Here is a 57,671-nt window from a genome sequence, read left to right as displayed (position 1 = left end):
TCAGATGGAACTTCGGATCGAGACGATCCGCGCCACCTCTTTGCCAGCAGGATAAAACTGCTCGTTAGGCACAGCCCTTCGCTGAGTTCAGGACGGGCGCGTGCTCATAACTTTCGGTTACATTTCTTGCTGCCCTCACAAGCTCTTCAGGAACGCGATCACGCGGTCGCGGTCGGCGGAGGAGAGGGTGCGGAAATTTTCTTTTGCCGTTTCGGCTTCGCCGCCGTGCCAGAGGATGGCCTCGGTCAGGTTGCGCGCGCGGCCGTCGTGCAGGTAGCGCGAGTGGGCGCTGACCTCCTCGGTGCGGCCGATGCCCCATAGCGGCGCGGTGCGCCACTCGCGACCGGAGGCGGCGCCTTCGAGCACTTCGTCGGCGAGGCCGTCGCCCATGTCGTGCAGGAGCAGGTCGGTATACGGGTGGATGCGTTGCCCGCGCAACTCGGTCAGCGTATGGATGTCGCCGGTCGCAGTAGTAGGAACATGGCAGGCAACGCACCCCATCTCCGTAAATAGTTGTTGGCCGGCCACTGCATCGGCCGAGTCGTGGTCACGCTTCAGCGGCACGCCCAGGAGCTGGGTGTAGTGCGCGACCAGGTCAAAATCTGTTTCGCTGAGCTCGGCGCCGCCGTCCGGGTAAATGGGGTTGCTCACGCCAATGTCTTCAGTGAGGGCGATCGCCGTTTGCGCGCGCACTGTAGGCTGCGACGCCTTCCAGCCAAAACGACCGGGGGCGGCTTGGCCCGACTCAGGATCGGTAACCCAGTTGATGCGGCCCGAAATGCCGTCGCCGTTGAGGTCGTCCGGGTCTTCCCAGCTCTCAAGCGTTTCGACGGGAATGGCCTCCAGCAAGCCCATGCCGATGAGCTTGGGCGCCACGCGCGGCGAGGTAACCGCCGTCAGGATGCCGGGCCCTTGCAGGCCGGAGAAGCTGTAGCTGGGATCAGCCAGCGAGTACGCCGCGCCGTCGCCAAACTGGCCGGGCGTGTCGCCATAGCTCACATGGCCGCGCCCTTCGGCGTAGTGGCCATCGATGGCGCGGTCCTGGAGCTGGATGCCAAAATCTGCATGCGGATCAACGCCGCCGGAGTTCTTGTCGGCCACGCGGAAAAGCATGCCTTCCATCTCGGCGTCAAACGTGGCGGGCGGGCGGGCCGAGCCGTCGTTGACGTGGCATTCGAAGCACGACTTCGCGTTGTAAAGCGGCCCGAGGCCACTGGCTTCGTCAAACTCCTGATCGAAGATGCGTTTGCCGTTGAGGAAGTCGCGCAAGGTGTCGGGCAGGGCGTTGTGGGCAAATTGCGCAAAGGAATACTCCGTCTCCGTGTAGACGTCGACCGTGGTGGCGCCGCCGCTGTAGGCCTCGGGGGCGTCGATGCGTTGCGTCAGCGCGCCGTCTCCCACGTAGAACCGGAAGATCGCCGTGTAGTATTGTTGGCCGCTGCTGGTGCGCTGCAGCGTGAACTCGAGGTCCACGAAATTACCGGGCTCCACTGGCTCGATGCGCCAGAAGTATTGGCCGTCGACTTCGAACATGCGGATCGCCTGCTCATAATCCGCGCGCTCTTCCAGCTCGCGTTCTTCGTGTGGGGTTTCGTTGCGGTCATAAAGCTTCAGGTCGACAAAATTCACTTCGTCCGAGGGGGTGACGACCACGTCGACGCCTGTGCCGTAGTCGAGCAGTTGCAGGCCGAAGTAGCTCGCGTCGAAGTAGTTGTCCACGTAGCTGTTGAAGCGGCTTTCGTTCTCGTGGCGGTCGCGGAAACGCCCGGCGGCGATGATTTCCAGCGGCTCGTCTTCCTCTGGCTGGGTGGAGCCGACAACGCGTGAAAAGGTCGTGCTGCGGATGTGGTTCGGGTCGATCGAGTAAAAGGAATAGACCAATTGGTCGCCTTCGCTGGCGCTGAGCGTGTAGGCCCACTCGTCGCCGTCGAGCGTCATGAAGTAGCTTTGCTCGCCGCCCCCGTTTAGCTGGTAGCTGACGATGATGTTGTTGGGCGTGTAGCCTGGGCGAATGCGGATCGTCGCCTGGCCGTTGGCGTAGTCGACGCCGTGGGTGTAGCCTGCGTAGGTGTCGGGCGCCGGGAGCACGTCTTCGTATTCGCCGCCGCCATTGCCGCCGTTTCCACCATTGCCGGAGCCGGAGTTGTCCCCGGCGTAAAGATGCGTGTAGCTCGGCGTATCTTCCACGGGACCTTCGCGGTCAAACGTGTAGTAAAAGCTGATCTCGTCGTCGTCCGCCAAGTCCGAGACGGTGTAGCTGAAGCGGGGGCCATCGCCGGACATGCGCAGGTTGAGCTGGCTGCCGCCGTTGACGGCGTAGTGGATGTCGGCGAAGTCGGAGGCGACGAGCGCCAGGAATTCAAAGGTCAGCTCGCCGTCGTCGCCCTCGGTCACCCACGCCAGATACTCTGGCTGCACGCCGTCGGTTACCGCGCTTTTCACGTTGTCCTCGGGTAGGCGTAGCAGGCGGTAGAAGGCGAACTCCCCGCCGTCGGGCGTCGCGTCGTAGCTGCGCTCGGTGTCGGAGCCCAGGTAGACTGGCCCAATGGGCGACCAGGATTTCAGGTCGCTGGAGCGCTCGGTCAGGTAGACCATGCCGTCGTCGGCAAGCCAGGTAATGCGGTGCACGTCGTCCACAAATTCGATTTGCGCGGCCGACGTCAGCAGTGGGGCAAGCCCACTGACGAGTAGAAGCATGAGGGTGCGGTTCATGGATGCTGGGTGTTGCTGGCTGGAGGCGGGAGGCTGTTGATGATGAGATGAACCGCGCCGCGCAATATTCCCCCACATGAAAAGATAATCGATTATCACCTTTTGCAAAAATCCTGCATTTTGCAGTGTAAGCTGTTGATCATCAAGGCGAGTTAACAGTGAGTAGCTTTCACTATTAATATTCTTATGTTCAGCTAAAAATGTTGCGTCCATGCTCCGATCTGGTAGGCTGAAACCGTCTTTTTCCAACCGCCAACCCATCATTCCGTCATGCCCATGCCCCATCCGCCATAACGAACCGGGACGCGCCGCTTTCGCCGCGACGTCCCCCCTGGCCGCTCGCGACTGCGCGCGGCGCCGGACCTTCATGGAGCCCATTTGCGCCCGATTGCGTGACAGGCAATCGCTGTGCAACGCTCCAGGTTTAATCCAAGTCAACGCTTGGCCGTCGTCACACTAGTCTATGCCAGCCTGCGGTCGAACGCCTCGGCGCGCCTGGAATTGTCCAGCCCGCCGCATCGCGCCGCCTATTGCCATTTCCCGGCTTTGGGCCGGGCTTCTTGTTCCTTGAAAGTCGCTGCTCGGGGCAGGACTACCCCCCCCCCTCCATCAGAAAAAATCAGCTTTTGCCGCCGCGAATCAGTCGGGCGACGGCCTTGGAGCCTGCCTCCTTGCGCGCTTGGTCAAGCGCCTTGCGCAGGTGCTTGGGGTCACGCTTTTCGGCGGGTCCGATGTCGTCCAGGCTGGTCGGCAGGTCGCCTTCGTCCTCATCGTCCCCCCCCGCAGCTTCCGTAATCGGCGCCTTGCTGATGCGGAAGGGCGGCTTGGATTTGGGCTTGGGCGGCGTGTCGGCTTCGTCTTGTGGCTCCTGGGCAACTTCCTGGGCTTGCTCAGTCGGCGTGGAAGGACCTTTGCCCACCAGGGCGGCCCCGGTCGGGCCAAACTTGAGCTCCATCGGCTTCGGCGTTTCCGTGGGCTGTTCCGCTTTGGGTTGCTTGACGACTGCGCCCACGCCGAGGTCTTCCTCGTCCTCCGTGTAGCGTGAGTAACGGCTCTGCGCGAGACGGGCGGACTCCGGAGCGCCGCCGCCATTGAGCTCCAGCTCGGCCAGTCGGAATTCCAATTTGACGACCTTGTTGCGGACTTCGGCCCAGTCGCCGCCCCCCCCGCCTTTGGCGTTCACGATGTATTCCACCAAAAACGGCGCACAGGCCAGCACGGCGCCGCTCACGATTGAAATGACCACCCAGGCCATCGCCAGCGGGGGCAGGGGAGCGCCTTGGGAAAAGGCGAGCGCAAGGCCGGTTCCTACTAGCAGGACATCACCTACCCAGAACGGCCACTTGGGAATGTGGCGTTTTGGCGTCGGTAAGAGCGAATCACTGGGCATGCAAGTTGAAGTAATTGCTCCACTCGCGCTATGGCAATGATTTTCCCAGCGTTCCCTGCAGACTGCTGTGGCGCGTCGCCGGCCCCCCCCCTCGGCAATTTCATGAGCGGAGCTTGAATCATCCGGCGAATGCGTCATGGTGCCAAGATGCTTCCCCCGAATGTAAGCCGGGCGCAAATCGTTTTGCGCGGCCTGACGAATCGCTGCCCCAACTGCGGCGGACGGTCGATTTTTCGTTCGTGGTTTCGGTTGCACTATCGCTGCCCGCGCTGCGGTTTGAAGCTGTCGCGTAGTGACGGTTTTTTCCTCGGCGCCGTAGTGTGGAATTATGGCCTCACGGTTTTCGGCTGCCTGCCGCCGTTGTTCATCCTGCATGTGTTGGGTGTCATTTCGCTGACGACCTTGGGCGTGCTGGGCGTGATCATTGGCATCGTCGTGCCGCCGGTCATTTATCCATGGGCCTGGAGCCTTTGGCTGATGACTTATTACTGGGCGCTGCCGCATGAGCTGCCCGCGAACGCCGGCGCCGACCCCAGCGTCGATGAAGATGAGTAGCTGCGCAGGCTCGACCTCGCGGCGGAATTCTCCCAGGCTAGCTGCATGAAGCTCTTTCTCCTGCGACACGCTGAAGCCACCTACGACGCGCCAACTGACCAAGCCCGTGAGCTCACGCCCAAAGGCGAGCGCTCGATCGACAAGCTTTGCGGTCGGCTGAAAGCCAAGGAATTCGCCAACCTGCCCGCCCTTCACCACAGCACGCTGGTGCGCGCCCGACAGACCGCAGAACTCTTTCGCGATGGGCTACAGTTGGACGTCCCGCTGAAAGAAATGCCGGGCCTGGCGCCGATGGATGATCCGTTGGCCCTCAGCGATTGGCTGCACGAAGGCGGGGAGGATCGCATGCTCGTGGGGCACAATCCACACTTGTCCATCCTGGCTTCGTGGCTGCTAACCGGCAATGCCTTCACCGATTGCATTGACTTTAAAAAGACTGGTTTGCTCTGCCTGGAGCGTGGCTCGCCGCCGCGTGCAGACCGGCCCGCTGGCGTGTGGATCATGAATTGGTTTGTGATTCCCCGAGCGTTGGCCTCTTAGACAAGTCTTTGCCAATTTCCGAAAGTTGAGGGGGCAGGTTTTCCCACCACTGTGATGCGGTGAAAGTGCTCTAAAAGTCTCCTGTGCTCACATTCAGTTTATCATTCTTCAACGTATTCAACGACCCCATTCCGATAATCAATTATCAATAGTATTAAGTATCATATTTTCTGATTTTTGCATTGAAAATCAATTTATTGATAGTCAATTGTTTAGGGGAATTGGTAATTTAATGGGGAAAAACTTTAGAGATACGAAGCAACGAGCAGCCATTTTGGTGACTTTGACGAATGCGGATCACCCGCTTACTCCCAAGGAAATTCTGGAACGCGCCTCGGCGGCAGCCCCCGGTCTGGGGATTGCGACTGTTTATCGAAACATCAAGTTGTTACTCGATAATAAGGAAATTGAGGCCATCGAAGTGCCAGGCCATCGCACCTGCTATATGTTGCCACAGGGGAGTCAGCGCACGCTGGTGGTTTGCCGGGACACCAACCAGGTGCACTTGGCGGAAGGCGTCGATTTTAAGATCCAGCATGATCGTTTGCCGAAGGGATTCCAAGCGGAGGAAATTGAGATTTTCATCTACGGCCGTTTCGCCAACGAGGAATCTTAGCTACTGCAATAGATTTGCATTCTATTGATCGGGTCCGCAAGTTTGGCCGGATGAAGTTTTTAATGGTCTGGCTACTATCGCTTGGAGGCGCGAGTCTTTGTGCGGGGCTGAATGTCGTTGCGAGTAATGGCATTGTGGCTGACTGGGTGCGCCAAGTGGGTGGATCAATGGTGGTCGTGACGACCTTTGCGGATGCGGGAGCGGACCCACATCATTTCGAGCCCTCCCCCCGCCAGCTTGGGCAGTTGGGCAAGGCGGATCTGGTTGTCGCATTTGGGGCGGGGCTGGAGACTTGGCTCGATGACGCGATTACCGCCAGTGGCAGTCACGCCATGGTGCTGGAGCTGACGGATGGGCTGGACCTGATGGAGCCGGGCGAGCCCTTCTGGCTCGACATGCCCATGCTCTATGCTGACGCCGAGCACAAGCCGCCGTGCTGTAAGGAAGATGCTTTGGAGGCGAATGAAAAATGGGCGGCGATGATCCCACTCATGCCAACTGGCCACGCCGGGCATGACCACCATGGCCACGATCATGCCGAGTATGATCCGCATGTATGGCTGGACCCGCAACAGGTCGTTTTAATGGTGCTTATGATCAACACTGCGCTGGTGGAACTAGATCCGCAAAATGCGCTGAAATACGATCAGCGTCGTGAAGCCTACTTGAACAAGTTGATTGAGTTGGACGAGTGGGCCGAGGCGCGCTTGGGTGAAATTCCCGCCAGTCGGCGTATCTTGATCAACTATCATGACAACCTGCGCTACTTCGGTCGTCGCTATGGTTTTTTCACTCCAATGAGCATATTGGGCAACGTCTCCACTGAAGCGCCCGACCCGTCCGCCAAGCAATTCGCACATCTGCTTAAATTCATTCGGAAGCTCAATGTGCCCGCAGTTTTCTACGACGCTTCCGCGAATCCGCGTCTGGCTGAGCAGGTCGCGCTCGAGTCCAAGCTGCCGCCGCCGGATGCGCTCTATACGGGAAACCTGACACCGCCAGATGGCGCTGCGCCGGATTACTTGACGCTGATGCGCGTAAACGTTGAAACCATCACCTCCGCACTTCGCTAATCGCCTGTGAGCCTGCTTCGTTATCATGCCACTTGTGGCGGCCATCATGCGCACGACGCGCCAGCGCTTGAGTTTGACGACGTGTCGCTGGGCTATGCTGGTGAAGATCATCCGGTAGTCAGCGGCGTCAACTTCACCTTGGATCGCGGTCGCAGCATCGCATTGTTGGGCGAAAACGGCGCGGGTAAATCGACGTTATTAAAAAGTGTTGCCGGGTTGCTTACGCTGCGCCAAGGCAAGATAACCGTGTTGGGGCACGCTGTGGGGCAATGTCATCACCAGGTAGCCTATCTGCCGCAGCATCGCGAGATCGACTGGGATTTCCCCATCACGGTGCGACGTTTTGTGCTGACTGGCAGTTACATTCAGTTGGGCTGGTTTCTGCGCCCGGGGAAAGCGCAACGCAACGCGGCGGGCGCCATGCTCGAAAAATTGCAATTGAGCGAGTTGGCGGAGCGCCGGATCAACGAACTCTCAGGCGGGCAACAACAACGCCTGCTGGTCGCGCGAACGCTCCTGCATGGCGCAGACTTGCTGCTCCTGGATGAACCCTTCAATGCGGTGGATGAGCAAAACCGCGAGCTAATCCGAGATGCGTTGCATGGCCTCAAGGCGCAGGGCAAGACACTGGTGACGGCGACGCATGATCTGGAGTTTGGCGTGGGCTTTTTTGACGCGCGCTACCGTCTGCGTGATGGGCATTTTAGCGAGGAGGCAGTCTCGTAATGGAGTGGTTGCTGGAGCCGTTCGAAACGGATTTTATGCTCCGCGCGCTGTTTGCCGGCGTGCTGGCGGGGGTGAATTGTGCGGTGATTGGCGTCTACATTGTGCAGCGGCGCATGTCGTTTTTTGGCGGAGCGCTGTCGCATACGGTGTTGCCGGGCATGGTCTTCGCCTTCCTGCGTGGCGTGGACATTTTCTGGGGCGCGCTGGGCGCGGCCTTGGCGACTGCGTTTGGCGTTGGCTGGTTGGCGCGGTGCCGCGAAGTCGGCGAAGACGCCGCCATTGGCGTAGTGCTTTCCGGGATGTTTGCACTGGGGGTTCTGATGATGAGCCAAGTGAATTCGTTTCGAGACTTCAACGCGCTGCTCTTTGGCAGCGTTCTCGGCGTGACTGAGCAGGACTTGCAATTGGCTGGCGCGGTGACGGTCATCGTGCTCCTGGTGGTGTCCTTGATTCACAAGGAATTGGAGTTAGCGTCCGTCGATCCGGAATACGCGCGGGTCATCGGCGCGCGGCCGAATCGCATGCGGACGCTTTTGCTTGTTCTGACTGCGCTTAGCGTTGTGACGGCGGTGCGGGTGGTCGGGGCGCTGATGGCAACCGCGCTGTTGATTACGCCCGCTGCTGCTGCGTTGGTTTGGGCGCGTTCGATGTGCTCGGCGATGCTGGTAGCCGTGGCGGTGGCCGTGCTGAGCGTGGTGGTTGGCTTATTGGTTTCCTACCACTATGATTGGTCTTCAGGTGCGGCGATCGTCCTCGCCGCGACGGCCTGCTTCGCAATCAGTTGGCTCGCGCGTGTCTTACGTCGGTAAGGCAAAAGCAAATGCGCATCGAGCTAATGCAGCGCTGTCAGTAGATGCCGTCTTCCTGCGAATAAGCCCTGCCTATTCAACCAAATCGACTTGCACCCGATAGAACGCTGCGTCTTGTGGTTCAGAGTCTTGATTGTAAACCTGATAGTCTTGGCCATTGCGCACTTCAGATCGGACCGGAGTCATTGTGGTCGCGCCCCAGTCATTGCCTAAGCTGAGCGATTGTTGCAGCTCAACTTCGACGCCGACTGCTCCCGGGTAATACGGCATCCACAGCTCCAGATTTTGATTCGTATTTCTTTCGAAGAAGATTCCGGCTTGGGCGATTGTCGGATTTTGTGGATCGAGTCCAAAAGCGTAGGCGAGTAGATTCGAGACGCCTTGGCCATTGGCTGTTTGGGAGGCCCACTGTCCGAGGTCATCGATCGCCTCACCATTGTTATTAGCCTGCGCCCAGGTTGAGAAGTCGCCCACGATGTAGAGCGTGACTTCATCACGATTGCCGACGGAGTAGGTGGAGCCGCTGGCAGGATCGCCCAGGTTCACATCGACATACTTTTTCCCGCCGGAAAGATCGATACTGCTCTTGGGAACGAGTTTGATCATGGCGTATGTTTCTCCGGGCAACAGGAATATGTTGCCGCTTCGGGTCACGGAATTAATCGAAAGCGGGAGCTCACTGCCCTGAGTGTTGATGACGCTGATGCTGTATTCTGACAGTTTCGCATTACCGTGAAACTCGACAGGCACCATGGTGACGTTGCTCGAAGGTTGCCCAGTCAGTTGTAAAAATATCAGCGCTTCGGGATTGTTGTCGCTCACGACCGCCTTGGGTTGGACGGCATCGATATTGATTACGATGGCTTCGGTTGTCAGTATGATCTGAGCCGTTGTCGATGATTCGAGCTGATACTTGGTCCCGCTCGCCAAGCGCAGAGCGACTACGTTTGAGCCTTGGCTTTGCGCATAGCGCAGGGCGTTGATGGGAATTAAAATCTCTTCTGATCCACTGGGCAATGTGTGCTGAGTCGAGACGTAGCTGTAGTCCGTGCCGTTTATCGCAGTGCCTTCCATGACGACGTCAAAGGTCAGCGGCACATCAGTAACGCCTACTCTCGTAATGCGGAAACCTTCGCCGGAGAGCGTTGGGTTCAGTTCGGCAATGGTCGGTTGAATGATGAGGTATGGGAGTCCATCGATAATGGTCACCTCCGCCGCTGCGAACGTCTCATCCAACGTAAAGCGGTTTGGTTGCGGAATAGCGTTCACCGCGATGGTGCGCTCAGGCTCGGTCTGCTGATTGCTGATGGGTTGGATGGAAACCTGAATGACTTTATCATTTTCCTTGAGGCTCACCGGCACACGGTAATCAAAGAGTTCGGTTAAAACGTAGGCTCCGAGATTGGGATCGTAGAGATTAGCAAACAGGCGAAAATCCTCGCCGAGGACTTGATCGGTATCGAGGTCAAGGTGGACGTATTTTCCTTCCGGCCAAATTCCCTCGACCAGCGTGACGCCAATTTTGGCAGGGCTATCGTCGACTTCAACGGCCTCGCCGTCGATCGTATTCATTTGTAGCTCCAGGGCAGGGCGGACGCTGCCGCAGTCGATGGCGCCCATTGCATACAGCGAAGCCAGTTGGCTCTGGTCCAGATCGCTTCGATTGAGCAGGCGCACGACGAGATCCGGATCGAGCGTGTTATCGCCCTGCAAGAACACCTCAACCAAGGCGTCGGACTCATCTTCTCGTATGTTGACGAACTTTTCGATCTCATCCGAGACTATGCCGTTGAACAGATACTGTAATGCCAGGGTATCGCCTTCGCTCTCGTTGAAATCGGCGATGACTTGTTCCTCTCCGCCACTCAGGTAAGTGAATTGATCGGCCCCGATTCCTCCGGCCAGCCAACTATTGCCGCCGCCAACCCAGAACTCGTCATCCGCGTAGCCGCCATAGGCGACTACATTGCGGTTCCAGCCCAGAAGAATGTGAGAAACAGCCTCTCCATAGTTTGGCGTAAAGTTGCTGGTATAATCGTCCTCACTCAGTAGCGCAGACGGGGCAATGAAGAATACCGGTCTGGTTGATTGCAGAGCATCGACGATGATTGAATTCTCCCAGCGGGCTTTGAGATAGGATTGTTGGTCGGCAAAGTCATAATCATTGAGCTCATCCGCAAAGATCATCAGTTCATGCAAACCGCCTTGAAAATATCCGTTGGTTGCGTTGCCACCAATTTCATCAAGCGCGGACAGTGTGTTGTCGTTCGCTAGTTCGAAGCTGCCCGCAGGGCTGGAGTCATTGACTGAAAACCCTCGCTCGCCGTCGTGCATGCTGGCGCTGAGCAAGGTCAATTCGCCCATGGAGGTGGACGACTCGCTGACCAGAGATTGGTTGCTCCCCGTTAGTTTCAGGTGGCCGGGAAAGAGTAAATCGTCGAACGCGTAGAGACGCAACCCGCCGCGTGGCGTGTTGTAGAGTTGCTGCTTCTCGGCGGACTCACTGGTAAAGGCGGCGCTGATGTGCCAGCCATCGTCGGCCAGCCAACCCTTTGTGCTTGTCGTGTAGCGCGTCGCTCCATCGAAGAGGATCGAGGTTCGTCCGTTGACTTCACCAGTCACGACCGACTTGCCAAAGATATCCACCGTGGAAGCGGTGGCGTCGATCCAGGCGAGTATGTCGTCACCGTCAGGCCCAGCCGGATTCCAGACTTTAATCGGTATATCGGCGGAGTCGCTGCCGCCAGTGGAGTCCGTTACGGAAATCGAAATTACGCCATCCAGGATATCCGAGGCATCGTGTGTCAGCAGAATTTGTCCGTTGTAAATCTCCGCTAGAGTAAAGGTGCTGCCAACAGCCAGTGTTTGGTAAGCGTCGATGCCACTGCCCGCGCCAGCGGTTATTTTTTGCAGCGCAAAGTTGGCGGAGATCGCATCGAGTGTGATGACGACATCCGCTTGGTCAGACAGGTCGGGCGCGAGTGCGTTGATGGTCGGATTATCATCCAAGTCGGCGATATCAATGCGCAGTGCGACGGCGCCGCCAAATATGGCGTTCAATCGATCAGAGATGATCGTTGGCGCGGTATCGGCGACAGATGGGTCGGTTTGTTGGGCGTATTCATCTCCATTGGTGACGGAGTCTCCATCGAGGTCGTCATCGGCGTCGGCGACTAATTTATCCAAGCCGTCATATTGGTCCTCGTAACTATCCGGCATGCCATCGCCATCGGAGTCGAGTTGCGGTAAATGAACATCTAGGTCGATGCGGAAGTTGCGCCCACGCTGGTCTTGCTCCAGTCGCATCGCATCGCTGTCGCTTCGGTCGACATTCACTGAGTAGATTTGCCCGAGGTATTCCAGCTCAATGGTTGATGTGGCGTATCGCTCACCGTCTCCTTCCAGATCGACGGTTGTCTTGGAGGGAAAGCTTGGAAAGCCAACTTCGGCTGGGAAACTGATGCGATAGGAGAAGGTCGTATCGGACCCGAAAATTTCAACGTCGGTCTCGAATGATAATTCCTTACCCGCGCCAGAGAGTTGCCAGCGCAATGTCCCTTGATCGATCGCTATCGGTTGGATCCCGCCAGTATCGGTGATCTTTCCATAAACAATGAAGTCGGGTTCGGGCACGCCGGCATAAACCCAGTGGCATGCCGAGCAAAGTGTGACCGCTAAGAAATTTCTGAATGTGTTCGATGTCATGACGCAGCCTGCTTTTCTGATTAATCTGGAATCCCCAATGAGCTAACGCTCGATACCTGGACCAGATACACGGTGCCTTGGATGATGATGGAAGTGTCGCGTGTGGTCGTGTCAGTGTCATTGTTGGCAAGTCCATTGATAACTTCCATGTAATCACCTGATAGAGCCGCATAACTTTCCGTGGAGGTTTGCTCAATACTCGCCAAATTATCAATCGTTATGTAACGCGTGATGTCGCGCCCCTCTTGATGCATGTTATGGTAGCGATGGTAAAACGGATTGGTGGCGTAGGTCGCAGTGAGGCTAAGCGTTGTACTCAGTGATCCAGAAGTCACATCGCCATCCATGCTCAGTGCGCCATCATCGCTCCAATCATAAAATGCCGTGGAAAAACGCCGTCCGATGTAGCGATTGCCATCAGTGGTGTAGCCAATGACTCCCGACACATAAAAATCATCGGTGTCGACAATAACGATTTCTTCCAAGTCGTCATCGTCGCCCGTCGTTGTTTGATAACGCATTAGCGTAGCCCACTTAAGCATGGAGGCCGCTCCAGTGTCATCGATGAAGATTAATATACGAACCGACAACGGGCTCGCAACGGGAGTCGCTGTTTCGCTGACAGAATCGGTCGAGGGCGTCAGTTCCGAAACACGGTCCATGACCACTGTGCCGACCCACAAACCTGCGGTGGAATCATCCGCATGAGCAGTGACCAGTAAAGACTGAGCAAGCAGCAAGACATGCACCCAGCGTGCGGCAAATTTCTGGTGTCTAAATATCATCGTGCAGAATATTAAAAGTTTATGGTTAAGTACCGTGCGCTGTAGCCCAGTGAGTCTTTCAGGCAAATTACGGCTTCTCCGCTGATACTCTCGCTCGCGCTTGCCAGGCGTAGTTGCAGTCTCGAAACCAGAGACGCTGAAATTTCACTGAGCGTAATCTCATCCAGCAAAGCGGAAAACTCATCGGCCAGAAAGCCATCACCAATCTCCAGGTCGATGCTGCCGGACACGAGTTCGATGACCAGAGAAGTCGAATCCAGACGGGTTGAGTAATCGATGGTGGTGAAACCTACGCCGAAGTACAATGAACCGGAGGGAAGATTCCTAAAACGCAGCGGGCCATCGTAGCTGGTGGCGTCTTCGTGATAAAACCAATAAGCACGACCGCGTTCGACTACAGTGTCCAGAGATACTTCCTGCCAACGACCGTCCACGAGATCGAAAACAGCGGTTGGCGGGTTCGTCGCAGAAAAGAATTCATTGAAGGTGACGCTGTTGTCCTCATCTACGATCAGGCCGCGTAAATCAAACTGGTAAATTCCAGTGTCTGCAATAGTCGCCACGGGGGCGCCTTCGATAGAGAGCGTGGCGTCCTCTGGCACGTAAATGACCATTGGTATCTGCGCCACCACTGCATACAGGTCGTTCAACTCGCTCTCGGGCGATGTGTTGCTCCATCGCTGCCAACTGGGACCATTCCACACGGCGTCGGATCCACTATCGACAAATCGGCCAGGGTTTTCGGCGGGGAAGTAAGCGTATACACGACTACCGTCGGGCAGGTCGGCAAATGCATCTGCCACTTTGGGCTCAGTGGGAGCTACGCTGGGGTAAACCGTATTCCAACCTGCTGTCAGGTCATAGGTTTCAGTGATGGTCCCATCCGCTCGAACAACGGCAGGCAGTGAAATGAGTAAAATGCACAGCCAAGCCCAATGCATTGCTTTTGATCTGTGGCGGTTGATTCGGTATAAGTTATCCATAATGCCCCCGAAGGATTAATTGCCAGAGTAGGAGTAGGTCATCAGATTAAGTATGATATCGGTGATGCCTCCCGTCGCGGCCGAGTCGCCATCGATCAGTGTGCCGTCGATGTTGGGGAGGAAATATTGATAAGCGGTGCCGTCGGTGGGATCGGTGGTATAATCGTTGTAGTGCATCGATTCCAGCGGAATGATCAGCACCCACTGACTGTTCCACACTGAGCGCCCAACGAGGTCGACGCCGAAGTAAGTTGAAGTGGTGTCGAAGGAATCCAGATCGACCGTAGACGTTGCCACGGAGAAGGCTGAGTGCAGGCGTATCTCTCCAAAGTAGCCATTCACCCCGTCAATGATCGGTGCGTAGACATTGCTTTCCAACTCGTAGTCGGTGGGTGGAATGGCGATGGGCAATTTCTGGTCGACGACGCTCCAAGAGCGAATTTCTGTGGACAGCGAGTCGGGAACGCGTGAGAAATCCTTGCCCACTGGAACGAGGTAGGCGCGCGGCGTCGCCGCCAGGTTTGTGGTGTCGTAAGACTCGAATTCAAGCGCCACGCCATAGATGCGTGTGGCAAAGCGGGACGGGTCGTAGGCGCTGTCGCCGCCATCCAGATCGTAGCCGAAGAAATCTTCGCCTGGGGTCACCGTCGTGCTGAAGGAAACGACAAAGCCAGGCACTGCGTCGCCATCTGAATTCCACGGGCGACAATAGAGATTGTAGTAACTGTTGTCGCGGAGGTCGTCATAGAACTCGGACTGGCCGTTGAGACCGGAGCTACTGCTGGTCAGCCACTGGAGCCAGGAGTAGTCGTCGGTCGCTTGGTCTGAGCTGTCATCGGCGTCTTTTTCGATGCCCGCCAGCTCCTCACGCAGAGAGAACGACAGGATTTCGTAGTTGGCCTGAGTATGGCCATTCTGCGCCTTGATCTGCGCGAAGTTTGCCTGCATCCAGGCGAGTACTTCACTGATGCCGCCTTGACCGTAAATCGGAACACCACCACCCACGTCGGATGTGCCCCCGCCGTAACCTGTGATCATGCCGAGAAAGGTGGTTTCCATCAAGTAGTCCAGCATCGGGCCGATGTACTGGTCGTCACTGGGATCAAGCGCGGTCTCGTAATCATAAGCCTGCGCTGCGAGGAAGGCGTAGCGGCGGGCGAGCTCGAAGGCCTGCATGTATTGCTCCAAGGCATGGTTGCGCTGAATGCGGAACGCCATATCGCGCGACTTGCGCTCCTGAATCGTCGCCGCCAGTTTTTGGTTCCAGTAGATGCGGTCTGTCCAGACCATGTAAGCTTCACCGCGCTCGGCGAGGAACTTTTGCTGCGTAGAGCGAAGCACCTCGATCTGGGTGAAGATTTCATAGCGAGCCAGTGGCTCGTTGTTGAGCAAGACTTGCAACTGGGCCAGTTGCTCTTGGAGCTCGAACGGATAGCCGTCTTTGTAAGTGTCCAGATCGAGGTAATATTCATCGTTGATAGCATCTGCCACCAAGCCGTCAGCAGCAGCACTTGTCGATCCTGCAGCCAACTTTGTCGGTATGTAGCTTAATAGATTGGAAGCATATTCGATCGCGTCCGCAATGGGAGTGATATCGACCGAGAATCCAATAATCTTTTCATTCAAATCCCCAACGCCTTTTATTTCGTTCGTGATCGCGTCTGCATACGCATTTAAGAACGCAGCAGAGGCAGTGAGGTTAGCCGCCGAAACTTTAAGGTTCGTAATCGTGCTTCCTTTATTAACCTTGAGATCCAGAATCTCATCATAGACATCATACTTGGCTTGGATCAGGGTTATCTGGTTTTCGATTTCTTGCACGAGATTCTCGTATTTCTGCACTGACTCGCGCAACGAGCCTTCAGCCTGCACCATTTCGGTGAGCGCCATTTGAATCGTGCCGTAGTAATCGCGCTGTCCCCAGGTGTCGGGCGCCAGGTAGGCATAGTTTGATGCGGTCAGTGGCAGGTTGAACTCATTGCCGTCAAAGCTCATGTCCAACGCGGCTTCCAGTCGTTCGATTTCGGTATCGTCATCCAGGTCGTCCGTGTCATCAGAGGGAAAGTCGATGGTCCGCGCATTTGATCCATCGGAGGTAAAGTAATGACCATACACGCTCTCCAGTGTATTGTCGGCTGAGCCGCTGTCCGACGAACCCAGCCCCTTGGTGCTGCTGAGGTCGATGGGGAATTCGCTGACGAAGTCCACCAAGGAAGTCGATGGCAGTGGCGTTACGTAGTCATTGACCACGTTGTTATCCAGGTAATTGAAGAGGTAATAGTCGGGACCATCATAATCGGCGGCGTAGAGCTTGCCGGTGCCCATGGTGCCGGAGTAGGGCGAGCCGAAGAACTTCTTTAATTGGTTCTTATATTCCAAGTCTTTCTGGACAATGCTTTCGCGCAGCGCTTCGCTCGAGACCTCTAAGGCGCGCACATTTACCTTCTGGATGTTCGCGACACTGTAGACCTTGAACGCATAGCGAAACGCGGAGAGCGCCTGATCGTAGACCTGCTCAAAGTGCGAGTTGAACGTGCTGTCATTCGTTTCAACGTCCAAGACCAGCGACGGATCAATCGAAAACGGCACCGTGTTTGGCGAGAGGCCAATCGGGTTCAGTCCGTTATTAATGCGATCCAAGTATTCTTGCACGTAAACGCCCTTCGTCGCCAGCAGACCAATGTCTTCAATTGTTGAGCGTGAAACGGTGCCAAAGATGCGATTATCTTGTTGTATTTTCAGTAATTGAACCGATGCCGTTCCATCATCTGAGCTACCCGCAGTTTCTTCCGAAACAATGCCAAACGAGCTGGGCGAGAGATCGCTTACATCGACATCCAGCACGTAAGTATCGTCGGCCGTAGCCCAGGTAATCGCAAATGTCAGCAGCACACTGTCGGTGTCCGCGCTGGTTTCGACCGAAACCGTTCCATCACCCAGCAAGTCATTCAAAGCCGTTTCGATATTTTCCGACAAGGTATCCAGCGAATACAAGTCGCCATCACCTATCTCAATGGCAGCTGTTTCCTGGCCGTCATAGATCAGAGTGAAGCTGCCGCTATCTGGCGCAGGCGCTGCGGGGACCATCGCATTAGCCGTCGCCCAGTCAAACACCGCCGCTTGACCGGTGCGGCGCGCCCAGCCTTCGACTCCCCACGCGCGGTAGTCATTCGTATCGGTATAGCCAACCCATTGCCCTTCGCTATCTTCACTATAATAGCTTTTGAAAGTGCGCATGAGGATATCGATGCCACACTGAATTCGGGCTACTGCGGTTTGTGCAAAGCGACGCTCGTTCCAGTAGTAGACTTCGATCACGCTGTCGTCGACTTCGTATGGTTCGGCGTCATAATTCCAGGAGAAGTTATCCAGCGCGAGCAGGTCATAGTAAATTTCTACCGAGCTTAGGTAGTGTCCCCAGGCATCGCCATGCCCTTGAGGGTAAAGTTCCTCGGCGTCATTTTCGTCGATGAATCCATCGAAGTCATAATCCGATGTTGCGTAGTTGAGCGTGTAGGCGGTTTGGCCTTCACCACCGGTAAAGTTCCAATAAAGCCGGTTATACACCGGGTAGGCTCCTGTGCTGGGCTGATCGTTGGAAGGGTCCGTTGGCTCACTGAGCGCCTGTCCTCGCAAGAGGGCGAGTTCTTCCGTGTTCAGGTCGATGACCATTTCATCGAAGGCATGTGTATTGGGCGGGAGCACATTATACTGCAAGCCGACATCGCCCGGGCTTGAGCTGGAGTTGGATGAGTCAGGATCGACGACCTCCTTGATTGCGCCAACCAGTGGATCAATGCCGTCCGCATAGGCTTCGTTGCCCAAGAGATAATAAAGGAACGCGATGCGGTTTGCGGCATTCAGCAGGGCATCACTCACGTCTTCGACAACGCCGGCGTCGCTAGCGAGATCGTAGGCGTAATTATACAGCGTGGTGTAGAACTCAATCAGTCCGACGTCTTCAATGTAGTCTTGATCATCATCCAGAGCGACATCGCCATCGTAGGGCGCGCCCGCTTGCTGGATAATGCTCGTATAGGGGTCCGCTGCGTCGGTGTAAATCAAGTCCGTGTAACGGTTTTCGAAATAGTTGATGGCGTCCAGCACGCGGTTTACCCAGCCCGTCGAAAGCTGCGGCACATATTCGCCAGAGGTCGTTGATGAATTCGCCGCGCCCGCCCAGGAGGATTCTTCGGTTTCGTCGGTAGATTTATAGCGGGCGTAGAACCAGTAGTCGGTGAGTAGTAACGCGGTGTCTTCTTCGATGGTAATTTCCTGCCCGGTTTGCGTGGAAAGTATGGTCCAGCCTTCACTATCGGTCGTGATGTCATCCGGCGGTTGAGGATAGCTGGTCGAGCCTGTCGTCGGCAATTGATAGATCCAGTCAAATGTCACTAAATCAACTGATGAAGAATCGGTGCTTTCGTAGTAGGAAGCATTTGCGCCGAAGTCCTGGTCCAGTCGCAGCGTTTGCTTCTGTTGAAATGCGTCAGTAGGATCAATGCTGATGATGGTGCCGGTCACCAGTTCCGGCGCCAGGTAAACAACTTCCAGATCCACGGTTTCGCCAACCAATGAGCTGTCGTTATTCTCTGCGATCACAAAGTAGGCGCCGGTAAAGGAGCCGTCCGAAAGCGCGTTAACCAAATAGGCAAAATTGGTGGTCACCACTGCGCCTTCACCCAGAACTGATTCGGGCTCGGCATAACCATCGCTGTCATCGTCATCCAGACCAACGAGCCAAGTATAAAGATCGACATCGATATCGGCGCTATCGCCAGTCTGCGCAGTTGGCGCCTCGCCCACCACTGTGGTAAAAACCGCATTGGGATTTCGCGAGATGTAGTAGAGCGATAGCAACGCGTCATTCATATAACCGCTGGAAGTGCTGTCCGCCGCCCAGGTGTCATCAGCCGCGACATCTTCCAACAGTTCCTCCAAATCATCCCCCGAGAGTACGTTGGGCTGAATGTAATTTGTATCCGCTTCCAGAGAAGACACACTGCCTGAGCTGATACTGCTGCCATTGATGAGTCCGACCAGCGCCAGTTGATTTTCGCTGGGATCGTAGGCTACTCGATTCTGCAGACTGGCCGAGAACATGTAGAAATACTCGTAGTCGGAGTAGTCTGTGCCCGAGTAAGTCGTGAAGACCTCCGTATCGCTTGTGACGGAACTGGAGAACGTCCCCTCCAAGTCGACGGTAATCGCCGCAAATGGATTATAAAAGCGAACGCTGGACTGCTCATAAGCCTCAGTGAGCGACTCGTATTCACTGCCATCGGGGTTCAACTCGTCAAAGACAACTTGGCCAGACAGCCATTCGATCACGTCGGGCAGTCCGGTCACCTGTTGGGCTACCAGCGTGATGGTTTGAACTTCAGCGGTGTCCTCGTCTCCAGCAATAGATTCCACTACTTCAACAAATGAGATCGGGTAGATGTTCACCGATGTGTCGGCTTCGAGTAAGTAATCACGAGAACCAACATCATTCCAAGTGACGGTAAAGCTTGGGTTCTCACCAGTGACCGTGACGAAACCGTCGCCGAACGGACCAGTCTCCGCATTCATATTGTTCAGCGCCAGTTCCAGCTCTGTAGCCGTTGCCCGCAAAGCAAAGGCTGAGGTGGTGTCGGAATCATCCAGGGTCGAGGTCATTGCCCACACTGCGCTATCGCTACTCTCACTCACACCAGATACATACAAATAATAGACGGCGTCCGTATCGGTCACATCATCCCCGGTGACGACCGAAGTTAACGTCATGGAATAGTTAGCGGTATCCGAAACATCCGATGAAATGGTAATCGTTTCAGCGCCAGCTTCATTAAACGTAATCACCCAGGACGGGAATGAGCCGGTTACGGTCACTTCGACATTGTTGGGACCATTGGAGGAATTCATGCCATTGAGCGCGGACTCGATCTCATCGGCAGTTGATTGGTAACTCAGGCTTCCTGACCCCGTGCCGTTTTCATCCTGGATCTCGAAATCGCCCGTTTCGGTCGAGTAGTTGATCGTGGGCATCGTTGGGTAGTAACTGTTGTCGCTGTAAAAATCGCCGCCGCCATACGTCATGGTTTCGCCGACTTTGAGAATGGCGACATTGTCTGGCCACTCGGAATCCAATGTCCACTCGACCGGAGCCCAAGTCGCATCGGTGGGATCAACTTCGTAGTCGGCCTTGAGGTCATCCCCGCTGCTGTAGCTGGGGATTGGCTCGGTCAGGCTGCTGGGGTACCAGGAAATGACATCGCCATTGGAGTAATCTGCAGTTCCATTACTGTCGGTCAGCTCCGGAAAGTAGAATGAACCGGTCATCTCATAAAAGAAGAATCCGTAGTAGTCGCTATCTCCGGCAATGGTCCAGTAGTCGCCATTGACATCTTCCCAAAACGGCACATTCGGCGCTGATGCATCGGCTTGATAAAACGAGGGGACCGATGATGCGCCGATCACAATGCTTAGCGGGTATGGCGGCTCAATTAAAGTGCCAGCCTCATAACCGACCAAGTCGAAGTCAACGTCCACCAAAGTGCTGTCATCGGCAGAAGTAGGCGCTTGGTCCTTATAGACCGCATAAATGAGCATGTCGTAAACGCCATTATCGCTGTCATAGTAAGTTACCAGCACATAGGGCTCTGAGGTGAGCACTGGCGAGTTCGTGTAATCCGATTGATTATCAGTGGTGACATTTAAATCGTCGCGCAGAGCGAACACCACGTCACCGTCTTTATCCGAATAACTGTTTTGTTCTGTATTGGAATTGGCGTCAGCCAGAATTGCATGTTCTTCGTTAGGATTATAGCCAGGCTCGTCCGGATCATTTTGATAATAGATGTAGGCATCGACGAAATCGGCGGTTGGCAGCGTCGAATACTTCGGTGTGCTGGCGGAATCATCCTCCTGATACGAGTCATCACCATACAGGGATTGGCTGCCCAGGGTGCTCGAAATTGTGATGAAGCCATTGCACTCGGTATAATCGGGATAGACCGGCGTATATTGCAGCGGATTCGACGGGATGTAAGCGCCAAAGTAATCATCTCCGCCAACGAACCATGCGACCACCACTTGGTAGGGAAGGGTGTCGTCTCCAGAGACGTCGTTGCTTGCGTATTCGATGGTGTTCACCGGGATGATATTACCGTCGGGTAAGCCGGGGTAGTAGGCGTCGTCGGAAACGCTTTCATAGATGGCGTTGTTGACCGGCGCGAGGTAGCCATAAGTTGTGGTGGACATCAAACGCCCTGTTCCTATGCCAGCATTATCCTGGCTGGCGCCCAAGTCGTTGTAGGCAGTCAGTGCGGTCGCAATATTGGTTGAGACGTTATCAACAGCCTCACCACCTAGTGTAAACGACACTGTGCCATCAGCATTGTCGGTATAGCTCAAGGCCTCGGACTCAACCACGAGAATTTTCCAGATTTCGCTGTTGAGATCTCCCCGAGGCGTGGTGCCATCGGATGTAGTCAGGAATCGAAGGACAGTGTAGCCCTCGTAAGGCGCACTGAGCTCGGGGCCGTAAGTTGCATTGTTAAGCACGGTCGACCGAGTTTCATCCGAACCCGACCAGTAGATGAAGTCATAGAAAATGTAATCGTCCGCATCATTGGGATCGAGTAACGCATTACCCGCATCGAGCACCATGGTCACGATTTGGTCGGCGTAAAAGCTGGCGTAGTCGCTATCGGTGGGATCCAGGACTTCTACTTCGATCGTCAGGTAGCCGGAAATCACATTGGAAATGTCACTCGAATCTGTGTAAGAGAGTTCAATCTCCCAAGTGGCTTGCACGATGCCTGGCTGCATCGCCACGAGCGCCATCTCTTCAGCGCTCCAACCCAAAATATCGCTCGCTGTGGAAGTCGATTTTATGGCCTGTATGAGGCTGAGCGTTGGCGTATTGTTGGATGTGTTTTCAATGCTCACTTCGACAGACGACCAATAGCTCTCATCAATGCCGTAGGCGTCCATCAATTCGTAAATGATGTAGTTGGTCGAAGTCGTGCCATCCGATTCCGTGTAGGTTACGGTATTTCGGATACTGTCATCGTCTTCCGTGCTGAAGGGGTAGAGCTTTTCGCCGATGTAGAATGCGGCGTCGGTGTCGGTCGTGGATGTCGTCGTTTCGAAGTAAAAAACCGGATTGTTGTAGGTCCAGGTCATGGTTACCTGATCTTCGATCTCAAGTGTGTCGAAGTAATAAAACTTGCCTTGAGAGTCAGAGGTTAAATCGACAGTCTCATCCTCATCATTTGAGTCCTCGATTGCTGCGACGGTGACGCCGCTGCTCAGGTAATTGATCAAGCCATCGTCAACCGCATCGGTAATGCTCATTGATTTTTGGGCAGATGTTAAGTCCGCAACATTTGTCGCATTGGACCAGCCGACTAAGCTCGTGCCTGTGGAATCGCCCGTCTTCTGAAAACAGCCGATGACCACATATTTTCCTTCATCGATCCAGTAGGTGCCAATGCCGGTCGTGCCGTCTGTATTGGTGCTGGGGACCAAGGTTCCCGCCTGCAAGGTTGATTCTAGATCCGTAGGCTCTTCGTCAAACTCAAGCACCACGGGTATGATTGCTGCGGTGCCCTCGATCTCGGTCGCGGAGATCACCAACTGCCACTGCTTTTGCATGGTGACATTCAGGTTTACCGGGCCCGTCTGCGAATAGCTGGGCATCGACAAGATGCTGGTCGAGTAGCTGGTTGGCGTTAGGTAGTAGTCGCTGTCGCTATCTGGAGTACTGCTGATAAAGAAGTCATATGGATTGGACTGGAAATCTGCCAGGGTCGCCGTGTTTCCATTCCCCGTCAGGTCTTCTTCACTGTTGCCCTCATCAATTTCGAAATACCAGAAACCAACCAAATCGCTTTCCGTGCCAGTGAGCACTTTTTGCCCGTAGCTCACGACCTGATCTTCCGTCAAAGCTACGTCCCACCAGCGGATCTGGCCGATGGTCGCAGGCACCCCGATGATGGTATAGTCAGAAGAGGTTACCGCAAAATTTGAGGAGGCGGTCACATCGGATGGTGAGAAAATGCATTCACCCGAGGTCGCCATTTCATAGGTATCAGTGGCTGAGGTAACTGAATCCGTATCGGACTGGTCTACATCTGAGTCATTGCCCTCCTGGAGGTATACATCGAATTCTATGGACGAAGTGCCCAGGCCGCTGTAAACGCAAGTCAGCATACCGGATTCGAATTCATCCAGTGTTCCCGAAAGGTTTACATGAGAGCCAGCCAATATCCTGACTTCAGCGTAAATGGTCAGTTCGTCATCCTCTAATATTGCGTAGAGTAACATATTGGCGTGCGCTTGGTCGATCTGCAGCAATATGTAAATGTATCCCTCTTCCCATTCTACATCTTGAAACTGGATTTGGAACGTCATGTCTCCAGTGGTGAAATTGGAGATATCACCGAAGATGATCTCATTATTGCCATCATCAATCACCAGGCCGGAATAGACGCTGTAGAGGTCACGATCGAATTCCGTGACGACATAGCGTGCGCCATCGATAATGCCATTGTTAGTGGATGCTGGCGCACTGACTGCGCCGGTCACATAGGGCGTGATGGCGTCATCTTTATCGGTCCAGAAGAATGCCTCGTTCGGAACGGGATCCGGCAATGAGTCTAGTACCTGCTCAGCGTAGTCGTCTGCGTCAGTCGCGCTCACCGTCCAAATGGTGCTGTATTCAGCAGTGTAATCCACTTTGATGGAGGTGTCTTCCGTCAAAGTGAAGCTGATATCATTGCCGGTTTCGGTCGTAGCGCTCCCAACGATTGAATAGGAGTCCAAGGTATAGCGAATACGCTTGTCATCGTTGTCGAGGCCTTGCGCGCCTGTGTCGTCGGAATCGGTGGACTTGTAGGTTAGGTTGCCATCAATATCATAATACAAGCGGTAAGGCAGTTCGATCGCCAAGTCCGTATTTTCGACGAGCAAGGCTGTGCCCGGATCTGGTTCGATGCCCAGACTGCTGTCATCGCCAACGCTTAACAGATCGGGGCTTATAAAGGCAGGCAGTTCGAAGAACACTTCATAGCCAGTCTGGGCAGTGATGTCGTAGGAGCTATCGATTGAGAAAAACGCTGCAAACAGTTCATCGATGCTGGAAGAGGTATTAATGATGGTCGTGTCGTCAGTCGAACTGTCGGGAGATGAGATCAGAATATAGTCATCATCATCGTTGGCGGCGAGGGTGCCGATGAGCACGATTTGTCCATCATCGTTCATTGCCGCAATCATTTGCAGGGTGTCCGCCGAAGTTTGCCCCAGGTCGTCACCGATGAGGCGATTACCACCAACCCAGGCAGAGCTCAAGTCTGGGCTATCATCCTGGGTGATGTCGTCCAGAACGCCGAAGATGAAGTCGAAATACTCGCCGGATGCATACTCATCTGCGCTGGTCGTTGTGCCGTCGCTGTAAAAGGTGTCCAACTCGTCGATGTATTTTTTTTCGTCTTTACTGTAGATATACAACGGATCGTAGCGCATAGGCACGTAGTCGCTGTTTGATTCTGCTTCATCGTAGCCATCATCCGTTAAAGACAAAGATACCGGCCAGAAAATCAGTGGATTGTCATCGCTATCGGTTGTCCGACTACTCCAGTTGGTTGATCCTGTGAAATAGGTGTTCCAGAAATGTTCTCCGGTTAGTTTCGGGGCCACCACGGTTGCCATTTCTGGCGTTAGTTCCACTGAACCACTCGAGTCGTCATATCGGAAAAAGAGCAGCATGGGCAGTTGGGCTTCCAATGGTGTTTGGGTGATGTCCCCCGAGTTGCCACCAGCTACAGACTCATAAACATAGTCGTAATAGTAGGGCGTATCATCATATATTCCAAAAACACCACCACCAACATTGTAAGTATCTTCGTCGCTTCCGGTGTAATAAAAAGAATTCTCGGACCAGATGGTGATCGGCACATCGATTGTGGCAGTACTGCTACTGCCAGTTGCGACATCTTCATCTGTGCTGATGGACAGAGTTCCTGGGTTTACCAACTGGCCCACGATGGATACATGGTCGAAGCTGTGCCCATGGTGATCTTCTGCAATTGGCGAAACTACATTGTCGGTGTTGGAAGCATCTTCTGCAAAATCTTTTACCCCTCCTGAATATTGAAAGAGCGTGAATACGGTTGGGTATCCTCCCGCCACCGAGGCAGTGGCGTTGGCGCTGACTACACCCCCTGACGGTTTTGCGGTTAATCCCTGGCAGGCATATAGGCAATTGGCGTAGTCATAGAATTCAGTGTAGTCCCCATATTTCCCTTCATAATAATATAGATTTCCATAAGATGCGCCAGCACCGATGAATATGGAATCAACTGCTTTACTGTAAAGAATGCGATAAGGAGCATAATAAACAGCAAAGAGACCAGTGCTATAATATGGTTCACAGATTTCCTGTGCGTCAGTAGAATCCAAAAGTGTGTAAAACTGTCCAATGTAGGCTTGGAAGTTGGCAATCACCGCAGTATCTTGATCTCCGATGCTCGAAAATTGGCCGATGAATCCCGTAACTCGCCAGTCTACTTCCTCATAGTTCGCCGCAGTATCGTTCTCTAAGAGATAACTGTACGAGCCAGTAGTGGTGTTGATATTATTAAATTTACTGGCGACGGTGTCGAAGTAAGCAGTAAAATTGACAACGAAAGGAAGCGTGCTGTCTAAGCTGCCGTTAATATCTGCCTCTAGATCACTGACTCCACGCGTGTAAGGCTGATAGGCGCCTCCGACAAGATCTGAGAAGCCACAAAATACTACATCGCCCGTGCCCTCATCGAAATAGACATCACTAATCCAGGTGGGCACTTCATTCGTTACCGCACCTTCGTTCAGCAAATAATAATCCTGCTCGCCCCGGAGGTAAAACGTATCAATCAAGTCTCCATCAAAATCCAGGACGACTCCAATATTGCATGAGTTTTCAATAAACGAATCCGAGCGAATAGAGGAGTTGCTGGCGCCATCATCGATGTAGAGCGCTAATTCATTTTCCAAAAAATTCACCGATTCGGTGGGGGTGTCTGAGGTAGCAACGTCCACATCGGTCCAGAATTGCGCGGACTGTGAACCGCTTTTACCATAAAGCCGGGTCGCAGCGCCTAAATTAAAAGCCAGTGCAATGCCGTAGTCTTCAGCGACCGAAATGCCGCCCAGGCGCGAGGCCATCTTACCCTCGTCTGCGCGGAAATAGTCGCCCAGGGCATTGATTGTCCAGTCTTCCGTTTCCACATACGCCACGGTGCTGGAGTCCAGCGTCAGGTAGCTGGCGTCATCCAGGCTGGCGTTGGCCTGCGCCATAATGAAGCGCACCCAGTTCAGCTGGCCGGATGGATCGATCTGCGCCAAAAAGCCGACGGGCCGCGTGACATAATCTCCCGTGCCATCGTCGCCCGTGGCGTAGGCTGGCAGGCTGGAGTCTTCGAGTTCCGCTTCAAACGTCTGCCCATTCCAGCTAATGCCGCTGGTGCCATCGATCAAGGCGCCAAACACATAGTAACCGTAGCTCGGGGATGTTCGGCTGTCCACTGGACCTTCAACTACTTGAATGATGCGGAAACCATCGCCATCAAACGCCTCTAGCGCCACCGCCATTGCTTGGCCATCACGGGTTGCGGCTTTCAGGCTTGATGCGGTTCCGAGCGCTATGCCTATTGCGAGAAAAGTAAGGTAGGCAGCGCGTGTGCAAGGGAAAACACTCCAGTTTCTTAAATTGTATTTATTGATATTCACGCAAAGGGTTAAGGTAGGAGTTAGATGCTTTATGTTGAAATAATATTTCACTGAATTCACTAGCCCCATGAGATCGGCTCAGTTTGTTCAATGTACTTAATGATTGATCGTGGTAACGAATCAATAAGCAGTGAATGCACACACGCCATTGGCTTGGCGACAGGTAGCCCTTGCGCCATGGAAATTGCGTGAAAGTAGTTGGAAACATAGTAAGACGCCGTGGAATCAGGAAACCCTTTAGCCACTGGAATATTCGGTTTGATCGCCTTTTTAGCGTTGTATGCCTCCAGTATACCATTGGCAATCTTAATGTAAGGTTAATGAAGTCGTTGAACCGTGAATTTTACTGTCGATTGTCTTGTAAGGCTTTGGCGGCAGAGCTTATTGGGCTTGTGGTCATGTTAGTCGGTATCTAAACGGTTAGTTGATGCACTTAAGTTACAGGCAATTGGCAGGTATCAGCTGTCCGAAGGCGTCGATGCTTCGAATTGTTTTTCGCATATTTTTTACACTGCCTCTGTTTTTTTGGTTTGCTGCCTGTAAACCAAATCCGCCAGAGGAGGAGCCAGTCAATGGCACCTCAATGGATTTAGTCGCTCAGGTTGGTGACCGAGAGATAACCTTGGATGCTTTGCAAGCGGAGGTAACTCGGGCGCATGGGCGCGCTTCGCCTGAGTCTGTGCTGGAGCGAATGATTGGTCGGGAGGCTCTTTTATACTACGCCCAGGAAGTGGGTGTTACTGATGATCCCGAAGTCCAGAAGCGGATTGACGGTCTGATCATTGGAGAACTGAAAAGAAGTTTGCTGGAGCCGCGTCTGGAGAATGTGGAAGTTTCCGATGACGAGATCGAGACCGTTTATACTCAGCGCACTGAACTCTTTGTGGAGCCCGAGCAACGCCGTTTAGCGATCATTTACGCCTTAGATAAAGAAGGCCAGGCGGCTGAGCGGGTGAGTATGGCGAAGTCGGAAGCGGCTGAGCTGAGCGCAGAACAGGGGTTTGCGCAATTGGCCTTGAAGTATTCTAATGACAAACGAAGCCGCTATCGAGGTGGGGATATCGGTTGGGTCAAGCGCGATCAATTTCCCGCGTCTGTGCCTGATTCATTGGTTGAGGTGGGGTTCGCTCTCCGATCGCCAGGGGATGTTTCTGAACCTATCCAATTGGAGGATGGATGGGGGTTGGTCAAATTGATCGAGACGCGTCCGGTGCATGTCCAGCCACTGGATGAAGCAGCGCGGAAAATGATTGAAGCTCTATTGAATCGAGAGAAAAAGGAGAAAATTATTTTAGATTTTAGAGAAGAGGTCATTGCCCATGCGGGGGTCACTATATTACAGCCCGATTGGGCAGCGGAATTTGAGCCCTCTGTTGAAGAAGAAAAGGAACTGCAGGCGCCTCCGCTGCCATGACCTCGTAGATTGAGAGTAGCTTCTTATTGGAGAATTTAACGGTCTTGAAGATTTCGATATTCCCTGGGGTTGACGCCGTTAAGTTTTTTGAACTGGCGACTGAAGAAATACTGATCGGTGTAACCTAGTTGATCGGCTATCGCGGCGATTGGCTCTCTGGTTTGACGCAGTAAAAATCGAGCGTGCGTCATCTTGCACTTTAAGTGAAATTGAGTTGGCGTTTCTCCGGTGTGCTGACGAAATCTTCGATAGTATTGGGCTTCAGATAGCTGTGCTTCTGCGGCTAGTTCGGCAATTGATCTCGGTTGCTCCGGGCGTCTTTGCATGGCGTCCATCTGAGCCTGGATGCAGGCATAGAGCGTATCCTGCTGAGAGTCGGTGAATTCCTTCAAAAAAATGTGCACCAGACATGCGCACAGGCTTTGCATGCGCAGTAAGGCAATTTGGGAGTGCTCAGCTTCAAGTGTGCTTTGCTGAATCGCCAGACACAGCCCTTCGAATAAGGTGCGATTGACTATCGTGCAAGAGGCCGGCTTCAAGCTGAGGTGCGTTGTGGCGTCCTTCAGCTTGAAATGTATTGCCGAGTTTTTCAGTGGTCGCCTGCATTGATTGAGTGAGTGAACGCGTTGGCCAGGCAGAAAGAGGCAAGCAGTTCCTGGTCGTGCATGATAAAGCACGTTATCGCATTGGATAAATTCTTCTCCTTCGTGCATGTACCAGAGATTGTAGTAATCGGGAATGACGGTCTCCCAGGTCCAACCTGCATCTCGTTCGATGTATAAGGGCTGCTCGGTTAGCAGAATTTGGTTTAGCGCCATATGCGAGTATAGTGCAAAATAATTTGCGAATGTCCATTTCGATATCGGCTTCCTATTTGATAGAATAGGGTATGGAAATTGAGCATTCTGTTTTACGAATGGGAATTGTGGGTGTAGGTCGCAACGCAATGGGTTTGCATGCACCGTGTTTGATCGAGCATCCCCGGTTTAAGGTAGTCTCTGTCTGCGATATTGATCCCGCAAATCTGAGCAAGGGCGCGGAGTATTTTGGTTGCGAAGGCTATCATTGCATCGAGTCGATGTTGGAGGCTGGCGACTTGGATCTCGTTTTGGTGATGGTGCGTAGCAATGACCACTGCAGGCTTGCTTTACAGTGTTTGGAAGCGGGATTCAACACGTTGGTCACGAAGCCGTGGGGTGTCGATGCAGCAGAGGTTCATGAGATGATCAACACCGCAAACCGCTATAATCGCCGCATTCTTTTTTGGGCGCCGGTGCGGTGGTCGGCGGATCTTGAATTCCTGCAACGGGAATGTCGAAGTATTGGTCAATTGAAAATCATTCGCCGAGCACATACCACTTGTTCTTTGCGGAATGATTGGCAAATTTGGCGAGAGTTTGGTGGCGGCTACTTGCTCAATTGGGGGCCGCACCTCGTCGATCAGCTTATGGTGTTAGCGGGCAGTCGTGTAAAGTCAGTCAATGCGTCAATATGGCAATTTTGGAATCCCGGCGATGTGGAGGATGCTTTCAAGGCGACGCTCGAGTTTGAAAATGGCGTTTGGGGCGAAGTGGAACTCACTCAGTCTCCCATTCAGTTGCCGAATTGGTTCCTGCAGGGGGAACAAGGAGCCATTCAGGTTAGCAATGTTAGGGAAGCTGATATCCGCGAACTGAAGGCGCCCAGCTCGGAGCGCGAGGACGAGTATCGCCAGAACTTTACTATCGAATCTCGTGATGCGGTGATTCAAGGAGACCCCTTCGGTGATACAAGGGATGTCTATGATGCAATTGCGGGCGAGTTGTCTGGTGAAAAATCTTATCGAATGGGGGATGCGGATGCGTTGCATGTCGCCGAAGTTTTGGACGCTATACGTGAGTCAGCTTCTACTGGGTTGCGGGTTCGCCTTACTAATTCTAGCGGCGCGGCAAGCGTTGTCCGCTAAAACAGAGGAACGCTTAACACTGGTAACCTATGAAAAATTTGAAACGACCAAAATTTAAGTTTGCGGCAATTGGGGATGAGGCTGGCGCCTCTATCGAGCGTCAGATTGCTGGGCTGCTTGAACTGGGCTGGAAGCATATCGAACTGCGTGATGTGGACCGAATCAATATTGCGGCGCTGGATGATGACGCGTTCGACCAAGTGTGCGATGCGCTCGAAACCAATGGAATCCAAGTCTGTGGAATCGGCTCCCAGATTGCCAATTGGTCTCGTGACGCAAATGGTGACTTAGAAAAGGATTTGAGAGACGCAGAGTGCCTTATCCCACGTATGTTGCGGCTGAACGCACCCTATGTGCGCATCATGAGCTATAAGATCGATGGCGACGCTTCGATCAAGGATCTCAAGGTGGATAAGCGGATTAAGAATCTCAAGATAATCTGCCAACGCTTTCTGGATGCAGGCATTAAGCCGCTTCACGAGAATTGTTTCAATTATGGGGGGCTTGGTGTTCAGCAGACCATGGAGCTAGTTGAGCAAGTTCCTGGGTTGGGCCTGATTTTCGATACCGGAAATCCGCTCTTGTCTCCTGATTTAACTCAGGCTGGTCCGCCTTATCCGCGACAAAATACTTGGGCTGTATGGGAGCAGGTGCGCGACTATGTCTGCCATGTGCACATTAAGGATTCAGTATGCTATGGAGAGCTGCCGCAGAAGCTGAATTTCATGGCGACAGAGTATGTCTTTCCCGGAAGTGGGGATGGTGACGTCGCGCGTATCCTGAACGACTTAATCAGGCGTGATTACAATGGCATTGTCTCTATTGAGCCCCATGTTGGCGCGGTTTACCACGATACGGGTATTCAGCAAAAGGCTGAGTGGGATGCGCAATTCCGGATGTTCATCAATTACGGGCGACGGCTCATGGAGTTACTGCAGGGCGCCTATCCTACGGCGGATCTAGAGTTGCTTAACGCCGCCACTAGGATTGCTTTGCCAGCTTCTGAATGTGATTGAGTCGGTTGGCTGGAGTAAGGGAGCGGCGATTGTGCGCTTAGAGTCGAACCGTGTTATTGGGTGGGAGGGCTTTGCTGTGTAGTCGCGCTCACCAACTTGATTATCGATAGCGAATGCATGGAGTGGTTTGCCGCTCAATTCATTGATTTAGGTATGTGCGTTTTAAATGTATTTAAAAAATACAAAAGGCTTGCCTTGTTAATTTCTTTGCATACGATGGATGAATAAACCCCGTGAGTTGTAACTTAAACCCCCGTTACTATGCGCCGTCTCTGTTGTTTGCTATTGTGCCTGTTTTTATCAATTGCACCTCTGTCTAACGCAGGGAATGTTTCCGTTTCTTTTCAGCAGGGCCAAGATGGTTATGCATCATCAGCCACTGTTTCTATTCCTCAATCCAATCCTCTGAGTCGCATTGCTGATTGGCGTTGGTACGCTTTCGGAAGACCAGGCAATTCCGGAGCAAGCCCTGGACTATTGAAGTTTGATGATCTCTTTGGCAGCGGTGCTAATCAGGCGCCGTCAACGGGGGTAACTATTGAATCGGCGACTATCTGGATCTATCTGAATGCACAGTGGGGAAGTGCTGCAACGCAGGAGCTGGATATCTACCCCATGCTCACGAGTTGGGATCGAGCTTCTGCCAGTTGGAGCTATCGCGCATATGATGGCGGGGTTCCGGTGGCTTACTGGGGCGCAGGATCCTCCGCCACGAATGGTCCTGTAGCTAATGTTGATTATGATGTTGGATTTCTGACCGTGGCTGATTTTTCTAATGCGAGTGCAGGAAGTTGGATTGCATTAGATGTCACCGATATCGTTCAGGCATGGCACAGTGGAAGTCTTGCTAATAACGGGATTATTGCCTTCGGGGATGGCGTTTATCAAGGGCTGATGGGGTGCTCGATGACCACGGGTACGACATCTCCGATACTTCAGATCGATTATAAGGAACAGAGTTTGACCACGGTTAGCTTTCAGGAAGGCCAGGATGGCTATGCCTCCACAGAATGCAGCACGATCCAGGGGAATAATCCGCTAAGTAGAATCAATGATTGGCGACTGTACGCTTTTGGTCTGCCGGAGTCTTCGGCGGCATCTGCGGGTATGATTCGCTTTGATGATATATTTGGTGGGAGCTTGAACCAGGTGCCCGCCAGTGGCGCCATGATAGAATCAGCCATGTTGCATCTGTATTTGGAGGGCACATGGGGTAGCTCAACTCAGACCTTTACCGCGTATCCGCTTTTAAAAAGTTGGAATCGTGATGAGGTTACCTGGAGCTACCGCGGGCATGATGGCAGTGCGCCAACCGAGTATTGGGGAAATGTTTCTGTGGCTACTGCAGGACCCCTGCCGGGCATCGACTATGATGATGCGTTCTATGCGGTGGGCGACTATGCTGGGGCGCCAGTTGATTCCTGGATATCCGTAGATGTGACGGATATCGTTCAATCCTGGTATGATGGGGGATTGGATAACCACGGTCTGCTTCTATTTGGCGGTGGTGTCTACAACGGGATGTATGCGCGATCTGAAGGGCAGGGGTTATATTCGCCCCGCTTGGAAGTGACATATTTGGGTGGAGACTCTACGCCTCCCCCTGGCGATGATTTAATCGAGTCAATCTCTGTTAGTGGGGATGAGTTTTTGCGATCTGGAGATCAGTCACCCATGCGCTTCTGGGCGGTTAATTGTGTAGCGTTTTATCCTGACCACGCTACGGCGGACGCTTATGCAGCCTTTCTGGCTGACCGTGGAGTGAATTGTGTTCGCTGGCACCATATGCTGCGCCCTAGTTTAGATTGGAATGTGAAGTCAGGCATTTCCGCATTGGTGAGTTACGCTAATAATACTTCACGGGAACTGGATGGCAATGCTTTGGAACGATTTGATTATCTCAATGCGCGGCTTCGAGAGCATGGTATCTACGTGACATTTGCTATGCGTTTCACGCGGAATTATCTACCGGGAGATGTATCCATTCAGTCCACGACATCGGCAGATGAGCAAGCTTGGCAAGCTGCGATGGCGGATTTAAACGACTCACATTGGCAGTTCTCCATCGATAAGAAAAAGATGCTTCCAGTGTTTGACGAGCGTGCTGCTTTGATCGACGAGGAATTCGTCACTAATTTGCTTTCGCACGTAAATCCATATACGGGTTTAAGCTACGGCGAAGATCCCCAAGTTTTTGCATTGGAAACGATCAATGAGTTTTCATCCGAGTATGTCATTGTTGCGGGCAACAAGTTTCTGAGTGATGACTTCCCGGCAGTTTCCTATTGGACTGATTTGCTGAACAATCAATGGGACGCCTATACCTCTACTCATGGAGTTACGCCATGCGATATCTATAGCCCATCGACAACAGCACAACGTGAGGCGAGGTCTGATTTTTTGGATGAGCTCGATCGTGCGCATTTTCAACGCATGAAGAATCATATTGATTCGTTGGGCTACGATAAGGCGTTGATCTTTTCCAATCTTTGGCGGGGAGAACGTCCGCTAAAGATGAACGCGGACATGGGGGATTACATTGAGAATCATGGTTATGTTCGGCCAGAGGTTACAGACACACTTGATGATTGGGTGCGCTCCTTGTCGAAGTGTGCTATCGCGGGCAAGCCATACATCATCAGTGAGTTTAATCAACGGGAAGGCAGTGGGAATCGCGCTGAAGACGACCCCAAGCGAACCATGTTGATGGCGGCCGCAGCAACCTACGGTCTGCTTCAGGGTTGGAATGGATTTACTTGGTTCGCATGGAATCATGGCGATGGCAGTGTGGCGAGTGATGGGCAAGGTGACCCTGTGACGCGTGATTCAAATCTGGGCGCCATGGTCGCAGACAGTATGATGCAGGATCACATGCGCGCTGCGGGCTTGATTTTTCGACGTGGTCTCTTTGGGCGTTCGCAGTCTCCAATTACCGTCTATGTGGATGATCCTCTTTGGCAGTCGAGTTACTACGGTTTAATTGCCGAAAAATACTCCTACGAGGCGGGTTGGCAGAACTTACACGAAATTCGTAAGTCATTTGGTGCAAAATCTAGTGGGCAGGATTCTGCGTTTTTCATGACGAGTGAGCCGACTGGCGATGTATTGGTTTCGGATACCGGCGAGATTGCCAAGGACATTGTGCGAAATCAGCTAACGGGCGCTGCCGAGCAAGCTGAGGTGTTCAGCGGATCTCTGGATGGCATGGCCCCGGCGGGTTTGCAGCATCTCGATATTGTGGATAGTTCCGGCTTTGCCACTGTGATGTTAGTGACGGAAGATGCCGCGCCGATTGTCGATAGCGGTTACCTGCTGGTTAGTCGGACAATGTTTGATTCCACTGGTAATGATGTTGCCGGACCGGATTTGACCATCAGTGGATTGAAGGCTCCTGCAACTGGGGAAGTGTGGCGCTTTTATGTGAATGGAAATTCGCAGAGCTTGAGTTACGTAGGTGGTTCAGTTATGCTACCGACCAGCGATTGGCGAGAAGGTGAGATTGTTTTGGAGTAGCCTGAACGATCAGGCTCTTCGCCTATTCATTGGCTCTGCAGACGATGGATGCATGTGTTGGGCAGTATATTCGTTGGCTGAAAAAGAAATTTGTTTTGAGACGCAGTTTATATTTGATAAATGTATCTAAATGATACAAATATTGCTTTGTTGCTTCGGCCTTTGGGCCTTTGAAATTTAAAAATACGATATCTATGCTTACCTCGTTAATATCCCGTAGTTCTTTGGCGTTTTTGCTTTGCGTCTGTACCGGTTTACGCTCTGAGAGCGCCCCAGATTCACAAGGGGTGTCCGTGGCGGGCAACATTGAACCCTTAGCGATTCAAGGGGCGCATTTTGTCGACCCTCAGGGACAGATCGTGCGATTCTGGGGCGTCAATCTGGTTTCGCTATATCCAACGCACGTTCAGTCAGACTCGATTGCTGAACGCCTGGGCGAGCGCCAGATAAATTTGACGCGTCCGCATCACCTGCTGCGGAATAGTAAGGACTGGGTCCACGGTATACAGGGGGGGGCGCTCGTTACCTACAAAGACAATTCTTTGGAGTTCGATGTGGAAGCGTTGGATCGATTTGACTACCTGAATGCTCAATTGCGAAAGCAGGGCATCTATTTGGCCTTGTCCACCCACTTTACCCGCATGTTCCTTCCTGGAGACGTGAAGGTATTGGAGACGACAGAGGAGGATGCGACAGAGTGGGCTGCAGCTATAGAGGAGCTCAACGGGTGGCATTGGAAAAAGAGTTTCGATGTAATCAAGCTTCTGCCCGTGGTCGATGAACGCTGTGCTTTGGCTTCCGAAGCATTTACGCGTGATTTGCTGGAGCACGTGAATCCATATACCGGGTTGCGATACGCGGATGATCCTCAGGTTCTGACATTTGAAATCCTGAATGAATCTTCGACGGAGTATGCAATTGTTTGTGGCAATAAACTGCCCGAATACTTTCACCAAAAGCTAGTAAAGCAGTGGGAGGATTTTTGCCGCGAGCGGAATGTTGAGCCGCAAGATTTATATCAGGTAACCGGTAAGATGAAAGACGTGCGCGCGCAATTTTTGCGCATGCTCGATGAAGAGTATTTTAAGCGCATGAAGGCGCTTATTGCATCGACAGGTTCCAGTGCTCCGGTGACCTTTTCCAATCTCTGGCGTGGTGATAATGTAGCGGACATGCACTATGATCATGCTGAATGGGTGGAGAATCACGCCTATGTCGACCCGCGCATTTCAAATAGCCTTGAGGATGGTGTTTACCGAGTCGGCCGGAGCGCATTAGCGGGCCTGCCTTTCTTCATCGGCGAGTTAAACCAGGCGGAAGGTCATGAGAAAATTGCGAAGCTCAAGCCGTATCGGACTATGCTGCAAGTCGGGATGGTAGCCTATGGTTTGTTTCAGAACTGGGATGGATTGGTCTGGTTTTCCTGGAATCATGGTGACTTGGCCATTGGACCGGATGGGCTGCCAAAGGATTCAGATCGGGATGCACATCTTGGCAATATGATTAGTGATGACATGATGCAGGATCACCTCCGATCCTTGGGCTATGTGTTCCGTCATCAGTTGATCCAGTCGAGTATTCAGCCGGTCACAGTCTGGGTTGATGAACCTTTTACTGCGGGTGATTACCATGGGCTTATGCGGGGGAAAAATCTATACAAGCCAGGCTGGCAGAGTATTCACGAAATGCGGAAAGCCTATGGGCCAGTGCCGGAGGGCCAGGCTACTGCCCCTTGGATGACTCAGTCGCCCGTGAGTCCGCTGACTTCGGATACCGGCGAGATATTCAAAGACATTGGTCGTCGGCAGCTAACGGTGTCTGCGCCCAGTGTTGAAATCTTTTCTGGATTTCCAGACGAAGAAGCTCCACATGGGCTTCAGCATTTACAATTGGATGGTACGCCAAATTTCGCCACTATAGTCTTGGTGGCAGTGGACAGTGCGCCGATCAAATCAAGCGAACGCTTCATTTTGAGTCGGACAATGTTGAATGCCCAAAATGAAGATATTGATGGTGCTGTGACCCTGCGAGGGTTCAGAGTTCCGGATAATGAAGGAGCTTGGATGATGCGGGTGACACGCTGGGTTGGCGAGGCGGATTCGGAGTCAGTGAGCGTACTTTCCATAGACGCAGAAGGCAGCTTGTTGCTGCCGGACATTCGGTGGACCGAGTGCGAGCTATACGTGGCTAGGTGATTGACGAATACAAAATTCTTAATGGCCGACTGAGATCGATACAGAAAAAGGAAATAAAAAATTATGAAAAAAACACTATTAATAATTACATCTATGTTTTTGATCGGAACCACTTTGGCAATGGCTGAAGTTTATCAAACTGTGCAGGGCGAAAATGCGTATCTGGGAGACGGGCGCTCCGCAAATGAAGCAGGGAAGCTTGATGTCAAAGAGGTGGGTGGTAGCACTGCGGCCCGCGTGAAGTCCAACTTTGCCCGATGGGGATACATTAACTATTGGATGGGAATTCCAACGCCTGCTGGTCCCTCAACGATTCGCTTCCGCGTGTATAAGTCTAGTGAGCCAACGGCAGAGTATAAGGTCTACATCCAGACTCAATCCGGGCACGCATATATTGGTGATTTCGTTGTGCCGGAAGTAGCTGCGGAGGGTAATTATGTGGATGTGGATTTGCCCGTTTCACAAGATGGTGAATGGAGCGGGATCGTGCTTAAAAAGGCTTCCAAAGACGAGCTTCCCAGTCCATGGATCGATACTGTATGCGTGCTTGTGGATGAGTGATTGAGATAACTCTTTAGCAAAATGCGGCGCAGTACAGCGCCGCATTTTTTTCTGCATAGGATCGCTTACCGAAGGTGGCTGTACGTTAAATGTTAGATTTTCGACTTTATGGATTTGCCATCAGTTATATGTGTGTTTTAGGGACAAATGAGTCTTGGAAATTATGCCAGTGACGCCTATTTCTTCTGCAATAAATTCAATGCAATTACACACACAAACCGAAGGCAGCATTTTGTCTGGCCGAACTGCGGTCCAATCGGGCAGAATGGAGATCATGCCCAAACCTGCTATTCAGAATGTTAGTGAGTCTACCCGGTATCAGACTGCAAAAGCTTTGTTGAAGCGCATGGTGCTTAGTGGAGAAGTTGGGCAGGATCAGCAGTTGAAGCCTGAGTTAGAAATTTGCAAGGAAACCAACTTGTCTCGAACGACTGTGCGCAAGGCGATTGCTGATCTCGTTGATGAGGGCTTGCTCGTGCGTTACCGTGGGCGGGGCACTTTTGTGAACATACGTCGTACGCCAACGCAAAAGAAGCGTTTGGCCATGCTGGCTTGTCAGCCGCCGAATGTGTCTGGCGCCTATTCGTTGGTTTTTGAAGGAGCGCAAATGGCGGCCGCACGCTTGGGGTATGAGCTACTGCTGTCCAATACCCAGAATGACACAGATGCGGCTCTGAATCAGGCCATCAGCCTGAATGAAATGCGTGTTGCTGGGACGATTGTGGTGCCGCTGCAAACAGTCTCACCCAATTACTCAACAGGGCTGATCATTAATGCTCTGCGCCAGGCTGGGCAAAAGGTGGTTTTGGTCGATGAGAATTCGCCCGATGATTCGATTGTCAGCATCTCAAGTCAGAATCGAGAGGCTATGAAAGTGCTGACGCAGCACTTGATCGGGCGCGGATATCAGCGTATTGCATTTTTAACGAGCACGCGCACAGAGGCTGTGATCGAGCGTGAGGAGGGGTTTATGGAAGCAATGCGAGACGCTGGCCTGGAGGTGCCTCCTGAGTATTTCCTGGAGGTTGCAGGACGAGATCCCGCACGACAAGGCGCACAGGAAATTGATGTTTTCCGGGCCATGCGTCAGCCTCCAGAGGCCATTGTTTGCCTGCATGATCTTATCGCCCTGAATGCGATGAAACGCTGTGCGGAGCGTGGTTGGAAAGTGCCCAAGGAAATTGCAATTGTTGGCTTTGACGACTTGCCGCAAGCTTCTATGAGCCAACCAACGTTGACCAGTGTGCATCAACCCCTGCGTGAGTGTGGTGAGCGGGCTTTGGAGCTGTTGGTGGAATTGTTAGATGGTAAAGATCACTATGCTTGTCATGAGCGACTCCCCTGTCAGCTCATGGTGCGAGCGTCTTGTGGCAGCGGTAAGCGTTAAGATTGCTCGCTGGGTGTGTTGGCTTTCTTTCCAAATCGTAAGCTCCTGATGCCGAAAGGAGGCTGCAATGTTAGCTTGGCAGCGGGCTCTTCGAGAAAGTTGCAGTCTTCGATGTAGCGCAATTTTTCGCAGCATTGAACATCCAACGGGGAGCTCCCGCCTGCGGCGTCATAGAGGCGGACTATGACATCGCCTCTTTCTTCTGCAGGTTTGAGCGTTTCAACGACGGCGCCTTCGTACTGAGTATGTAGGAGTGAAGCGTTGGCTTTGCTGGCTCCTGGGTGCGCCAGTAATGGCGTGTTTAATTCGTAGGCAGGTTTCACTACGGACTCGACCGAGAAGCCGCCGGCATGTGGCAGCAGTGAGTAGGTGAAATGGTGAAAGCCACGGTTTCCTCTGGGGTCGGGGCGCCCGCCGCCTTTCATCAATGAAAGGCGAACTCTTCCGCCATTTACTGACAGGCCGTATTTACCGTCATTGAGGAGGGCTACGCCGAAGTTTGCATCGGAAAAGTCACTCCACTTGTGTTGGCTGACTTCGAATCGAGCGCGATCTTCTTCCGAGTTCGCGTGTGTGTTGCGTTGTATATGGCCGAACTGGATTTCGTGACGAGCAGTGGCGGTATGAATGGCCAAGGGAAATTCGACGCCGAGGTAGCGATGTGGATCGTCCCAATGAATCGCCGTTTCGAAGTCGATGCGTGGGGAATTGGCGTGAAAAACCAGATCTTGTTTGAGCCAGGAGCGCTCAGAAATTTTACGCTCATAGCGTAGGCGAATCTGCAGTGATCCGTTGGCGCGAACCTTTCGTTTAGCAGGTTCTTTCTGGGGAATCAGTTTCTTGGTTAAGTCCGGATCAATATCCCAGTTGTCCCAGAGTTCGGGGATGTCTTCGCCAAAGTAGAATGTGTTTAGCCCCTCGTGGTTTTTATCGCAGATTTCTCTGCCACTAGTATGATCGATCCATGAGAGAATGTTTCCGGCTTCGCCCAGTTGAATTCTCGCATAGGGAGTTTCGAGAACGTTGTCTTTTAGGCTAAAGGGGGAGGAAGAGTTCGGCGAGAGGTGAGCTGTGTCGATGGATGTTGGCAGTATCCTGGCGCCCAAGGGGGGGAGTTTTAATTGATCCATGATGTAGCGATGCTCGCCCCAGGGTGTTTCTACCTTTTGCACTTTGATTCCTATTGGGGCTGGTAGCTCTGCTGGTATCCAACCACTTTGCCGTTCCCAGTTCAATGTGTTGTGGATACTCATTTCGTTTTCTGAGTCCTCGCTCATGCATGCAAGCAGTTCGTGAGCGTAAGCTTGGCATTCTTCGTTGATCTTTTTGAGATCGTCGATGGCTTGGTCGTGAACCTCTGGTAAGGAAGTGCCGGGGAGAATATCATGAAAATGATTGAGCAGAAGCAGTTTCCATAGTTGCTCCACGCGCTCGTGATTTACTGGAACATCTTCGAGCTCGGCCCTAACTGAACAGTAGTCGAGATTTCGCAGAGCAAACTCGGCCATGCGGTTAAGCCGCTTGATTGCTGCTTGCTGTGTGTAAACGCCGCGGTGACCTTCGAAATACAGTTCGCCGCTGTAGGTCGGCGCGCGGGTTGCGTCTTGCTCCAATCGGCTCATGAAGGATGAGACTGTCGTATATTCGCCTCGTGGGCACTCGGCGATATCGCGGACGCGACGGGCAATTTCCAGCATTTCATAATCGGGACCGCCGCCCCCATCACCTTTTCCGAAAGAAATGAGGCGCGCTTGATTCACATCGGGATGCTGGACATAGTTTTTTGCTTTTCGAAAATCTTTTTCTCCGGTCCCGCTTAGTTTGTTGATTAGTGTTCCGGGGTCGGGAGCGCAATGAATGTCGTTGAAATGGGCAAAGACTGACGAGCCGTCGATGCCTTTCCACCAGAAGGTGTCGTAGGGGAAACTTGTGGTGTCGTTCCAGCTCAACTTTGTCGTTAGGAAGTAGCGAATCCCGCAACCTTTCAAAATCTGAGGGAGAGATGCGGAGTACCCAAATGTGTCTGGGAGCCAAAAGGTGTCCGCAGTGTAATCGAAATACTTCCGGGTGAAGCGCTGGCCATACAGGAATTGTCGAATTAACGCTTCTCCTCCGGACAGGTTGATGTCTGGTTCAACCCATGCCCCTCCATTGGGCTCCCAACGGCCTGCTTTCGCTTGTTTTTGGATTCCTGCGAAGATCGTGGGGTAGTGCTGGCGCATGAATTCAGCATGAAGGGCAGAGCTTTGTATGAAGCGATACTCTGGGTATTGGCCCATCAGGCTAAGCGCATTGCTGTAGGTGCGTGCGCATTTACGGATGGTTTCATTGACGGTCCAAAGCCACGCTGTGTCCATGTGTGAATGGCCGATGAGTCCTGCTCGTGGCGCGGAGTCGCCATTTCGCTTGGATAGCGTTTGGGTTAGTATTTGTTGCGCGCGTTCAACGCCTGGTCTCCAGATCGCTTCTTCCACATGCTCAGGTTCTTCCCAAAGGTGTGTGTAAACTTCATCCAGTGCCGCCAGGAGTTCTCCTTTGCGGAAACTGCGATCTGGTAGTGCATTAGTGAGGCTCAGCGTGAGGCGTAAATCAATCACCAGATCGCGGATTTCATCGTCGCGTCGAAGTAGGACAATGCTTTGGAATTTCCGGATGAACGGCCGGTTGTAAATGGTCTGGGCTTGATTGTCGGGTGTGTCTCCGGGGTGAAGCCCTGCTACCTCATGCCCTGCATAGGATTCTACGGCTATGGAGAAAGTGTCACCCTGCTTGGCGGATGGGCAAAGGAGTAGGCTGTGATGGTCGCCGCGTTGGTCTTTGTAGTCCGCATGATTGAAGATGCCAGCTGGTTTATCATTTACCCAGAAGAGCGCCTCGCATCCCCCCGTATCTGCCGCAATGTATAAAGGGTAGCTGTAGTCTTGCTCTGCGCTCCACTTGGCCAGGAACCAGGCGCTCATGCCGTTGCCTCCCCACTCTAGGCCGTTCTCGGCAATGGGCAGATCGTCGGCAGGAGGCGGGTTGCGCCAATGCTCAGCTGTCTCGATGTACTGTGGCTTCAGGTCTAGCAGTGGAACGAATATCCGTGAGCGGTAATTCTGCTCAATGCGTGCAAGCTTAGTGAGGGTTTTGGGTGAGGAAATCACGAGTGCTGGTTGAATCAGTTGTGGGGAACGTCTTGATTGTCGCTATTGAATTACGACCCAGACTTTCTGTAAATGTTTTATTGAGATACAAATTTCAATTGATTCGTTTTAGTTTGCCCTTTTGAGCTTTACAAGGTTGATATGTAACTTTTAAATACAATCATACATTCAAGTGTATGATGCAGATGTTTACCCCACTCCCCCTCGTTCATTCCATGCGTGCGCTACGCATGCGACGCGCGTTTACGCTTACGGAACTACTCGTCGTCATTGCCGTGATCGCAATTTTGGCGGTAATTCTCCTTTCTGTCTTGGGTAGTGTGCGTTCGGCAGCAAAGAAAACGCAGTGCGCGTCGAACCTGCGTCAGGTAGGCACTGGCTTTCATATGTATCTGCAAGAGTATAACAGCCTGGTGCCTATTGCATGGGTAAACGATCAAGAGACGCAGGAGGCGTTTGGGCTCCCCTATCGTGGTGGTTGGTTTGATTACTACACTGGCCATTTGCCAGAGGAGGAGAGAAGTATTGTCGGTTGCCCACTTCAGCGGGAAAACAAATACGATATCTGGAAGGGTTATAATTGGACAGACGCCAAGATTGATAAGTCGCGCACGTACAGTTTTAGCGGAGATCTTGGCTACGATCTGTCAGCGAAAAAAGTAATACCGAAAGCTTATTCCCGGTTCGAGAGCCCCGTGGACACAGTTGTTATTGCCGATGGCAATAATTCGGATGCGAACGGGCAGGCGGGCTATTATAATTCAACATTTCATCATGGTCGCATGCCCGAGGGCGTTCATGATGGCATGGCTAATTTACTGTTTCTCGATGGGCATGTTGATTCCGTCGCGGTGGATAGTATTCCCACGGATATCTCAGCCGGAGCCTATGGCCGTTTATTCTGGTTCGGATCCCGGCAGTAGGCTTTTGCTCGTAACTTCTGGATCGTTTTGAGCGATTTCTTGGCGGTCTTGCTGGAAGGCTGTTTGGCCTGCTTGGCTGCCACTATTGAATCAGAAGTTAGATTCGTTTAGAATGGTTAGGATAGATGCGTAAATCTGTTTTCTTATGTTATCGTAGTGATTGAGGTTTGAGCAGCTTCTGTCTTCTTTATTAGTCCATCTTGCAGCTATTCGTGAGGCTTGCATCGATTGTGGTTATGTCCTTTAGGGCGAGTTAACCATATTGATTTGGAGGGCCAATCTGCGCTTTGGCAGGCTCACTGAAAGATCAGACCTAAGCGAAAACGTCTTTCTGTGTGGCTTTGTATTGCAACTGCAGGGTGGTGCTGGGGCGATCGGCAACGTTCAGTCCACTGGACGCAAAACAGCCCGTGACATTGCACGGGCTGTTGGAAAGTGCTTGGTCCGTTTGGAGTTATTGCAAGGGTTCCTGATCTCTCGTGCTGCGTCGGCGAAGGAGGGTGTAGCCGCCGATGCCGGCAAGAAGCAGTAGGGCTGTGGTCGTTGGCTCAGGGACATTGACGGGAGTAACGTCCGCAAAGGTGTCGCCGATACGTAGTTCATCCATGACCATTTCTTGGCCTAAGAAGCTTATAGTGGCGTATTGGATAGACGTTAAGCTGGTGTTGGTTGTGTCGGTGAGCGCGATCCCAGTGCCTGGTGTGGGAGTGGAGCCTCCGATTGTTGGGTTTAGCCATAGCTCGCCGGCGCTGCCCCTGGTGAAGCGATATACGAGTAGGAGGGTGTCCGAGCCGACGTTGGCGAACTCGGCGCCTGAGATGGAGCCAAGCATCGTTGAGGTGTAGGCAGTGTTGTTGCCATAGCTTTTGCCGGCCCCGTAGTTCTGGTAGGAACCCCAGGAGTTGCGCAACATACTCACGCTAAGCTGTGCTGAAGTGTTTGTTCCGACACTGCCAGGGGTCTGCACCAGAAAGCTTATCCATACTTCGTTGGCTGAGGATAAATCAATGTCGGTGAAGTCGAACCGAAACTGCTTGGTGGTTCCGCCGTCCCATGCGGTGTTGGTTTGTGCTGCTCCTCCGCTAGTGACCAGTGAACCGTAGCTTAAGCCGCTGCTGACGTACTCGGCAGTGCCGGCTGAGGATATCTGCGTCCAAGCGCCTCCCGAGGTTGTGGTGAGACTCCCGTCTGATTCACCGTAATCAAAGCCTTCGTAAAGCAAGGTGGCGGCTTGTGTGCTGGTCGCCGTTAGCGTGCATAGAAATCCAATCGAGCTGATGGACTGGCGGATTTTTCTAAGAGGTAGATTTGTCATGATGTTGAGGTAATTCGAGGTTGAAGTGTCCTCCATCTTCATCTGAATGAGCGAAAAATCAAGACAAATGTATTAAATAAATACATAATGGATTGAGGCGAGGAATTTCCGATTAGGGGTATCGACATCGCATGAAGCGTCGGGGCTCGATAGACTTACCCTAGCTCTATTTCAAAGCGGAATACGGCGTCCTCGTCATACCACATCGGGAAATTGGTGCCCCAGATGTTGTTGTATAGGTTGACGCTAATCGCGGCCCTTCCACTAGGTTTGTATGTGGAGAAGTCAAGGAGTCCACCTTGCTCCGGCGCCACCAGCGAGGCATCGAATAGGATGAGGCTAAGTGGGCCAGCGGTTGCTTCCTTTATGGCGTGCAGGCGCTGGTTGCCGCGTGCCACTACGTCCTCGGGATTGATCCAGGAACCGAGCTTTTTTAGGCGCCACTCCTCTCCTTGGTTGAGTCGTGGGGCGAATGTGAACCAATAGGCTTCCGGCATTCGGCATGCGGTTTTATCCTGCCATTCCAAGTGATAGGCCACGCCTTTGGGGGTTGCCTCGAGTTGGAGCCAAATTGTTGCTGGACCGCCTTTGGCAACCGACTCTTTGGGCAGGCTTAATCGCATGCGTATAGCGGTTGCGCTTTTGCGCTGCTGTAGCTCGAGGAGCTTTGCTTGGTAGGTGGCGCTTAGGGCCACGGTCGATAGTCTTGGCTTCGTGAAATCCTTTAGGTTCCAATCCGCTTTTCCACGGATGTATTGGTCATAGTAGCGATCGTAGTCGGCCTTGGAGAATGTCTGGTGCGTAAAGACTCCAATGGGATGGTCGACAGTTATGAAGGGGCATATTTTGCCGTTACGCGTTAGCTTAATGATGGCGCCAGTGGTATCGTCTAGTTTCACTGTGATGTCGCCGAGTGCTAGCTCCTTGGCGGCGTCTGCGGGTATCCAACCTTTGGATGCGCCAATGCGGGGCTTGAGTTCACGGTCAGCGGTGACGGCCTCTTTTGCCAGGTCTTCAGGGAGCGAGGCGACGGCTTTATCCAGGTATTTTCGTTGCTCCTGCCACGATGCCTCTACCTTCTGAAATCTGGCCTCTTTGCGCGCCCTGGGGAAGGCTATGGGGCCATAGCGCCGCCAGTCGCGCAGATGCGTTTTCAAGTCCATGCCCCATGTGTGTTCCGCGACCAAGAGCAATTGTTCGCCAAAGGCTAGATCCTGCTCGCCACCTTCTGTCAGGCGACCTTGTTCGATCCATTGCTTACGCAGGCGGCATAGTTGATGAAAGCGTGCAACCTTGGCTGGGTCAGTGCCAACGCCGTGAATCCAGGTGTCGCCGATTTCAGACGTCACTACTGGGTAGGCTTGGCGTCCTGCCCAGATGTCAGGCTCGATGACGTCCATGCCGCCAGCCTTTATGATTGCATTGGGAAAGCGCGTTTTCAATTGCTCAAAGACTTGACTGATTTGCTCAGGGTTTTGCGGCCCGAGGTTATCGCCTGTAAGGTTGACGCAAAGCGCCTTGCCGTCTGGGTAGTAGGTGACGCCGCCGTAGTCCTCATCGTAGGTGACGACAATCTCTGCGCCATCGGCTTGCCAAAGAAATGTCGAAGGCGTTTGCGGCATCGCTGATGCTGGGTTGACCCCCAGGTGAAGAAAGCGAACGCCTGCCTCGGCTAGCAGTGGGACGACCCCAATGGTATGGCCGGGGACGTCTGTCATCTTTGCTGCGCGAGTTTTGCGGCCAAAGCGCTGATCCAGTATTGCTGAGTATCTCAAGCCAAGCCGAAAGAGCGAAGGGTCCATCAGTTCGCAGTGCGGGGTGAATGGCAGGGCATGCCAATGGAAGTCTCCTTTTTCGATCGCTCTCTCCATCTGGCGCCGTCCGCTGGAATCGGCGCTCTCCAGGTAGCGCCACGCTAACCATGAGCCTGTTGTCCAGACGAAGCGATGCTGCGAGTCTCTGGTTTTTGCCGCTAAATTAAGTGAGGCTGGAATGTAGTCGTCAAAGTAGCGTTGGATCACTTTGGCTGCAAAATCCGTAAAACCAATATCCAGGTGGGTTTTAAAGACGACGCCAACTTCTCTGACCTCGGGGTTGACTGAAATCGCTTCGTGCATGTCTTTTGGCATTTCAAAATCCGCGTAGGGTCAATATTTGTTTTATTTAATAACAATATTGAAAGTGGCTGCTATGGCGTCAATGATCGCTCATATGAAGTCAGCAATCTGCTGCTTTGTACAAGTCGTTATCAGAACCCCATTGTAATAAGAGTCATGTCAAATGATCATCAAATAGCGTTGCCTGTATTTAGTGATGAAAGCTTCTGGAATCAGCAGATCGACCAGGCTGCGATTGTGTCTGCATCGAGTAAGCATTGGATCGATTTACTGAGTCAGGTGCGTCCGGGGTTGGGGATGCACATCAATCTCGAAAACTGGACGATTCCGGTCTTTAGGGCAAACCGATCCACGCCGCGTTATGAACTGATCCCGAAGCTGCTGCGTTGCCCGCTTTCTCAGGGGCACGTCAAGGCGAGCGAAAAGAAACTCGGGCCAGATCACCCAATGGGGATTCATGCGTCGGCTCGGGGTGGTGTGCCGATACCTCCTGAGGCAGTTCCGGATCAGCAGCAGGACGCTCATATGACGATTATTGATGTCGAGCAAGGTCGAGTCTATGATCTGTGGCAATGCCGTCGCGAGTCTGATGGCAGTTGGCATACGAATTCGGCCATTGCTTACGATCTAAATGGATCAGGGGTGTTCAAGCAGGAGGATCTCGACGGAATTGAGAACGATGAAAGTGTGCATTTTTATGGCCCTTGCCGAGCCAGCGGCGTTCCACTGTTGGCGGGATTGATTATGCATGAGGAGATATTGAAAGGGCGAATCGAGCACAAGCTGGCGTTTGCTTGCCAAGTCCCTGCGTTGCAGGAGCATGTGGCTCCACCGGTGTGTTGGACCGATGGTTGGCATCCGACGGGCCTCCCTCAGGGGTGCACGCTTCAGCTTGACCCGGAGCTTGACTTGGATGCCTTTTCGCTCAGTCCGGCTGCGCGCATTGTAGCACGCGCATTGCAGGAGTATGGGGCAGTGCTGGTTGATTACGCGGATTCCGTGACGCTCTCCGGAGAGTTGTTGTCTCATCGCGATGACATTGGTTGGAAGCCGATGTTGGAGGAGGAGGCGCTGTCGGTCATCGGTTTCGAGCACTATCGGGTGTTGGAGACTGGACCTACTCGCCGGTTGGGCAGTCACCCGGTTTACCACCAGGGCATATCAAGGCGGTTTTATGATTACATAGAAAAGAATGGCGCCGCCGAGCTCGTGAAACATGAGGTGTGGCGTGAAAGTATGACGTCGCCATTGTAAGGCTCTTCGCGCTCCCGGGTGGGTGCCAAGCCTTCTCGAAATTCTTCAGCACGGGTTGGAGAGGGATTGAGCCATCCAAGCTTCGATCAAATGTGGTGTGATCTGGTGGCTAGAGCTTGCCGCATCGGTAATGTCGGCCTCCGCAAGGAATTTCACGGCCTTTTCGCTGGATGCTCCCTCTTCATCAATTGGTCGGGGCGGAGGGATTCGAACCCCCGACCCTCTGCTCCCAAAGCAGATGCGCTAGCCAGGCTGCGCTACGCCCCGATCAAAGATAAACGCGCAATATGGGCAGATGTTCTGGTCTGCGCAAGACCTTATTTGCCGCTTTTTTTTATCTCGCTGATTGCGCTCAGGATCCCATGGGGGTCTCAGTCTCGTCGGGAGGAGGCGTTACGGAATCGGAGGCGGTTTCAGCTGGTTCTGGCGCTGGATTGGAAGGCGTGGCGCCGTCTGTAATGGCAGTTCCGTCGGTGTCTGGCGCTGAAGGCGGCGTGTTTACGTTCGTTGAGGTGGGGGCTGGGCTGGCGGCGCTGGGTGATGGTAGGCCCTGCAGTGATTCGTAGGTCTCCTCGGGTGATTTCTGGACGGGGGGCATCGCGGTGGGGGGGGCTTCGCGAACGCCGACTTTGATTGGCAGCTCCAGTGTGTCTTCGCCGCGTTTCACGGTCACCGTCACCAGCTCATTCGGACGCGTGTAAAAGAACGCGGTGCGCAGGTGTTCGTCGGTGTGGATGTCAAAGTCGCCGACTTTGAGGAGGATATCGCCAGCCTGAACGCCACCTTTGCCTGCGGGGCCGTCCGGGTCAACTTCCTCGACTTCGACGTGCGGCCCATTCTCGAAGTCTGGCTTTTGGAGCGTGCTGAAGCCGAAGTGGGCAAAGGTGACTTTGCCGGAGAACAGAATGTCGTCGCGGATACGCTGCACGGCGCGCGCCGGCAAGATGAACGAGGAGCGGATTTCCGGTAGGGCGACAATAATCATGCCGACAAGGGAACCGTTGATGTCAAAGATCGGGGAGCCTCCCTCGCCGCCATCGAAGGGGATGTCGGAGCGGAGGTAAATCGTGGGCAAAATGCGGTCGCCGTAACGCGTGTTCCAACCGTTGATGAGGCCCATGGAGGGGCCGGTCGCCATGCCCAGTTCACTGGTCAGTGCGACGACGAAGCTGCCGACTTCGGGCGGGTTGGGTTTTTCGGTGAAGCGCAGGAATGTGTAGTCGTTGGGGAGGGCCAGGGCGCGGATGATGGCGACATTGGTTAAGGGATCGCTGCCAACGACTTCGGCGATGTAGCCCACGCCATCACGTTCGACCCAGATGCGGTCGGCTCCGAAAATCGTATTCGTGTTCGTTAGGATGTGCCCGTCGCGACTAATGAAGAAGCCTGTGCCAATAAAGAGAGCCGGGCGACCGGCGTCTTCCTCAGGATTGTGCGCGGCATAGACCGTGACGACCGCATTGCGGTTTTCCTGGTAGATGTCAATGACCCGCTTTTGTAGGCTGAGCGCGGCGCCGCCATTGGCGTCGGCTTGAGCAAAAGACTGGCTAAAGGCTAAAAAAAAACTGCGATGAGCCAACGGCTCAACCTAGCGCCATGAGGTAGGGTTCTGCGCAACACTGCTGTCCTTAGTAGATCGAGCGGACCGGGCCGGTGGCCATGGCCAGGCTGGCGTGGGAAGCCGTATCGATTGCGTTGGTGGCAAAGTGAACTCCGTCACGTTGGCTGGCGGGCATGTAGTGGGTGGCTGCTACGGTCGTGAAGGCCGGATCCTGCGAAGCCGTCGATGAGAAAGAGCCGACTACAAAGTGCTGATTGGCGGATTGCGGCAGGGCGATTTCTGCAGTGGCGACCGGCTCGCTTTGGGGGGCGGGGGCCTCCGTTTCCGCTACAAAGGCTTCGACCTGAGTTGCCGGGCCTGGCGAGAGCTCCGCAGTGCTGGTCATCGTCACGCCCCAGTAGCCAGCCAATGCCATGGCGGCGGTCGATGCGACGGGGAGGGCTGGGTGGACGCTGTCTTGAAGACGAATCCACGCGCGGCGCCACCACGAGGTGCGGTTGACCATTTTTTGCCAAGGCTTGGCATGCAGCTCGCGCTCAAAACGAGCCCAATAGGCGTCGTCGGGGCGTTCTTGCTGCTTGAGGCGAAGTAAATCCTCAAGGGTGACTTTTTCCGTTTCTTCCGAATCGGGTTTTTGCATAATAAAAAAAGTTCAGCTAATAGCAGATCTTATTCCAGATAGCCTTTCAGCGTTTCACGCAATTGTTGTTTGGCGTAATGCAGGCGAGAGCGAACGGTGCCTTCGGAGGTTTTGGTGATATCCGCAATCTCCTGGTGGCTGAGTCCTTCGATTTCGTAAAGCACAACGACGGTCCTGTGTTTAACAGACAACTTTTGCAGCGCATCGTTCAATTTTTCCTGAAGTTCGCGCATATAAGTCGGTTTATCGGTCTTCGCGCGGGAGGCTAGGGACTCCAGTTTCGCTGAAGACGGCCCTTCTTCATCCATCTGCTCGAAGCTGAAAAACCGGCGTTTGCGGTTTCGCTTGAGGTGGGTGATGGTGGTGTTCACCGCAATGCGGTAAAGCCACGTGAAGAACGACGACTTGCACTTGAACTTGCTGATCGATCGAAACGCCCGGATGAACGCCTCTTGGGTGAGGTCGTTGGCGTCATCGCGATTCGAGGTCAAGTTATAGACCACTGAGAATAGACGCTCGCGGTATTTGCTGACGAGGAGGTCGAAAGCGGCCATTTCGCCGGCCTGGACCCGCTTCACAAGCACGATGTCATCATCCGCCGATGAGGTCTCGGCGGCATGGTCGCGTGCAGCAACCAAGGAAGACGAAGCTGTGGAAGCGTCAGCCATACTGCATTAGGTAAGTTCTTAATCTATTGATGCTCCCGCATTTGGCAATGAAATTCCTTAAATTCCGGAACCCGCAAAGAGGGGAGGGAGAGGTTGGGAATTTCGATGCAGGGGGGGGGCTAGGACTGAGTAGGCGACGTTTGGTGGACAAGCGTTGCCTGGCCCCTCTGCGTGCCTGAGTGTGGCGGGGGGGAATAGCGAAGTCGGCAATGAATCCTTCGTCGTATTTGGCCGGGCTGGCTGGCATGGGTCGGGACGGCGCTGGCGGGAGGGAGGTCGCATCGGCAAATCTCCAGCTCCGCGTTTAATCCTCGTACAGCCAATTTGCCGGCGTCTGTGCCGGTGGCGGGCATACGGAAGACCAGCGCCGCGCGCGCGATCGCGCAGCTCGGCGGCAACGACATGACTGGGCCCCGCGCAGTGGCGGGACGAGGGCGGCGCTAAGGCTCAGCCGCGGGCAGGCAAGCCCGCAGGAATTGGTTAAAATGATACATGGTGGATGGCAGTTAGGTTGTGCTTGTGCTGTTTTTAGTTTCAGTGCTCATAATGTCAAAATCCAGCAGTTGGCGCAAGGGAAAATAGTGTTTTTTTGAATATTAATATACGGATGTTTGGGACGCGTGTTTGTGAGGCATGCGTGACCTGCCAACTGATCTCATTTTCGCAGCAAATTTGGCTGACGCCGCGCCCCTTGCGCTTTTACATGGCGATATGCGAATCGTTGCCATTGCTTCCGCTGTCATGCTGATCGTTGGCATGGCCTCGGCTTGGACCGGTGTTGGGTATATTGCAAACGACGGTGGAGCATGCGCAGGAGGATTATCGCGCCGGATCGCGGGCGGTGGTGCTGGAGCTGGCATGGGACCGTGCGGAACCAGCGCCGGGCTGGTTTGATTACAATTATTTGGTGGAAAAGCAGGCGGAAATGGAGGCTTACCAACTGTTGCGCTATCAGGTGACGCTCGATCTGGGCATGCAGTATCCGCCAGCTTGGGTGTTTGACCTGCCGCATGCGCGCTACATGAACCAGTTTGGCGACGTCTTTTGCTCCTCTGAGCCTGGCGTCGATATCCCCAATGCGGTCTTCAGCCAGGCGGTGCGCGATGCACAGGAGCGCTATGTACGGCATGTGTTTCGGGTGTTGCGCGACGACTTCGTACTGGTGCGCTTGGGCTGGATGAAATACGGCGAGTTGGCTTACCCCGCGCAGCAATTTAACGGCCATGCCAATTGCTACTGGTCTTTTGGGGATCTTGCGCAGGGCAAGGCGACTGGTTTGGCCCAAGGGCTTGCGCCCTGCCCAACGCCGGGTTGGCTTCCCGGCAGCGGCCTGTCGACGCCGACCACGGCCCGCGATTTTCTGGTCTGACATCTCGGCGCGCTGCAAAATTATCACGATTGGCAAATCCATACTGTGAGGCAGTTTAGCAAGGCGCCCCTGGCTATGCTTTACCCGTCGTGGGGCATGCGGCCCGCGTCTTTTCAGGAGGCGCTGGCGAGCACGTTGAGTGGTGATTCGCCGAAGGAACGCACGGGCGAAGTGCAGCGGGGGCTGGATTTTCAGCGGTTGATTCAAGGAATCCGCGACCCGAGCGTCATCGTCTACTGCACGTGGCTGGATAGTGATCCGAGCTTCAGTGACGACGCTTCAATGGATCGCAATGCGTGGTCGCCTGCGAAGTATCTGGCGGCGCTCGCCGCAGAGCATGAGCCCAGTCTCGTGCGCTGGGCGGAAAACACCGGCGGTGGCGACGTCGCGGTGCTGGATCTCTGTCGTGAGCGTATGCAAGCCTTTGGTTACGAAGGGTTTTTCTACGCGTTCGAGTCGAATCTCTATGACGGCCATGGCGCGGAAATTGGCGATTATCAGGCGTTCGCCGCCGAGCTTGCACCGGAGCATTAGAGCACTTTTCATCTATATTTGCCGAGTCAGGTGGGGTAGAGATTGGATGCAGCGCAAGGCGGCTTTGATTGAGCGGGCTGGAAGCCCGTGATTGAAATGCCAACGCCGCGAACTTCCAATCTGGCCCCAAGCCCAAAACCGAGTGCTTTTCCGCGCCAGCGTTGTTGGCTTTTCGCTCACAGGCTTCCAGCCTGCGACGCTCAAGCCGCCTTGCTGGACACGAAAAATCACTGCGGCCTGATCGGACAATCTAGATGAAAAGTGCTCTAGGGAGTGTTTTCCAATTAAAGCTGTTGATGGCGGCATCTTTATCTCCAAACTTTATCCTTTTCCATTTTTCCTCAAAAAACAGCTCCATGAAAATCAGCGTCATCACGCCCAGCTTCAATGGCCTCCGCTTTTTATCGGATTGCGTGGCGTCGGTGCGACATGCGCTGCAAGGGCGGGATTTCGAGCACGTGATCGCCGACGGCGGCAGTAACGATGGGACGTTGGAATTCCTCGAAGGGCAGCCGGATGTTAATTGGCGCTCCGAGCCGGACCAGGGCATGTACGATGCGCTGAATAAAGCCGCAGGCCGGGCGAGCGGCGAGGTGGTCATCCACCTGAACACGGATGAGCAGCTCAACCGCGCAGGGGTCTCCCGGGCCCTGGATTTGCTGGAGCAGGATGGGCTGGACGCCGCGCTCGGGCCAACGGTGATGGTGGACGGCAAAGGGCAGTTCCTGCAGCTGTTTAAGCAGGTCATCACGCCCAAGCTGATCGATGCTTACTGGCACATGCCGGTGCAAACTTGCTCGTTTATTTACCGGCGCAAGCTCTGGGAGCGGCATCCCTACGATGCGAGCTACCGGCTGATTGCGGATCACCTGTGGTTTCGTCGGCAGATGGAGCTGGGGGCTGATTTGGGGGTCGTGCGCGAGCCAATCGGCATCTTTGCCTGGCACGGGGAGAATTTAAGCAGCACCGAGGGCAAGACATCGAGCGAGAATGCCATGGACGGCGTCACGATTCCCCAAAACCGCTTGCAGCGCGCCAAACGCATTTACCGCATGCGCAAACTGTTGGCGGGCGGTTATGCCGCCAAGCCCGTGGAGTATGAGATCATGGAAGCAGGCGCGCTCCGAAGCGTGCGGATTGAAAAGCCGCGCCTGAAGATTCGTGGAAACCCGAGGGACTTGGTTAGCTAACGCTGATTGGCGGTCGCTTTTAGAAACATCCCTATTGCGATGCATCCGCCTCACATGCGGGGAACAACTATGCGGGTGGCTCGCAAAGGAGCAGGGCAGCGGGTTCGTTGCCAAGTGGGCGGATGCGGATCGACTCGGCTCCATGTGGCAGGAGGCACTTGTCGTAGCAAGCGAGGCTTAGGCTTTGGCCAGCGGCCTCCAGGCGGCAGGCGCCGTGCGCCACTATTGCAATTGTGAACGCGTTGATCGGCAGGTTGAACTCGCCGGTGAAGTGAACTTGCTTCAGCCGAAAGCGGTCGGTCTGCTCGGGGCCAATCAGTGATTCCAACCGAGCATGCGTGGATAGCTCCGCGACGGGCTTTGCCGGACAGCGCAAGGTTGCCTGAATGTCATTCATTGTGCAGGGCGCGGCGTTGAAAACATCCAAACAAAAGTCCAAGCCTTTCCCCATGAAGCGGGAGTCTTCCGGCAGCACATAACCGCCTCGCTCGAATTCAAAACGGACGACCAGATCGGAGGCCTCCTGCAGTTCAACCAGGAAGAGACCTGCTCCCAAGGCATGGGGGAGACCGCCGGGCACCAAGAGGACATCGGCAGGGGTGACGGCTACCCGGTTCATGCTCGCCAGCAGCGAGTCAATCGCCTGCTCCTCGATCCAGCGTTTCAGTTGCTGCTTGGTGGGCGGCGTGTGAAAGCCAAGGTAGAGATGCGGATCACGAATCTCCGGACGCGCGGCTAAAACATAGTAGGCTTCCGTTTTGCCCGCTGGCGCGTTTAAGTGTTTTTGAGCAAACGCCGCTGTGGGGTGTACCTGCAAGTGCAGGCGAATGGAGGCGTCGATGTACTTGATTAAAATACGTGGATCGCAACCATGCCGCGCCAAGTGCGCTGATCCCAGGAAGTATTCTGGATTAGAATTCAGAAGCTCGGTGAGGCGATGTGTTTGGCCTGCGAATTCCACGCGTGCGACGCCATCACCGCCGCCGCCGTCCGGTGGATTTTTTGCTGCGGTCAGCGAGCCAATCCAGTCCTCGGGGAAATGGCTGTCGTCGGCTTTGGATTTGCCTTCGAGAGCGTCCAGAAAACGTCCGCCCAGATAACTGCGCCAAACGCGATTTGGCGGGAGTCGAAAGAAGGGTGGTAAAGCGGCCATCCCGATGAATTGGCTGCCAGGCTGGCGCTTCAGCTTTCTTGCTTCAGTCTTTTGGCGCGTTGATCGAGGAAGAGAGAGGCTGGCTCAAGCGTGTTGCCTTGGCCCACGCCTTCGACGTGGTCAACTGGATCGGTCACGACTTTTCGCTCTGGATAATTGGGCTCGGTGTTGACCTGATCAACCGCGCCCTGGGTGCCGATGACGTAGCCGTAATCCCCCTGAACCGAAGAGATGACATAGTCATGGTAGGAGTTGGAAAGCCCGGTGGTGTTCCAAAATACGGTTTGGGCCGATGTCGTGTTATGCGTAGGCTTCGACATTTTTTTATAGAAGCGGTCACGCGCTTCAAACCAGCTATTGTCGGCAACACAGTTGTCATAGAGATTGGAGTGGCTGAAATACATGTGGCTGTCGCTGCCGCGGCCACCCGTCACGCGATCGCCTCCGGCCTGGGTTGCGGTGTCTTTGTCGAAGCAGTGGAAGAGCACGTTGCCGGAAGTGGCCATGCCCGAGAGCGAAAAACCGTGGCGAGCCGCCTCTGCATGGCAGTATTCGAGCAGGCACTCATTGCTGTTATCGAGGCGGAACATATAGCCATTGCCGCCGCCGCCGCCATAGAGCGTGTGGCCCATCGAGCAGTTTGCCACGGTTACGTTAAGGCATTCCTTAAGGCGGATTCCGTTGGAGAGAATGTTGCTGCCGCGCGCATTGCCGTCGGGCAGATAACTTTTCACATCTTCTATCCAACCATCGACCACGCCGTAGTAGGCAATGGCGAATGAGAAATGCACGTCGTAAGCGCTTTTCTTTTTCTGCGCAAAGTCGGGGTCGAGTCCATAGCCTTCGGCCAAGCGCTTCGTGTAGGCGCCATCTGGTGAGGCAAAGTCGAGGGATGCCCAGCCGTCCTGGCCGGCGTGCTCCACATTGGCGATGGAAAAGCCTTTCAGGCCGACATCGTGCAGGAGCCCTCTCTTAGGATAAACGCATGCGTTGTCTCGGACCTTGAGCGCATAGCGGGTGGGGATGTCGATGATCAATTCCTGGGCGGCTTCATCAACTGCCACAATGCGGCGCAGGTAGAGGATGTTGCCGATCTTATGCTCATAGCCGAGCCAGCCTTCAGCTTCCTTGTGCTCCTCGATCCAGGCGGGCGTAGGGTCTCCTCGGAGGATGATGACTTCGCCCGGCGTAAACCCGGCGATGCTTTCAACCGGTATCCGCGTGGTGGGGGTCAGCAGGTCCGCACGGATCAAGGTGACCGGGCCTTCCGCCTTGGCCCACTCCGTGTAGTTTTGCGGCGTCGCCATTATGATCTGCTTGCCGCGCATTTCGGTGGAAGTATTGAGGATCCGGGTTTTATCAGATCCGTCTCCGCGTACTAAGACATTGCTCGCACTGATGCGAAGCACGCTCTTGCTATCTTCGTTTGGAGAAACGTGATACGTCCCTGCCGGCAGATAAACAACGGCTGGTCCGCGCACGGATGACGCATTGTTGATTGCCTGCTGGATGGCCTCGGTGCTGTCCGCATTACCTTCCGGATCGGCGCCATACTCCAGCACATTGAAAGTCGGAGCCGTGTCCCAGCTTGGGATCGGGCGTTCTCCCATGGCATACCCAGCGTAAGAAAAATCCTGGATCAGCTTGTCCTTGCCGTATTCAAGGTTTTCGGGCGGCGTCCAATTTTCTCCGTAAAGATCACTTCGCCAAGATTCTCCGGTTGCCTCGCTTGCTGAAGCAGCGTCAGCGCTGTAAAGCTGCGCGCCAACGGTCAACGCGAGCGTCAGGAGAGAAGCGGTCTTTTTTTTCTTAAACACAAGCTGAGTGATGCATTTCATGGGGGTACGGTCCTCCTCGCAGAGACACGAGAGGCTAATTTCAGCCTCTGCGCCTGAGCTTAATTTTCTTTCGATCTAGTGATCCAGTCAAAAACTGGATGCAGGTTCCCGGGAGCTATTACGCGCCTTGCGTCGCCTTACGCTGGCGATGATAAGCGCCGGCAATCACCAAAGAAATGATTCCGAAGAGCACGCTCACTTGTGACTTTTCCGGGATGACGGTTCCAGTGGCTTCGAAGGTTTTGATGCCCAAGCCAAAGGATGTTGTTGCGGCGTCAGAACCACCCCAACCATCTTCCTCGTAGTAGAGGCCTACAGCGGTTATGGAAGTGAGTTCCAAGCTATTGAAGCTGGCTGAGCTGGCGTCGAAATCCAAGCTGGTGCTGGGATCATAAACCGCCCAGAGCTCATTGCTCAGAGTGCTTCCGGAAATGGAAAAACTGCCGGAGCCTTGCGCCAGGTCGATCGTTGTCTGGGACAAGTAGTAGGAGCCGTCTTTCTGGATTGCCAGGCGTCCATCGAAGGTTGACGACGCATCCACTGTGTTGATGTAACCGGTCCAACTGAGTGATACGCCATCCAAAGCGATGGACCCTGATTCGAAACCGGAATTGAAGTCTGCCTGATTGAAAATGTAGATGCCATGTAGGCTCAAGGTTGTGTCGGCCCAACCACCGCCACGATAGGCTTGCACGAAAATCTGATCGCCCGATGCATAATCGCGGATTTGTTGGCGTGAGGAAAGGTAGCCTTCCACAGCGGAGCTGGTGTAGATATAGCCGCCGTAAAATGTCGGACCGGTGTAATCTGAAGAGGGGCTGAGCTGCGAGCTATCGCTGAAGGGGTTATCCGAAACGTAAGGGCCTGAGCCTGAATTAGTCGCCGTGCGTGCGAATGATTGATCGCTGTCGACATAGCTATCGGCGCCATTGTATTCCAGAATCGTAGCGGCGCTCAGGGGCAGAATTACGCCGGAAAGCAACAGCGCGCTGGTTGGGATGAACAAGTTTTTCATTCGATGAGTATTATAGGGTTAACGTACGTTGTTTGAGGTGTGAGCGTTTACATTGCCGCAAGTAAAGGGGCTAGACAAGGCATGCTTTATTCAAACATTTGCATTCAGATGTATTTTGAATGCAAATGTGGATCTAGCCCACTGCGGTCATCTCAATTTTGGGTGGCGCGAATCGTCTCACCATCTTGAAACTGACCGGTAACCATCAGGCACTTTGGGGTCTCGGAAAGCCCATAATTGTTTTCATGGATTTGTGAGACTAAAAAC

The 57,671-nt window shown here is 53.7% G+C and carries 35 protein-coding genes and 1 tRNA gene (1 of these 36 only partly in view); 18 read left to right on the top strand and 18 right to left on the bottom strand.

Translation table 11 applies throughout. From position 1 onward, the window contains the following. Positions 1 to 135: 135 nt before the first annotated feature. Positions 136 to 2,712, bottom strand: coding sequence for a di-heme oxidoreductase family protein (locus RBB63_RS15735; protein WP_309385923.1), 2,577 nt, complete (start codon positions 2,710 to 2,712; stop codon positions 136 to 138). 619 nt (positions 2,713 to 3,331) lie between these two features. Then, complete coding sequence (locus RBB63_RS15730) at positions 3,332 to 4,102, bottom strand: hypothetical protein (protein WP_309385922.1); 771 nt, start codon at positions 4,100 to 4,102, stop codon at positions 3,332 to 3,334. 147 nt (positions 4,103 to 4,249) lie between these two features. Here RBB63_RS15730 and RBB63_RS15725 point away from each other — a divergent pair, with 147 nt between their 5' ends. The 6 genes from RBB63_RS15725 to RBB63_RS15700 all read left to right on the top strand — a co-directional run bounded on the left by RBB63_RS15725 (position 4,250) and on the right by RBB63_RS15700 (position 8,421). Continuing rightward, a complete protein-coding gene (locus RBB63_RS15725; RefSeq protein WP_309385921.1) occupies positions 4,250 to 4,657 on the top strand; it encodes a hypothetical protein in 408 nt (135 codons plus the stop codon). A 45-nt stretch (positions 4,658 to 4,702) separates the two neighbouring features. Next, positions 4,703 to 5,197: a phosphohistidine phosphatase SixA gene (gene sixA, locus RBB63_RS15720; protein ID WP_309385920.1), complete on the top strand. Its 495-nt coding sequence runs from the start codon at positions 4,703 to 4,705 to the stop codon at positions 5,195 to 5,197. Positions 5,198 to 5,429: 232 nt separating this feature from the next. Continuing rightward, positions 5,430 to 5,813, top strand: coding sequence for a Fur family transcriptional regulator (locus RBB63_RS15715; RefSeq protein ID WP_309385919.1), 384 nt, complete (start codon positions 5,430 to 5,432; stop codon positions 5,811 to 5,813). Positions 5,814 to 5,863: 50 nt separating this feature from the next. After that, entirely contained in the window at positions 5,864 to 6,886 is a 1,023-nt protein-coding gene (locus tag RBB63_RS15710; RefSeq protein WP_309385918.1) for a metal ABC transporter substrate-binding protein, read from the top strand. Positions 6,887 to 6,892: 6 nt separating this feature from the next. Then, the gene (locus RBB63_RS15705; protein WP_309385917.1) at positions 6,893 to 7,612 is read left to right on the top strand and encodes a metal ABC transporter ATP-binding protein; all 720 of its coding nucleotides are present in this window, start codon (positions 6,893 to 6,895) and stop codon (positions 7,610 to 7,612) included. Then, positions 7,612 to 8,421 carry a metal ABC transporter permease gene (locus RBB63_RS15700; protein WP_309385916.1) on the top strand — a complete coding sequence of 270 codons (810 nt, stop codon included), beginning with the start codon at positions 7,612 to 7,614 and terminating at the stop codon, positions 8,419 to 8,421. Before RBB63_RS15705 ends, RBB63_RS15700 begins: the two co-directional genes overlap by 1 nt. A 72-nt stretch (positions 8,422 to 8,493) precedes the next feature. On the opposite strand, the gene RBB63_RS15695 is transcribed toward RBB63_RS15700, so the two are convergent. Genes RBB63_RS15695 through RBB63_RS15680 form a run of 4 tightly spaced genes read right to left on the bottom strand, consistent with a single transcriptional unit; the run spans position 8,494 to position 26,512 of the window. Beyond that, positions 8,494 to 12,126, bottom strand: coding sequence for a hypothetical protein (locus RBB63_RS15695; RefSeq protein ID WP_309385915.1), 3,633 nt, complete (start codon positions 12,124 to 12,126; stop codon positions 8,494 to 8,496). A gap of 20 nt (positions 12,127 to 12,146) precedes the next feature. Beyond that, entirely contained in the window at positions 12,147 to 12,911 is a 765-nt protein-coding gene (locus RBB63_RS15690) for a hypothetical protein (protein ID WP_309385914.1), read from the bottom strand. An 11-nt stretch (positions 12,912 to 12,922) separates the two neighbouring features. After that, complete coding sequence (locus RBB63_RS15685) at positions 12,923 to 13,852, bottom strand: hypothetical protein (RefSeq protein WP_309385913.1); 930 nt, start codon at positions 13,850 to 13,852, stop codon at positions 12,923 to 12,925. A 57-nt stretch (positions 13,853 to 13,909) separates the two neighbouring features. Further along, entirely contained in the window at positions 13,910 to 26,512 is a 12,603-nt protein-coding gene (locus tag RBB63_RS15680) for a hypothetical protein (RefSeq protein ID WP_309385912.1), read from the bottom strand. A 616-nt stretch (positions 26,513 to 27,128) separates the two neighbouring features. Here RBB63_RS15680 and RBB63_RS15675 point away from each other — a divergent pair. Next, positions 27,129 to 28,064, top strand: coding sequence for a peptidylprolyl isomerase (locus RBB63_RS15675; RefSeq protein WP_309385911.1), 936 nt, complete (start codon positions 27,129 to 27,131; stop codon positions 28,062 to 28,064). Positions 28,065 to 28,099: 35 nt separating this feature from the next. Here the strand turns inward: RBB63_RS15675 and RBB63_RS15670 are convergent, their stop codons facing one another. Then, positions 28,100 to 28,882, bottom strand: a complete 783-nt coding sequence (locus RBB63_RS15670) for an AraC family transcriptional regulator (protein WP_309385910.1) — start codon at positions 28,880 to 28,882, stop codon at positions 28,100 to 28,102. Positions 28,883 to 28,953: 71 nt separating this feature from the next. On the opposite strand from RBB63_RS15670, the gene RBB63_RS15665 reads away from it, so the two are divergent. The 6 genes from RBB63_RS15665 (at position 28,954) to RBB63_RS15640 (ending at position 38,681) form a co-directional block, all read left to right on the top strand. Then, a complete protein-coding gene (locus RBB63_RS15665) occupies positions 28,954 to 30,009 on the top strand; it encodes a Gfo/Idh/MocA family protein (protein ID WP_309385909.1) in 1,056 nt (351 codons plus the stop codon). Between the two features lie 29 nt (positions 30,010 to 30,038). Continuing rightward, positions 30,039 to 31,025, top strand: coding sequence for a sugar phosphate isomerase/epimerase family protein (locus tag RBB63_RS15660; protein WP_309385908.1), 987 nt, complete (start codon positions 30,039 to 30,041; stop codon positions 31,023 to 31,025). A gap of 261 nt (positions 31,026 to 31,286) precedes the next feature. Beyond that, on the top strand, positions 31,287 to 34,538 hold the full coding sequence (locus tag RBB63_RS15655; RefSeq protein WP_309385907.1) for a DNRLRE domain-containing protein: 3,252 nt from the start codon (positions 31,287 to 31,289) through the stop codon (positions 34,536 to 34,538). A gap of 194 nt (positions 34,539 to 34,732) precedes the next feature. Beyond that, a complete protein-coding gene (locus RBB63_RS15650; protein ID WP_309385906.1) occupies positions 34,733 to 36,733 on the top strand; it encodes a hypothetical protein in 2,001 nt (666 codons plus the stop codon). Positions 36,734 to 36,796: 63 nt separating this feature from the next. Beyond that, a complete protein-coding gene (locus RBB63_RS15645) occupies positions 36,797 to 37,294 on the top strand; it encodes a hypothetical protein (protein ID WP_309385905.1) in 498 nt (165 codons plus the stop codon). Between the two features lie 274 nt (positions 37,295 to 37,568). After that, positions 37,569 to 38,681, top strand: coding sequence for a GntR family transcriptional regulator (locus tag RBB63_RS15640; protein ID WP_309385904.1), 1,113 nt, complete (start codon positions 37,569 to 37,571; stop codon positions 38,679 to 38,681). Here the strand turns inward: RBB63_RS15640 and RBB63_RS15635 are convergent. Continuing rightward, positions 38,678 to 41,827, bottom strand: a complete 3,150-nt coding sequence (locus RBB63_RS15635; protein WP_309385903.1) for an alpha-mannosidase — start codon at positions 41,825 to 41,827, stop codon at positions 38,678 to 38,680. The two genes, RBB63_RS15640 and RBB63_RS15635, sit on opposite strands and share 4 nt — an antisense overlap. 185 nt (positions 41,828 to 42,012) lie before the next feature. Between RBB63_RS15635 and RBB63_RS15630 the strand changes: the two genes are divergently transcribed. Continuing rightward, the gene (locus tag RBB63_RS15630) at positions 42,013 to 42,750 is read left to right on the top strand and encodes a prepilin-type N-terminal cleavage/methylation domain-containing protein (protein WP_309385902.1); all 738 of its coding nucleotides are present in this window, start codon (positions 42,013 to 42,015) and stop codon (positions 42,748 to 42,750) included. Positions 42,751 to 43,204: 454 nt separating this feature from the next. On the opposite strand, the gene RBB63_RS15625 is transcribed toward RBB63_RS15630, so the two are convergent. Beyond that, on the bottom strand, positions 43,205 to 44,065 hold the full coding sequence (locus RBB63_RS15625; protein ID WP_309385901.1) for a PEP-CTERM sorting domain-containing protein: 861 nt from the start codon (positions 44,063 to 44,065) through the stop codon (positions 43,205 to 43,207). Positions 44,066 to 44,220: 155 nt separating this feature from the next. After that, positions 44,221 to 46,182, bottom strand: coding sequence for a DUF5054 domain-containing protein (locus RBB63_RS15620; protein WP_309385900.1), 1,962 nt, complete (start codon positions 46,180 to 46,182; stop codon positions 44,221 to 44,223). A gap of 156 nt (positions 46,183 to 46,338) precedes the next feature. Between RBB63_RS15620 and RBB63_RS15615 the strand changes: the two genes are divergently transcribed. Further along, positions 46,339 to 47,436 carry a hypothetical protein gene (locus tag RBB63_RS15615; protein ID WP_309385899.1) on the top strand — a complete coding sequence of 366 codons (1,098 nt, stop codon included), beginning with the start codon at positions 46,339 to 46,341 and terminating at the stop codon, positions 47,434 to 47,436. A 189-nt stretch (positions 47,437 to 47,625) separates the two neighbouring features. Here the strand turns inward: RBB63_RS15615 and RBB63_RS15610 are convergent. The 4 genes from RBB63_RS15610 to RBB63_RS15595 form a co-directional block, all read right to left on the bottom strand. Then, positions 47,626 to 47,703, bottom strand: a tRNA-Pro gene (locus tag RBB63_RS15610). Positions 47,704 to 47,788: 85 nt separating this feature from the next. Continuing rightward, a complete protein-coding gene (locus tag RBB63_RS15605; RefSeq protein ID WP_309385898.1) occupies positions 47,789 to 49,015 on the bottom strand; it encodes a S1C family serine protease in 1,227 nt (408 codons plus the stop codon). Between the two features lie 49 nt (positions 49,016 to 49,064). Further along, the gene (locus tag RBB63_RS15600; RefSeq protein WP_309385897.1) at positions 49,065 to 49,637 is read right to left on the bottom strand and encodes a hypothetical protein; all 573 of its coding nucleotides are present in this window, start codon (positions 49,635 to 49,637) and stop codon (positions 49,065 to 49,067) included. A 29-nt stretch (positions 49,638 to 49,666) separates the two neighbouring features. Continuing rightward, entirely contained in the window at positions 49,667 to 50,305 is a 639-nt protein-coding gene (locus RBB63_RS15595) for an RNA polymerase sigma factor (protein WP_309385896.1), read from the bottom strand. 751 nt (positions 50,306 to 51,056) lie between these two features. Here RBB63_RS15595 and RBB63_RS15590 point away from each other — a divergent pair. The 3 genes from RBB63_RS15590 (at position 51,057) to RBB63_RS15580 (ending at position 53,398) form a co-directional block, all read left to right on the top strand. Next, a complete protein-coding gene (locus tag RBB63_RS15590) occupies positions 51,057 to 51,674 on the top strand; it encodes a hypothetical protein (protein WP_309385895.1) in 618 nt (205 codons plus the stop codon). A 96-nt stretch (positions 51,675 to 51,770) separates the two neighbouring features. Further along, on the top strand, positions 51,771 to 52,208 hold the full coding sequence (locus RBB63_RS15585; protein ID WP_309385894.1) for a hypothetical protein: 438 nt from the start codon (positions 51,771 to 51,773) through the stop codon (positions 52,206 to 52,208). A 356-nt stretch (positions 52,209 to 52,564) separates the two neighbouring features. Then, entirely contained in the window at positions 52,565 to 53,398 is an 834-nt protein-coding gene (locus tag RBB63_RS15580; RefSeq protein ID WP_309385893.1) for a glycosyltransferase, read from the top strand. A 67-nt stretch (positions 53,399 to 53,465) separates the two neighbouring features. Here RBB63_RS15580 and RBB63_RS15575 read toward each other — a convergent pair whose 3' ends face one another. From RBB63_RS15575 to RBB63_RS15560, 4 genes are all read right to left on the bottom strand, one after another. Continuing rightward, a complete protein-coding gene (locus tag RBB63_RS15575) occupies positions 53,466 to 54,551 on the bottom strand; it encodes a class I mannose-6-phosphate isomerase (protein WP_309385892.1) in 1,086 nt (361 codons plus the stop codon). Positions 54,552 to 54,580: 29 nt separating this feature from the next. Beyond that, positions 54,581 to 56,389: a glycosyl hydrolase family 28-related protein gene (locus RBB63_RS15570; RefSeq protein WP_309385891.1), complete on the bottom strand. Its 1,809-nt coding sequence runs from the start codon at positions 56,387 to 56,389 to the stop codon at positions 54,581 to 54,583. 118 nt (positions 56,390 to 56,507) lie between these two features. After that, positions 56,508 to 57,404 (bottom strand): hypothetical protein, encoded by an 897-nt coding sequence (locus RBB63_RS15565; RefSeq protein ID WP_309385890.1) that lies wholly within the window; start codon positions 57,402 to 57,404, stop codon positions 56,508 to 56,510. Positions 57,405 to 57,556: 152 nt separating this feature from the next. After that, positions 57,557 to 57,671, bottom strand: partial view of a LacI family DNA-binding transcriptional regulator gene (locus tag RBB63_RS15560; protein WP_309385889.1) — the 3' portion only. It continues 905 nt past the right edge of the window; the window shows 115 of its 1,020 coding nt (coding positions 906-1,020); its start codon lies off the right edge, out of view — the gene reads right to left on this strand; the stop codon is at positions 57,557 to 57,559.

Origin of the sequence: Cerasicoccus frondis (assembly GCA_031296915.1) — a bacterium.
In the GTDB taxonomy this organism is placed as follows: domain Bacteria; phylum Verrucomicrobiota; class Verrucomicrobiia; order Opitutales; family Cerasicoccaceae; genus Cerasicoccus; species Cerasicoccus frondis.
The sequence above is the reverse complement of the archived record's forward strand: the minus strand, read 5'-3'. Positions and strand labels throughout refer to the sequence as shown.

What these genes read in the sequence shown, in the direction of transcription:
- RBB63_RS15685 (WP_309385913.1), bottom strand. Translation starts at nt 13,852, where the DNA reads ATGCATTGGGCTTGGCTGTGCATTTTACTCATTTCACTGCCTGCCGTT.
- RBB63_RS15615 (WP_309385899.1), top strand. Translation starts at nt 46,339, where the DNA reads ATGTCAAATGATCATCAAATAGCGTTGCCTGTATTTAGTGATGAAAGC.
- RBB63_RS15695 (WP_309385915.1), bottom strand. Translation starts at nt 12,126, where the DNA reads ATGACATCGAACACATTCAGAAATTTCTTAGCGGTCACACTTTGCTCG.
- RBB63_RS15665 (WP_309385909.1), top strand. Translation starts at nt 28,954, where the DNA reads ATGGAAATTGAGCATTCTGTTTTACGAATGGGAATTGTGGGTGTAGGT.
- RBB63_RS15735 (WP_309385923.1), bottom strand. Translation starts at nt 2,712, where the DNA reads ATGAACCGCACCCTCATGCTTCTACTCGTCAGTGGGCTTGCCCCACTG.
- RBB63_RS15680 (WP_309385912.1), bottom strand. Translation starts at nt 26,512, where the DNA reads ATGGCGGTGGCGCTAGAGGCGTTTGATGGCGATGGTTTCCGCATCATT.
- RBB63_RS15620 (WP_309385900.1), bottom strand. Translation starts at nt 46,182, where the DNA reads ATGCACGAAGCGATTTCAGTCAACCCCGAGGTCAGAGAAGTTGGCGTC.
- RBB63_RS15725 (WP_309385921.1), top strand. Translation starts at nt 4,250, where the DNA reads ATGCTTCCCCCGAATGTAAGCCGGGCGCAAATCGTTTTGCGCGGCCTG.
- RBB63_RS15565 (WP_309385890.1), bottom strand. Translation starts at nt 57,404, where the DNA reads ATGAAAAACTTGTTCATCCCAACCAGCGCGCTGTTGCTTTCCGGCGTA.
- RBB63_RS15670 (WP_309385910.1), bottom strand. Translation starts at nt 28,882, where the DNA reads ATGGCGCTAAACCAAATTCTGCTAACCGAGCAGCCCTTATACATCGAA.
- RBB63_RS15640 (WP_309385904.1), top strand. Translation starts at nt 37,569, where the DNA reads ATGCCCAAACCTGCTATTCAGAATGTTAGTGAGTCTACCCGGTATCAG.
- RBB63_RS15645 (WP_309385905.1), top strand. Translation starts at nt 36,797, where the DNA reads ATGAAAAAAACACTATTAATAATTACATCTATGTTTTTGATCGGAACC.
- RBB63_RS15690 (WP_309385914.1), bottom strand. Translation starts at nt 12,911, where the DNA reads ATGATATTTAGACACCAGAAATTTGCCGCACGCTGGGTGCATGTCTTG.
- RBB63_RS15600 (WP_309385897.1), bottom strand. Translation starts at nt 49,637, where the DNA reads ATGCAAAAACCCGATTCGGAAGAAACGGAAAAAGTCACCCTTGAGGAT.
- RBB63_RS15630 (WP_309385902.1), top strand. Translation starts at nt 42,013, where the DNA reads ATGTTTACCCCACTCCCCCTCGTTCATTCCATGCGTGCGCTACGCATG.
- RBB63_RS15700 (WP_309385916.1), top strand. Translation starts at nt 7,612, where the DNA reads ATGGAGTGGTTGCTGGAGCCGTTCGAAACGGATTTTATGCTCCGCGCG.
- RBB63_RS15730 (WP_309385922.1), bottom strand. Translation starts at nt 4,102, where the DNA reads ATGCCCAGTGATTCGCTCTTACCGACGCCAAAACGCCACATTCCCAAG.
- RBB63_RS15675 (WP_309385911.1), top strand. Translation starts at nt 27,129, where the DNA reads ATGCTTCGAATTGTTTTTCGCATATTTTTTACACTGCCTCTGTTTTTT.
- RBB63_RS15580 (WP_309385893.1), top strand. Translation starts at nt 52,565, where the DNA reads ATGAAAATCAGCGTCATCACGCCCAGCTTCAATGGCCTCCGCTTTTTA.
- RBB63_RS15660 (WP_309385908.1), top strand. Translation starts at nt 30,039, where the DNA reads ATGAAAAATTTGAAACGACCAAAATTTAAGTTTGCGGCAATTGGGGAT.
- RBB63_RS15655 (WP_309385907.1), top strand. Translation starts at nt 31,287, where the DNA reads ATGCGCCGTCTCTGTTGTTTGCTATTGTGCCTGTTTTTATCAATTGCA.
- RBB63_RS15715 (WP_309385919.1), top strand. Translation starts at nt 5,430, where the DNA reads ATGGGGAAAAACTTTAGAGATACGAAGCAACGAGCAGCCATTTTGGTG.
- RBB63_RS15575 (WP_309385892.1), bottom strand. Translation starts at nt 54,551, where the DNA reads ATGGCCGCTTTACCACCCTTCTTTCGACTCCCGCCAAATCGCGTTTGG.
- RBB63_RS15625 (WP_309385901.1), bottom strand. Translation starts at nt 44,065, where the DNA reads ATGACAAATCTACCTCTTAGAAAAATCCGCCAGTCCATCAGCTCGATT.
- RBB63_RS15585 (WP_309385894.1), top strand. Translation starts at nt 51,771, where the DNA reads ATGCGGCCCGCGTCTTTTCAGGAGGCGCTGGCGAGCACGTTGAGTGGT.
- RBB63_RS15710 (WP_309385918.1), top strand. Translation starts at nt 5,864, where the DNA reads ATGAAGTTTTTAATGGTCTGGCTACTATCGCTTGGAGGCGCGAGTCTT.
- RBB63_RS15650 (WP_309385906.1), top strand. Translation starts at nt 34,733, where the DNA reads ATGCTTACCTCGTTAATATCCCGTAGTTCTTTGGCGTTTTTGCTTTGC.
- sixA (WP_309385920.1), top strand. Translation starts at nt 4,703, where the DNA reads ATGAAGCTCTTTCTCCTGCGACACGCTGAAGCCACCTACGACGCGCCA.
- RBB63_RS15570 (WP_309385891.1), bottom strand. Translation starts at nt 56,389, where the DNA reads ATGAAATGCATCACTCAGCTTGTGTTTAAGAAAAAAAAGACCGCTTCT.
- RBB63_RS15595 (WP_309385896.1), bottom strand. Translation starts at nt 50,305, where the DNA reads ATGGCTGACGCTTCCACAGCTTCGTCTTCCTTGGTTGCTGCACGCGAC.